The organism is Stenotrophomonas sp. CFBP 13725, assembly GCF_014841935.1.
GTDB lineage: Bacteria > Pseudomonadota > Gammaproteobacteria > Xanthomonadales > Xanthomonadaceae > Stenotrophomonas.
This window is the reverse complement of the sequence record NZ_JACYUV010000007.1, coordinates 114,999-170,336: the sequence shown is the minus strand read 5'-3', so window position 1 is coordinate 170,336 and position 55,338 is coordinate 114,999. Positions and strand designations below refer to the sequence as shown.

Here is a 55,338-nt window from a genome sequence, read left to right as displayed (position 1 = left end):
TCATCTGGGAGCACGCGCTGCTGTCGTCGCGCGCGGCCGCTGACCATGCCCGTACGGTCAGCCAGTGCGATCCGTTTGCGGCCCAGTGGCTGGGGCTGACCCAAGGGCTGGGCGCGGCGCTGGTCATGAAGGCGCTGGTGCAGGAAGCGGAGACGCTGCAGGTGGCCGTGGACTATCCCAGTGCAGAAGCACTGCTGCGCCAATGGACGTTGCCGGTGGCGCAGCGTATCGCCGCCGCCTGGGAGCTGCCCCTGCCGGTGCATCAGGCGCTGGAACCCGAGCATGCCGGCAGTGGCCTGGCACAGAGCCTGCGCTTCGCACGGGCGGCGGCAGCGGCCAGCCTGTTGGCACGACATGGGCATATGGGTCAGAGCCAGGGCCTGGCCTGGCTGGAGCAACTGCCGGGTACCCCGGCGCATGCCCTGTTGTGGATCTGGCGCCGCCTGCATGGACGATCAGTGGAAACCCTGGCGGACGAGCACGCCGACGCCTGACACATCCGCCGAGCACGGCTCGGCGCTACAGGCACTCCGCACGGCCGCAGCGACGCACCGCCCGGCCCGGTAGCGCCGAGCCACGCTCGGCGAGCGCAGCGGCAGCCCGCACGGCCCGGTAGCGCCGAGCCACGCTCGGCGAACGCAGCGGCAGCCCGCCCGGCCCGGTAGCGCCGAGCCACGCTCGGCGAGCGCAGCGGCGCACCGCGGTCTAGAGCTGCGACTCCAGCGGCAACCAACTGATCACGCGCGCACTCGCGCGCATGCGCAGGCTGCTGTCCGGTTCGGTGGTGACCCAGTGCGGCGACTTGTCGCGTTCCAGCCAGCGCACGTCGCCGGCCGGATCCAGGCCCAGCCACCAGCTCTGCTGCGGGCTGGACAGGCGCAGGTACTCCTGCGTCAGCTGCGCGGCCAGCACCGGGTCATCGAAGATCACGCCCATTTCCGTATTGAGGTAGGCCGAGCGTGGATCCAGGTTGAACGAGCCCACGAAACCATGCCGGTCATCAAGCACGAAGGCCTTGGTGTGCAGGCTGGCGCCACTGCTGCCGAACAGGCCCGAGCTGGTTGCCTTGCCATGCGCTTTCAGTTCGTAAAGCTGCACGCCGGCCTGCAGCAGCGGTGCCCGGTAGGTCATGTATCCGCCGTGCACGGCCACCACATCATTGGCCGCCAGCGAGTTGGTGACCACGCCCACCTGTACGCCGCGCTCGCTCATCATCGACAGGCCGTCCAGCCCCTCGTTGCCGGGCACGAAATAGGGCGAGATCAGCAGCGCCTTGTGCTGGGCGCTTGTCATCATGCGCACCAGATCGGTGACCAGCCAGTTGTGCTGGTCGTCGCGCTTGTGCTTCATCGGCGGATCGGACGCGATGCGGACGTTGGCACTCCAGTGCAGCGGTGCCGCACTGGCGCGGACACGCTGCCGCGATGCGGCCACTTCCTTCAGGTAGGGCGTGGCGGCATCCCGCTTGGCCTCGTTGTCGGACTCGCGCAGCAGCAGGCGCAGCTCGGCCGGCGTGTGGAAGGCCAGCGCGCCGATCGGCACGGCGGCCTCGCTGTTCCAGTAGTCGTCGAACACCCGGTTGGCGTCGTCCACGGCCTCGCCGGCGACCAGTAGATCCAGATCACGGAAATTGACGTCCGGACGCGCGCTGAAATACTCCTCACCGATGTTGCGGCCGCCGACGATGGCCACGCGGCCATCTGCGATCCAGCTCTTGTTGTGCATGCGATGGTTCACCGAGAAAAACCGCTGCACCATTTCGACCAGCCGCCACAGCCCGGCTCGGTTGCGGAACGGGTTGTACAGGCGGATCTCGATATTGGGATGCCTGTCGAGCGCCATCATCAGCGCGTCCTTGTCCTGCGCGTTCATGTCGTCAAGCAGGATGCGCACGCGCACGCCGCGCGCGGCGGCATCGTGCAGGGCACGCGCCATCAGGTGGCCGATCAGGTCGTCCTGCCAGATGTAGTACTGCAGGTCCAGGCTGCGCTCGGCGCGCTCGGTGATGACCGCTCGGGCCGCGAAGGCATCCAGGCCATCGGACAGGAACGCCACACCGGACTGGCCCGGATGGGCAGCCTGCAGTGCACTGATTTCGCGATCGATGCGGGTCTGCGCCGGTTGCACCGGCAGCACGCTCGACGGTGTGCCACGGGCCTGCGGTGTCAGCCGGTCCGCCAGCAGCAGGCCCGACAGCACCAGCAGCACCAACAGGCAGATCAGGATGGCCAGTACACGCAGCAGCCGGCGCCACAGGGGCAAGGGTTCAGTCATCCCCTGACTGTAACCGGCACCGCAGTGCAGAGGGAGTGCAGCCGTCAGAAGCGCTCGTCAGAGCCGAGATAGCGCCACTGGCCCGGTGCCAGCTTGCCCAGTGATACGCGGCCGATGCGCAGCCGGCGGATCGCAACCACCTCCATCGAGGCGATGGCGCAGGCTTCGCGCAGCATGCGCGGATGCAGACCCTTGCCGGCGAAGCGCAGGCGCTGTTCGCTCTGCCAGCTGATCTTGCAGCCAGGAATCGTTCGGCCGTTTTCCTTCAGCCCGGTCTGCAGGCGCGCCACGTCCCACATGGCCCGCTCGCCCTGCACATCGACCAGGAACTCCTGTTCGGTGCGGGACAGCTGCTGCTGCAGGTGGGTGATGATCAAGGGATCCTGGCTGACGACCACCAGCCCGCTGTCCGACGCCGGCAGCGAGGCCGCCAACTGCAGGCCGTGGAAATGCCGCTGCAGCGGGCGGATGCTGCCCAGGTCCAGCGGACTCTGCGATTCGGGCGTGATCAGCGCGCTCAGCGTGTGCGCGGCCGCATCGATCGGCTTGGCCAGCAGCATCGTGACCCGCTCGGATTTCTCGTCGCGCGCGGCCGGATCCAGCTCCACCGTTTCCGTGGTCACCTGCGCCTGCGGCTGCTCGACCACCTGCCCATCCACGCGCACCCAGCCGCCTTCGATGTAGCGGCGGGCTTCGCCACGGGGGCAACCGAGCAGTTCAGCGAGGCGTTTGTCCAGACGGGTCGGGAGCATGGGGCAGGGATCTCCAAGGGGCGCGCAGTGTACCTGTCGCGGCGCGCGGCTGCTTCAGCCGCTGCGGTTGACGAGTTCGGTGAGGTACAGCCGGGTATCGAATTCCAGCTGCAGGTAGTCCGGTTCCATGTGCTGGCACAGCTGGTAGAACGCCTTGTTGTGGTCGGCCTCTTTCAGGTGGGCCAGCTCGTGCACCACGATCATGCGCAGGAACGCCGCCGGTGCCTCCCGGAACACGCTGGCCACGCGGATCTCACGGCTGGCCTTGAGACGCCCGCCATGTACGCGCGAGATCGCGGTGTGGGTACCGAGGGCATGCTTCACCACCTCCAGCTTGCTGTCGTAGCAGACCTTGTTCAGATGCACCGATTTGCGCAGGTAGCGGTCTTTCAGCTCCTGGGTGTAGTCGTACAGCTGGCGGTCGTTGCGCACCTCGTGCAGCTCCGGGTAGCGGCGCTGCAGCACGGCACCCAGCTTGTCTTCGGCCAACAGGGTGCGGACCTGGTCGAGCAGGGCGTCGGGGTAGCCGGTCAGGTATTTCAGCGAAGGCATGGGGCCGCCGGGGCTCCGGTATCATGGGGGCCTCCTACGATAGAACAGTTGCAGGCACGATCATGGCAAAGCCCAACGCGCTGCAGGAACAATTGCTCAAGGCCGGGCTGGCGAAGAAGTCGCAGGCCAGTGCCGCCGCCCGTGACCAGGCCAAGGCCCGGCAGGGCAAAGCGCCGGATGCATCGGCCGAGGTCCAGCGTGAGGCCGAGCGGGTCCGGCTGGAGAAGGTCGAGCGTGACCGCGCCATCGCCGCCGAGCGCAACGCGCAGCTGCGGGCGACCGAGCAGAAGGCGCAGGCACGGCAGATCGTGAAGACCCACGCGGTGCCGCATGCAGGCGAGAGCGAGTATCGCTTCAGCGACGGCGATGCGATCCGCACCTTGTGGATCGATGCCAAGCTGCGCAAGGCGCTTTCCGCCGGTGCGCTGGTCATCGTGGCCAACGGTGAGGGCCATGCCCTGCTGCCGCGCGCTGCGGCGGAGAAGGTGCGCGAGCGTGCGCCGGAGCTGGTGGTGGTCGATCATGGCCAGGCCGGCCAGAGCACGGTGGCTTCGACCGGCAACGCCGAAGATGACGCCTACTACGCGCAGTTCCAGATTCCCGACGACCTGGTCTGGTAACCGCCGCCGGGGCCGCCCTCAGCGCAGCTGGCTGTCCTTGCTGCCTCGCCGGTTGTAACCGGACTGGGCGTGCTCGTCTTCATCGTGTGCCTGCTGGCAGGACACGCACAGGCGCACGCCGGGCACTGCCTGGCGCCTGGCCAGCGGAATCGGTGCATCACATGCTTCGCAGTGTTCCAGCCCAGGCCCTTGCTTGAGCTGGCTGCGCGCGCGTGCGATGGCGTCATCGACGGTGGCGTCGATCTGGTCCTGTACTGCGCCGTCCTGTGCCCATCCGGTGGCCATGGCCCGTCCTCCACGTGTTTGCCAGCAGACAGCGTAGGCCTGGGAAGGTGTAGGGCAGGTTGAGGTGCGGCGGCTCGGGGTCGGACGGGCTCAGCCGTCGCCCTGGATGCCACCAGGCGCGGTCGACGGATCCCGCCAACGCCGTACCGTACGCTGGAAGAACAGATTGTTGGGCAGCTGCAGCACCGTGCCCTCATGGCCGTCGCCGGTTTCCTGCAGCGTGGTGTAGATCAGGTTGACGTCGATCACGCGCCCCTTCAGGCCCGGCTTCTCGCCGTTCTCCAGGACTTCGATGTAGTCATGCAGGCGGAACGGCCGCGTGGTGAAGATCAGCAGGGTGCAGAAGATGTTCGACAGCACGCTCCACGCGGCGAAGAAGGCCACCGCGCCGACCGCTGCAAAGCCGGTGAAGGCGGTCCACAGCACGGACGCCGACGTGCCCAGGATGTGCAGGATGACCAGCAGCGCGCCGAAGTAGACGATGAAGCTGGTCAAGCGCCGCGCGCCCATCACCATTTCCAGCGGCAGCGTGTAATGGGCGGCGAAGCGGCGGATCAGCCGCCGGGCGATGAAGCGCAGCAGCCACGCCGCCAGCAGGGTCAACAGGACCATGCCGATCAGCTCGGCCTGTTCAAGCCAGGCATGGGTCCACGGCGGCAGGTACTTCTCCATGCAACAACATCCAATCAGACACGGGGGAGCACGATGTTACGCGTGCACTGCCCATGATTCGACCTTCGGCCACGTTGCGGGTGGACCGGTGCAGGCCAGCGTGTGGGCGCCACGCAGCAGGCAGGCCTGCTGCGCCTGCAGGCTGATCCGCAGATGCAGGGGATTGCCCTGCAGCAGCGCGCAGACGAGGATGGCCAGCAGGCCACTGACTGCAGGGGTGGACATCATGTCGCTCCGTGGCCATGGCGGGCCGGTGGGGTGTACGGCTTGGATGCCCTGACCGGCAGAAAGGTTTGAATCCGGCGGCTTTAAACCTTTTCTTTCGTGGCGGCATCCAAGGGTCATGTTCGATACGTTGATGCCAGAACGCGACACCGCTTCCCCCGCCGCCTACGACGAGCGGGCCGTGGTACGCGCGGCGGTTGCCGGCGATGTGGCGGCCTACGAGCAGCTGTATCGCCAGCATGCCCCGCGTCTGTTCGCGGTGCTGTGGCGACTGTGCGGTGGGCAGCAGGCGCGCGCCGAAGATGCGCTGCAGGACGCCTTCCTGCAGGCATGGAAAGCACTGCCCGCGTTCCGCATGGAGAGCAGCCTGGGCACCTGGTTGCATCGGCTCGGCGTCAATGCCGCCCTGATGGACCTGCGTGCGCAGGGGCGCCACGACCATGACAGCCTGGAGGACAGGGACCGGGAGCTGCCCGGGATGGGCGTCGATGATCCCTGCGCCGGCACCGAGCGTGACCTGGAACGTGCCCTGGCCCGCTTGCCGCCACGTGCACGTGCGGTGCTGGTGCTGCATGACATCGAGGGCTGGAAACACCACGAGATCGCCGAACAGCTGCAGATGGCGGTGGGTACTTCAAAAGCGCAGCTGCACCGTGCGCGCGGCCTGCTGCGTGCGCGACTGGGAGACATGACATGACGCACCACGATGACCTTGACCACGCGCGGGACACGGCGCTGCTACGTCAACTGCGGGACCTGCCGCGCGAGATGCGCGTGCCTGCCGACGGTTGGACCCGCTTGCAGGCCGCGCTGCCGGTGCGCGCTGCGGAGGAACAGCCCGGGGCGAAGGTGATCCCGTTGCGGCGCCTGCGCCATGCACGCTGGTCGCTGCCCGCAGGCGCTGCGCTGGCCGCCAGCCTGGCGCTGTACTGGGTGTTGCCCTTGCCACTGCAACCCGCCGCGCCGCCGGCGCCCACGGTGTTGCAGCAGCAGGCGGCCGTCATGACCGACGCGTACCGCCAGGCCATGGCGGCCCTGCCGCCGGTGGATGCGCCGGAGTGGCGGCCGGCGCTGGTGGAACTCGACCACGGCGCCGACCAGATCCGCGACGCGTTGCAGCAGAGCCCGCGCTCGCGCCATCTTCTTGAACAGCTGCAGCGCACCTACGCACTGCGGTTGGAACTGACCCGGCAGGCAACACGCGCTGCCTCCGGCCTGCCCACCTGATCCTGTTTCCCGAGGTAACGACCATGCGCCCCTTTCTCCTTTTGTCTGCGTTCGCGCTGCTTGCTTCACCGGCATGGGCCGATACGCGTGTCGATGAGCGCCATGCCATCGCGCCCGGCGGACGGATCGAAATCAGCAACATCGCCGGCAAGGTCACCGTGCGCGGCTGGGATCGCCGCGACGTGCAGCTGACCGGCACGTTGTCCGACGGGCTGACGCTGAAGCCGGAAAAGAGTGCCAGCCGCGTGCGCTGGGAAGTGGTCTACCCCCGCCGCAGCAACAGCGGTGGGGCCACGCTCGAGGTCTTCGTGCCGCGCGGGGTAGAGCTGCAGCTGGAGACGGTCAGCGCGGATATCGATATCGCCGGCATCGACGTCAAGCGGGTGCAGGCCAACACGGTCAGTGGCGATGTGCGAGCGGCCGGACGCAGTGCGGAGGGCACCCTCAACTCTGTCAGCGGTGACGTGGACACCGAGTTGCAGACCACTCGCATGGAGGCGCGTACGGTCAGCGGCAGCATCCGTGCCGGTGGCGGACTGTCGGGGGAGATCGGCGCGACCACGGTGTCGGGTCAGGTCGGCGTAGAGGCGGGCCGCACGCAGCGGCTGGTGGTGGAAACGGTGTCCGGCCGCATCGATCTGTCAGCGGCAGCGTTGGCGCCGGGCGGACGGATCAGCGCGCAATCGGTCAGTGCGCCCATATCCCTGCGGGTGCCGGCCACCGTGTCGGCCCAGCTGTCGATCGACAGCTTCAGTGGGAACATCCAGAGTGATGCCGGAAACGTGGAGCGGCCCCGGCATGGTCCCGGCAGCACGCTGGACACGCGGCTGGGGAGCGGCGACGGCGATATCAGCCTGCAGTCACATTCGGGCGGGGTACGCGTGCGCCTGGACCGCTGAGCGGCAGGGCATGCAGGCCGGCCGCGGCGGTGCAGCCGCCGCGGTCGCCGACACGGTCAGCTGGCTTTCTTCAGCGACCAGGTGTTGCCAAGTACTTCGATCTTGCCACCCGCTTTGCGGAACGCGGCCAGGTCGGCGGCGATGCTGTTGCTGCTGGGCGTAGAGCTGGACGAACCGCTCTTGCGCTCATTGCGGATGGTGTTGCTGGCCTTCGCGGGGGTCTTTGCCTTGCGGGGCATGGTTGCTCCTGTCAGGGTGAAGGGTGGGGGGAGGTCCAGGCATCTGCCTGGTGCTGGTAATCCTGCCGTTCGCGCTGGCAGTCATCGCCGCCCATCTTGAACTGGCGACAGATCGCGGGGCGCTGCGTATAGATGCTGCAACGCAGGTGGTACGGGTCGATGGCTGCACACCAGCCTTCTTCGTTCTGCGCCATGCGACGGCCGCCCCGGCCGTCACTTTCCACGAACCAGATGGGGACGTCATCGCCCGGCATCAACCACACCGGCAGCCGGCAACAGACGGCATCGCATCGACGGCAGTCGATGGGGGCGGGTGCCTGCTCAGGTTGTACGGCCTCGTGGGCCTTCGTAATGCCCAAGGATGGTCTCGATCGCGGCTCGGAAGCGTGGCCATGGCAGAGCCAGGAGCCATGGCCGGAAGGCCCGCGGACGGGCCGTTGCACGCAGTGACACATCGCGCACGCAGGTAGAACGTGCGCCGACGGAATATGCGGATGGTTGTCAAGCCGGTCGAGTTTAACGCGGATCGCTTCGGGATATGTTAAGGGGTGCCGGCGGCCGCCAATGCCAGCCCCTGCACCACGCCGAACGAGGCATCGCCGTGGACCTGCCGGGCATCCGGGAAGGCCGCTGCCGCGACCTGCCGCAGATAGCCTGCGCGGGACATGCCCCCGGTCAGGAAAACCGCATCCGGCTCATGCCCGATGTCCTGCCGGACCTGGGCCAGCAGCTCCTGCAGCTGCCCCAGGTAGGCATGTGCGGCCTGTCCCAGTCCGTCGGCAGAGGTGTCAGCCTGCAGCCCCTTTTCGATGAACGGCAGCGGACTGGCATGGGCGGGCGTGCTGCTCAGGCTGATCTTGGCCCGCTCCACTTCACGGTACAGCCGTGCGGTATTGCCGGTGTCCTGCAGGGCCTGCAGGCGGCTGCCGTACGGGTTTTCAACGTGATCGTAGGTGTGCTGGCGGAAGTCGCGCTGGCGCGTCATGTCCTGCACCGTGGCCGCCTCCACATAGTGGTGGGTTGGCACGCGGGTGATGCCGCGGCCGAACAACGGCATGTACGCCGCCAGACTCAGCGCCAGATCGATATCGGTGCCGCCGCGGGCGATGCCCCAGGCCCGGTGGATGCGCGGGGCTTCACCGCCGCCCACCCGCGCATGGGCGATGTCGGTGGTGCCGCCGCCGATGTCTACGATCACGGCGTCATGGGCGTCGCTGCTGGTGGCGTGGTAGTGCATGGCCGCCGCTGCGGGTTCTTCCAGGAAGTCGACCTGGTCGAAGCCGGCCGCGACCGCTGCCTCGCGCAGGATGTCCAGCGCCTGGTCGTTGCCGGCATCGCCGATCGAGCTGCGGAACTGCACCGGGCGGCCCAGCAGCGCCTCGCGCACGGGCACGCCAAGCTGGGCGCTGGCGGTGAGCCGGATGTGCTCGAGGATGTGCGTGGCGATGCCGGTGATGGTCTGGCGGGCACGCGGATGCAGGTTGTAGCCCAGCATCGACTTCGGGCTCTGCACCAGGTTGCCCTCGTTCTCTTCGAAGTAGGCTTCCAGCGCCTCATCGCCATACACCGCGTTCTGCAGCAGCTGGCTGGAGCTGCGTGGTTCGGCCATGCGACGCTCCATCCACTGCCGGCGCAGGGTGCGCAGGGCCTCGCGGCGGAGGGCTTCCAGCGGACGCGGGTGGCCGGCGGCACGGGCTTCGCGCGCGGCGGTGTCGATCAGCTCCTGCAGCTCATGCTCCTGCCCTGGCTCAAGGGTGAACTCACCGGGGTCCTGCATGATGCCGGGAAAGTACACCGTGGTCCGGAACTGGTCGGCGTCGCCGAAGCGGATCGGCTCCACCCGCCCATCGCGGACGATGGCCGCGGCGGAGTTGCTGGTGCCGAAGTCGATGCCCAGGCGCATGTTGGGGCTTCCGTGATTGCAAGGGCCGCGCACTGTAGCGCGCCGGCCGGCGCAGCGGTAGGGCAGGGCGCGGGGGCCGCCCGGTTACAATGGGGGCTGTCGAAATTCTGCAAGGTCCCGCCTGATGTCCGCCACCCCTCCCTGCCCGCAATGCACCCTGGAAAACACTTACGCCGATGGTGCGCTGATGATCTGCGCCGACTGTGGCTTCGAGTGGACGGCTGAAGAGAGTGTCGGCTCCAGCGTGGTGGTGCGGGACAGCAACGGCAACGTGCTGGCGGCCGGGGACACGGTCACCGTGATCAAGGACCTGAAGGTCAAGGGCTCGTCGATTCCGCTGAAGCAGGGCACGGTGATCCGCAACATCCGCTTGGTGGAAGACGATGCCGAACACATCGAAGGCAACTCGGAGAAGATCAAGGGCCTGGTGCTGAAGGTCTGCTTCCTCAAGAAAGCCTGATGCGTGCGCCGCCGGGCAGGGCTCGGCGCTACAACGCCGCATGGGCGGCCTGCTGGTGCCGCCAGCGCTGCAGGCTGTCCAGTTTGCTCTGGTAACGCGACTGTTGCGCTGCTCCACCCAGCTGCTGCGCGCGCTGCAGTTCGCGCCCCGCGCGCGGCAGGTCACCGGCCATCACGTAGACACGTGCCAGCGCGAAGTGGAACTGGTGGGCGCTGTCGTACAGCCGCAACGCCCTGCGATAGAAATGGATGGCGCGATCACTGTCGCCCGCGCGTTCGGCCTGCGTGCCCAGCAGGTACTGCACGAAGGGATCACGTTGCCGCACGTGCTGCAGGCGCTGCTGCAGGCGCGCTGCTCCCGCGCGGTCGCCCATGCGGGCCAACAGGCTGCTCGCGTTGATCAGGCTGGGGGTGTGGCGGGGCGAAATGCGCAGCGCTTCCATGTAATGCGCTCGCGCCAATGACAGGTTTCCCTGGCGGCCTTCCAGCACGGCGAGGTTGTTCAGGGCTGCACTGAAGCCTGCCGATTGCCGCAGGGCAGCGTCGAACCATGCGCGCGCGGCGACCACGTTGCCCGCCTCCAGCTGCGCTGCGCCGCGGTTGTTGTAGAAATGGGCGAGGGCCCGCGCATCGTCGATCGGGCGCGGTCCCTTTCGGTCATAAAGGACGTTGCGGTCAAGGTCCACCGTGCCGCTTCGTCCGTTGACCTCGATCCCCGCGTTGACGTGGCCCACGTTGTAGAGCACGCCTTCCTCCTGGTACCACGACACCACCTGGTCCACTTCCTGCACGCGGGCCTGGATGCCGGCGCTGCGCGCGAGGGCAACGAACAACAGGGTGAAGGACAGGCAGTTCGCGCGTCGCTGCTGCCAGGTCTCGCTGACGGTGAGCGTCGCGGCCGCGTCGTACTGAAGATCCATGCCGTCGCGGGCGAAGATCATCTCGACCAGTTGCTGGAGGCGCGCTTCGCGGTCGGGTCCGGCGGAGATCACCCGTTGCCGCAGCAGCGCCTGCAGGCCGGGCGGCACCGCGACGATCTGCGACGCCGATGGTGGGGTGTCCGCAGCCAGTGCCTGCACCGAAGCGCCCTGCGTTGCGGGCAGCGCGAAGGCGGACACGCTGAAGAAAACGAGCAGCAGCACCGGCCAGCGCGTCATGGCGGTTCTCCGTGGGCACGCGGGTGCCTCTTCGAGCGAGTCTAGCGCCGGCGCGTGCCCCCGCAAGACCGCCCGTCGGCCGGTTGCGCTTCATCCACAGCGGGTGTGGACGAGCGCTCCATAAAGCTGTGCATAAGTGCCCCCGCCCCAAGCGCAGCAAGCATCATGAAGGGGTGGTGAAAAACTAGCCAGTGCTTGCGTGCGCAGGGACTGGCGGGCCATGCTGCGGTCATGGAATTCCAGCCTATCGTTCTGCCTGCCGCGCAATGGACCGAGCTCGAAGCGTGTTACGCCTCGCCGCCGCGTGCGTATCACCATTTCGGCCATGTGCGCGCGCTGCTGCAGCACTGCCAGTGGGTTGCCGATGGCCCCGGCTGGGCACAGCCACGCGAGGTGTATCTCGCCGTGCTGTACCACGATGCCGTCTACGAAAGCGGTCGCAAGGACAACGAGGCGCGCTCTGCCGCCCTGGCGGTGGAGGCGATCACCCGCTGGTTGCCGGACGAAGGTATCGACGCGGGCAGAGTGAGCGAGCTCATCCTGCTGACGGCGCAGCATGGTGGGCTGCAGCCGGCCGATGTGGATGCGGACGCCGCGCTCTTCCTGGACTGCGACATGGCTATCCTCGGCGCGCCCGCCGAGGTCTTCGATGCCTATGATCGGGGCGTGGCGGAGGAATATGCCGGGACGGTTCCCGGCTTCCTGTACCGGGCAGGACGGCGGCGCTTCCTGCGCGGCGTGCTGCGGCAGCCGCGCATTTTCCTCAGTGACACCTTCCACCAGCGTTTCGATGCGCCTGCGCGGGACAACCTGCAGCGGGTGGCGGGCCGCTGAATCGGCTCGTTACACTGACCGCCCCTTTGTTGTCGGCGTGCCTGCGTGGCTGATCCTGATTCCGATCCGCGTCCTGTTCCCCCAGAAGCGCCCGGCCCGAACGAGTGCTGCGGGAGCGGCTGCCCCCTGTGCGTGCTGGATCTGTATAGCGACGAACTGCAGCGTTACCGGCAGGCCTTGGCCGAGTGGCAGGCGCGGCATCCTGAGGATGCCGCGAGGTGAGTCGCCAGGAGGGGCTGCGCACGGCGAGCGGGGTTGCACTGTTCGCTTTGGCGGGTTTCATCGTCATTGCACTGTCCACGCAGTTTCTTCGTGATGATCTGGATTGGATGCAGGCGACGTTGAGCCTCTACCTGCGCGGGCCATGGGGGCTCATGTTGCGGCTGGCCTATGCGCTGCTGGCGCTGGCGCTCGTGCTGCTCGGCACCGCCCTGTTCCGGTATGCCCGCGGCCCTCGCCGTAGTGGGGCGGCGCCGTTGCTGTTCGCCATGGCGGCCCTGGGACTGGTCGGCGTGGCGGTCGGGGACAGTTGGCTGCCCACCCATGCGCCGCTGGTGTGGCCCTTGGCCCACGGGGTGGCGGCCAACACTGCGTTCCTGTGCGCCAGCGTGGCGATGCTGCTGCAGGCGTGGTATCTGCGTTGCGAACCCGGCTGGGAACGCAGGGCCACCCGGTTGTGGTGGTGGGCGTGGCTGGCCTTCGGGCTGCTGTGGATGCACGTCCTGTGGCGTGCACCGCCCCGCGGTGCGGGACAGAAGCTGGTGATCGCGGTCATCGTCGCGTGGCTGGTGGCAGTGGCATGGGCCGGGTGGCGGCGCGGGGCCCTGCCGGTGGATGACCACGACAGGATCGGCATCGCCTAGCGCACGCGCGCAGGCGTATCGTTGCGGCATAGTCCGATGTCGGGAGCAGTGCATGCGGTTTGCGGGGACGTGCAGCGGGATGCTGCTGATGTTGACGATGCTGGGGGCGCTGCCGGCCGATGCCGGCGCGCTGCAGGTCAGCCATGGCCGCTTCCAGCAGGTGCCGGTGCAGCAGCCGGAAACGGCGCCGCAGCGGGTGGTGATCTGGTTCCATGCAGCCGGCAAAGCGGCGCTTGCGCAGCGGGAACGTGCTGCGCTCGCCGACGATGGTGCGCTGGTGGTGGCGGTCGACCTGGGCCAGTTGCAGGCCGCACTGCGCCGAGAGCACGCGGGCGACTGTGCGTTCGGCTCTGGTGATGTCGAGAATTTTTCCCGCTGGCTGCAGGCCTACCTGCGGCTGCCCGGTTACCGGCTGCCCCTGCTGGCGGGTGACGGCGAGGGCGCGGCCTTCGCGTATGCGCTGGCGGCCCAGGCCGATGCAGGCGTGTTCGCCGGACTGCTCACCACGCAGCTACCGGAGGCGCCTGTAGGGCAGCGGATGACCTGCGGCGCCGGTATCGCAGCAGGACGTCTGCAGGCCAGCGCTTTCTCGCTGCCCTGGTTGGACGCACGCGATGCGCAAGGCCACGCAGAGCACGCACTGCTGCGCGACGTGGCACGTGCCCGGTCCTTCCGGCGAACCGCGGACGGTGACGCGGTGCCGGGGCTGCGTGCCGCAGCGCGGGTGATCGGTGCGGCACCGGGAGTCAGCGTTGCGCCGCCACCGGCCGGACTCGACGACCTGCCGGTGGTGGAAGTGCCTGCGGTGGGCGCAGGTGACACGATGGCGATCTTCGTCTCCGGCGATGGGGGCTGGGCCGGGCTGGACAAGGACGTTGCCGCCGCACTGGCCGCGCGCGGGGTCGCCGTAGCCGGGGTGGACTCACTGCGCTATTTCTGGAGTGCACGTACACCGGCGGGATTCGCTGCTGATCTTGCCCGCATCGCGACACACTATCAGCAGCGCTGGCAGCGCCCCAATCTGCTGCTGGTCGGCTTCTCGCAAGGCGCGGATGTACTGCCCGCGAGCATCAACAAGTTGGACCCGGCGCTGCGGGCACGGGTCGATCTGATTGCGCTGATGTCAGTGGGGCGCACGGCGGACTTCGAGTTCCACGTAAGCAACTGGCTGGGCAGCAACGACGATGGCCTGCCGATTGCCCCCGAAGTGGCGAAGCTGCCTGCTGCGAAAACGCTGTGCATCTATGGGGCCAAGGATACGGATGCCCTCTGCCCCGACCTGCCGCCGGGCAGCGTGCGGGTGCTGCAGCTGCCGGGTGATCATCATTTCAACGGCGACCACGACCGTCTGGCCGCCGAGATCCTGAAAGCGGCAGGCCGCTGATCGTCAACCCCAACGTGAAGCACAAGCAGCCGCCCGGTAGTGCCGACTTCAGTCGGCACCGTGAAGCACGAGCAGCCGACTGAAGTCGGCTCTACCCGTGGATGGGTGCACGCGACACAGCCGCCGCCCGGTAGTGCCGACGTCAGTCGGCACCGCGAAGCAGGAGCAGCCGACTGAAGTCGGCTCTACCGGTTGATGGTGCGCGGTGCAGCAGCCGTTGGGCGCAACCCGTGATGGTGCACGCGATGCATGGGCAGCCGTTGGGTAGTGCCGACTTCAGTCGGCACCGTGAAGCAGGAGCAGCCGACTGAAGTCGGCTCTACCGTCGCGGTTCCAGCGAGATCAATCGGGTGGCATCCAGCAGGGCAGCGGGTAGATGGACGCCACCCGGTGCGGCCAGGTAGCGCGGTCGCCACTGCGGCGCGAACTTGGACTTGAAGCGGCGCAGCCCGCTGAACCCGTAGAAGCGTTCACCATGGCGCGCCACCAGCGAAGCGACGCGGTTCCACCGGCCCGCAAGGCGATGGGTGGCCAGCCCGGACAAGGGCGCCATGCCGAGCGAGAACCGTGTATCGCCTTGTGCGCGGGCCCACAGGAACAGCTCGATGAAAAGAAAGTCCATCGTGCCTTTCGGTGCATCGGGCAAATGGCGCATCAGATCAACCGACAGCTCATGCCCCGCTGGTGCGTGCCATAGGTTGGCGAACGCCACGATGCGCCCCTCTGCCTCGACCAGCGCGATCGGAAAGCGGGCCAGGTAGGTGGGATCGAAACTGCCCAGTGAAAAGCCTTTCTCTTCGCCCGCCTTGTCGTCCAGCCACGCGGTGGAGATCAGCGAGAGCGCCGGAATCAATGCAGGAACTTCGTCGGCAGCGGCGACGCGGAACGTCAGTCCACTGCGCTTGCCCCGGTTCCAGGCCTGCCGCAGATCAGCACGGTCGCGGCCCTCCAGGGTGAAATCCTGCAACGGCACCATGGCTTCCTCGCCCAGCTTCACCAGCCCAAGGCCCAGATCCAGGTAGGTCTGCCAGTACGCTTCGCCGACCTGGTAGAACACCGGCCGTAGCCCCAGCCGGTCGGCCTCTTCGCGGAACTGCCAGATCAGGGCGCGCGCGATGTCCGGCGGGCCCACCGGATCCCCCATGGCGATCAACGAGCCGCCATGGCGCTGCATCATCACGAAGCCCAGGCCCTGCGCATCGCGCAGTACCGCTTTGTCCGCGGTGAGAACCAGGCAGGCCTGCGTATCCTTCGCCTGTGCCAGCACCGGCGTGAGGGCCTGCAGTGTCGCGTCGTCCGCCGGGGGCAACGGGCCCCGCGTGCTGTGCAGCAGCCGGCCCAGGCCGAAGATGGCCACGGCCATCGCCACCACCAGCAGCGCACGCAGCGCGCGGGGGGCGTTGCCGGACAGGGCGAACTGCCACCAGAGTTCATTCTGGTACTCGACGTGGCTGTAGACGAAGAACAGCAGCCACACTACCGCGACCAGCACCAGACCCAGGTTGCGGATCCACGGCCACGACCACGCCTGGTCAAGCAACGCGCCCTCGCGGTAGAACTCGCGCCGCGCGCTCCACAGCGCCACCGCGACCACCAGTGCGGCCAGCGCGATCAGTACCTGGCCGCCGCGCAGCCAGATCGGGAGCGGCGACGCGACGCAGATCGCCACTGCCAACATCCAGGCGGCATGGCTGCGTCGCGCCAGGCCCTGGGCGATCAACAGCAGGACCACGCCCGCCAGGCTGCCCAGCAGGTGCGAGGTCTCCAGCAGCGGCAGCGACGCGGTACGCAGGTAGCGATGGGTGGCCGGCAGGGTGCCGTCCACGATCAATGCCGCGCCCACGCTGAAAACCGCCAGCGCGATGATGTTCGGTAGCCAGGGGCGCAGGGTCTTCCAGCCTGCGCGCGTCACGCCGGCGCTGGCACGCAAGGGACGACGCAACGTGGGCGCTGCGGCCAGCACGGTGGCCAGCAGCAGCGGCAGCACGTAGTAGGTGATGCGATAGACCAGGGCGGCGGCCAGTACCGCGCCGGGGGCCACCTGCGGCAGCAGTTTCAGCAGGCTCCACTCGAACACGCCGAGCCCGGCGGGTACCGTGGATATCAGGCCCGCCAGCACGGCGACCAGGTACAGGCCGACGAAGCCGGGCAGGCCGGTCGGTGCCGAGTCGGGCAACAGGACATAGAACGCCGCAGCGGCCAGGACCAGTTCCACGATGCTGAGCGCGGTGACGGCCAGCATCGTGCGGCGGTCGGGTAGCCACAGGCCGTGGCCGAGCAGCGAGAAGGTGCGCCCCTGACGGCCGACCAGCAACGCCGCGCTGGCATACGCCAACAGCAGCAGCACGCCGAGTGCCTGCAGCGCGCCGCTGTGCAGGGGAAGCGCCAGCGCGGCCGCCGCCGGTTCCAGGCTCAGGGCAACACCGAGCAGCACCCAGGCGCCAAAGACGAAACCGAGCGTGCTCATCAGCACCACCTGGCCGATCTGTGCCAGGTCCAGGCCAGCGTTGCGGTAGCCCCGCAAGCGAACGGCGCCGCCGGTCAACGCGGCGAATCCCACGGTCTGGCCAAGCGCATGGGCGAGGAACGCGGTAATGCCGATGCGCGCGGGGTGCACGCGGACGCCACTGCGATGCAGACCGATCGCATCGAAGCCGATCAGGCAGGCATAGCTGGCCAGACCCAACAGCACGGCCAGCAGCAGTTGGCCTGCACTGAAATCGTGGAAGGCCTGGCGCACGGCACGGTACCCATGCGCATCGAAGGCGCCTGCCAGCCCATGCAGGGCCAAGGCCAGCACCGCAAGCGGAAAGAGCACGGCGAACACACGTTTGACGCGCAGTGACGTCGTGGAAGAAGGCGCGGTCGTGTCGGTCATGGTGAGAAGGTGGGCCAAGGATGGCGACGGAGGCGTCAATGCGTCGAAGCTGCGCACTTTGCGCCGGGTTGGATGATTTTGCCAGCGGGATGGAGCGCAGGTGAGGGAGCGCACGTTGATGTCCATGTACTGCCCACAGTCGCGCCGTGGTGGAGGACAATGGGGGTCCGTTTCGTCCAAAGAGGAGCCACGCCCATGTTGGAGCGTTTCGATGTTGGTCCACGCATGTCCGAGATGACCGTGCACAACAAGGTCGCTTACCTGTCCGGACAGATTCCCGAGGACACCAGCCAGGACATCACCGGGCAGACCCGGCAGGTGCTGGAAGAGATCGACAAGCTGCTCGGGCAGGCGGCCAGTGACAAGCAGCACGTGCTGCGCGCGGAGATTTTCCTCGCCGACATGGCGGATTTCGATGGCATGAACGCGGCGTGGGACGAATGGGTCGTGGCAGGGATGACGCCCGCCCGTGCGACCGTGGAAGCCAAGCTGGCGCACGCCGAGTGGAAGGTCGAGATCGTGGTGACGGCCGCCGTCCCGTAAGGGCGGTTGCCCGGGTCCCGCTGTCAACGCGAGGGCCGGAGCTGCGGGGCTGCCTGCAGGTGGGGCGGGGTGGGTTGGCGGGGGACGGCGAGGGCCGCATCCGTGCGGGCTTCACCCCCCAGCTTTGGTTATCTGTAGCGCCGACCCATGGTCGGCGGAATGTTCCCGCCAAGGGCCCGCTGCGCTCGCCGACCATGGGTCGGCGCTACCGTCCTGCGGCGGCCAGCAACCGGACGTGGCGCTTCACCCTGTCGCGAGGGGCTCAGTCCGTTCGACCGGGCACCAGCACGATGCAGTCCACCGGGCACGGGGGAATGCACAGCTCGCAGCCGGTGCACAGATCGGCAATCACCGTGTGCATGTACTTGGCGCCACCGACAATGGCATCGACCGGACAGGCCTGGATGCACTTGGTGCAGCCGATGCAGTCCGCTTCCACCACCAGCGCGACCTGCGGTGGCTTATGTACGCCGCGGGTGCGGTCGAAGGGCACGGCCGGCACGCCCAGCACCTGCGCCAGTGCGCGCGCGCCGGCGTCGCCGCCCGGCGGGCAGCGCTCCACGCCAGCGACGCGGCGGGCCATCGCATCGGCGTACGGGCGGCAGCCCTCGAAGCCGCACTGGCCGCACTGGGTCTGCGGCAACAGGCGGTCAAGGCGCTCGACCAATGGAGGAAGCATCGTGCTCATGCGGGGCGAAGGCTGCGCAGGGGACTCATGGGGTCAGGGGTTTTCCGCGGTACCAGCGGTCATGGGCGAGGGCCAGCATCGGCCGGTCTTCGCTGCTGTCACCGTAGGCGTGGATGCGTGCGTAGCGGTCCAGGTCGAACCGTTGACGGATCTGCTGCGCCTTGCGTGGGCCACAATCCGTGCCGGCGTAGCAGCCGGTCAGACGACCATCGCGGCTTTCCAGCCGGTTGCAGATCAACTGCAGGCCCAGCGCCGTGCACCAGGGCTGAAGGTACAGGTCCACCGACGCCGACACCACGGCCACGGTATGCCCCTGCGACTGGTGCCATCGGATCTGCTCCAGCATCTCCGGCCGCACCATGTCCGGCAGCAGGTCGCGCGCATAGCCGGCGGCCAGCGCGGCGATATCGTCTGCGTGGCGGTCCCGCATCACCAGCGCGGTGACCCGTGCGCGGATACGCGCGGCAGAGATCAGCCGTAGCCGGTACGCGGCCAGCCACGGGCCCACCGTCCACCACGCGCGTGCGCGCTGTTCCGGCGTCGCGACACGGCGCAGGAAACGGCTGTAGGTATCGCGCGTGGTGATGGTGTGGTCGAAGTCGAACAGCGCCAGTTCCATCGCACCCTCCGTGGCGACCATGCCGGGCTTCAGCGGACCGGCATGCCCGGCAGCGCGGCACTGTCGGCGTCCAGCAGGGCCAGGGCACCGCCGTCGAAACCGGCCGAGAGGATCATGCCTTCGCTCAGGCCGAAGCGCATCTTGCGCGGTGCCAGGTTGGCGATGAACACCACGCTGCGGCCAACCAGCTTTTCCGGCTCGCCGTAGCTGGCGCGGATGCCGGAGAAGATCTGCCGCGTGCCCAGCTCGCCGGCATCCAGTTCAAAGCGCAGCAGCTTGTCCGAGCCTTCCACGAATTCGCACGCGACGACCTTGCCGATGCGCAGGTCGAGCTTGGCGAAATCATCGATGCCGATGTAGGCCGGCGCGCCGTCGTCCTTCGTCGGCGTGGGGGCAGCGGCAACTGCGGCAGCCGGCTTGGCTACGGCATTCGCAGCAGCAGCGGGCGCGGCCGGGGTCGGCTGCAGGGTGTCTTTGGAGGCGTCGGTCATGGCGTCGATTTTCTTCGGGTCGATACGGGTGAAAAGCGGAACGTACTCGTTGATGCGGTGGGCCAGCAGCGGCTGCGACAGCGCGGTCCAATCGGTCACCGGCGCGGCGAGGAAGGCTTCGGCCTGTGCCGAGGTGGCCGGCAACACAGGCTTCAGCGCGGTCACCAGCACCCGGAACAGGTTCAAGCCCTGGCTGCACACCGACTGCAACTGCGCGTCGGCGCCTTCCTGCTTGGCGATCACCCACGGTTTGACGTCGTCGATGTAACGGTTGGCTTCGTCCGCCAGTGCCATGGTCTGCCGGATCGCCGCCGCCGGGTCGTTGCGCTCGTAGGCTTCGCGGATCGGCGCGAGCGCTTCGACGAAGCGTTCGTACTGCGCCGGGTCAGGCAGCTGCGCGGCCAGTTGGCCATCGAAGCGCTTGGCGATGAAGCCGGCGCAGCGGCTGGCCAGGTTGACGAACTTGCCGACCAGGTCGGCGTTGACGCGGGCGATGAAGTCGCCGAGGTTCAGATCCAGGTCGTCCACGCCGCCGGAGGATTTCGCAGCGTAGTAGTAACGCAGGGCCTCCGGTTCCAACCCGGCATCGAGGAACGTGCGCGCCATGATGAAGGTGCCGCGCGACTTGCTCATCTTCGCCCCGTCCACCGTCAGGTAGCCGTTGACATGCAGGCGGGTCGGCGCGCGGTGGCCGGTGCCGTGCAGCACCGCCGGCCAGAACAGGCCATGGAAATTGACGATGTCCTTGCCGATGAAGTGATGCAGCTCGGTGGACGTGCCGGCGCGCAGGTGTGATTCGAAATCCACGCCGGTCTTCGCACACAGCGTCTGGAAGCTGGACAGGTAGCCGATCGGCGCGTCCAGCCACACGTAGAAATACTTGCCCGGGTGGCCGGGGATCTGGAAGCCGAAGTAGGGCGCATCGCGCGAGATGTCCCACGCACGCAGGCCACCGTCGGCATCCAGCCATTCCATCAGCTTGGCCTTGACGCCGGGCAGGGCGACATCGCCGGACAGCCACTCGCGCAGGAAGCCCTCGAAACGGCCGACTTCAAAGAAGAAATGCTCCGAATCGCGGATTTCCGGCGTCGCACCGGAGATCACCGACTTCGGTTCCTTCAGGTCCGTCGGGCTGTACGTCGCGCCGCAGACTTCGCAGTTGTCACCGTACTGGTCAGCGCTGCCGCAGTTCGGGCAGATCCCCTTGATGTAGCGGTCCGGCAGGAACATGCCTTTGGCAGGGTCATAGAACTGCGCCACCGAGCGACGGCCGATGTGGCCCTGCGCTTCGAGCTTCAGATAGAAAGCTTCGGTCAGCGCCCGGTTGGCATCGGAATTGGTCGAATCGTAGTGATCGAAGGCGACGTCGAACGCGGCGAAGTCGCGTTCGTGGCTGGCCTGCACGTTGGCGATGAAGGCCTCCGGGGTGACCCCGGCTTTCTCGGCCGCCAGCATGATCGGCGTGCCATGGGTGTCGTCGGCGCAGACGAACCAGGCGGTCCCGCCACTCATTCGCCGCGCGCGCACCCAGATGTCAGCCTGGATGTAGCCCACCAGATGGCCCAGGTGAAGGGGGCCGTTGGCATAGGGCAGGGCGGTGGTGACAAGCGCGGTACGGGTCATGGTCACGGGGTGCAGCGAGGGGAAGCGACGATTATCGCATGGCCCCCACGGATGGGGGTCGGATCCCGCTCGCAACGCGAACCCGATCCGACCCCGTCGACCCCGTCGGGCTTATTCGCGCTGCCAGGTCTGCGCGCGGCAGATGAAGGCGACACAGCCGGACACATCCAGCTTGGTGCCGCCGGTCTGCAGCTTCATCTTGGATTTGTAGGTCTTGCCGTTGGCCGGGTCCAGGATGGTGCCGCCGGACCAGCTGCCCGCGCCATCGGACTTCAGGTTCCACAGGATCGTCATGCCCTTGACCGGCTTGTCCTTGTTGGCACCGCTGCAGTCGCTGCAGACCGGATTGGGGCCCTTGTCGGAATGCAGGATGTCCACCACCTTGCCGCTCAGCGTGCCATTGCTGGCCTGGGCGATTTCCACGATCGACTTCACCTTGCCGGTCTTGTCGTCGATGGTTTTCCAGCGGCCCACCGCAGAGTCGGCGGCGTTCGCCGACAGCGCAGCCAGGCAAAGCGGCAGCGCCAGCAGCAGGGTCTTGAAGGTCTTGCGCATGGTCCCCTCCCAGGGCATTGATTCGAGATCGGCATGGGTGCCGACGTGTGCTGACTGTATACCCATCCGGGTGGGTATGGTGCAAGGCTTCCCCTCATCGACCACACGCCCGCCTCAGGCTTCGTAGAGTTCCAGCGGAAGGTGATCCGGGTCGGCGAAGAACGTGAAGCGCCTGCCGGTGTACTCGTCCACGCGGATCGGCTCGCAGGCCACGCCGTGGTGGGCCAGATGGGCAATGAACGGCTCCAGTGCGTCCACTCGGAAGGCCAGGTGGCGCAGTCCCTGGGCCTCCGGGCGACTGGGGCGGGGCGGCGGCGTGGGGAAGGAGAACAGTTCCAGTTGGCCGCCGTCGGGCAGTGCCAGATCCAGCTTCCAGGAGTCGCGTGCGGCACGGTGATGTTCGCCGAGGACGGTCAGTCCGAGCACGTCGACATAGAACGCGCGTGAGCGGGCGTAGTCGCTGCAGATGAGGGCGACATGGTGAATGCCTTGCAGACCGTGGGCCATGGGCGTGCACTGGGTAAGGGCGTGCCATGTTCGCAGAACAGGGCGCAGCGCGGGGCGATTGGCCGGTGTGCAAGGACGAAATGCGAAAGTACGAGCAGCGCGTCGCGGGCAGTCTGAGGCTTCCTCAATCCGCAAACGAGTACCCCCGTGACAACCACCGCGACACCCAACGCCGAACCGTCGTTCAGGCACATCGCCGCGCTCCTTGCCGGGCAAGTGACGATGAAGCCCACTGCGCCGCCGCCGTCGCCGCCGAGCGCGCTGATATCAGTTGCCAACCAGCCCTCGCCTGGCAGGGTGACGAGCCTTTCAGCCGCGCCCACCCGTGGCGGGGTGGCACTCCTCCCACCCCCGCGTGGCGGGTCTGACGCACCGCTCGTTACCGACCGCGGCGAATGGAGGTGCTTCGTGGAGCATCTGCAGCGGCGAGGCGAAGTTCCCGGTGCAAGCGGCCATGATCCCGAGCGGGGTGTGGTCTCACCGCGCGCTGTCAGTGTCAGGCAGATGCTCGCGTTCCTTCGCACCCCGGCGCCCGTTGATCCGGCCTGCAGTGCGACGCCTGCGTCACTGCCCATGGCCGCACGCGTTGCACCGCCCAGCGATGGCGGCGGGACTGACGAGCCGAAATCAGCGGGCCCCGTCGATGCTCCGCCGGAGCCGGCCACCCTGCTGCGGCATGTGGCGCAGCCGGAGATGCAGGACATCGCGTTCGACGTTGAAGAAGGCGCGCTGGACGAGGAGCTCGAACAGCGGGCCGAGATCTACCAGACCAACGATCAACCATCGGCCGCGCCGCATGAGGACGAGGACGACGAGCCACACCAGTGCTTTGGCACGATGCCGCGGTTCGAGTTGGCGAAGTACCGGACTGACCGCATCAGGCAGGCCAACGCGGCGCTCCAGGACGAGCGGAGTGAAACGGCACAGGATGTGGCTGAGCGCACACGCCGTCTGGGGTTTCACGAGCATGAAGTCACGCGCGTCTATACGCTCGACCCGGTGTCGGACGAGCTCGTGTCCAGCAGCGACCAGGTGTACCTGACCAAGGTGTTCGACGGGAAGTCCAAGCCGAAGCGACTGCCCGTGGCGCTCGCGCCCGAGCAGGTCACGCAGCACCGGGCAGCAGGTCAGCGGGGTTCGTCACGCCGCACTGTGAACGTGTCCTCCATGGAGGATGCGCCCCGTAGTGTGCTGAAGCGCGCGGAAGCTGATGCAGGGTTCGTGATGCCCTCGACTGACGCTTACCAGGCCCCGCCGCACGCGGACGTTGCCGAAGGCAGCACGCTCTGGACCGATCTTGGGCGGGACGACGAGTGGCCCGTCCTGCACACTCGGTCAGACGAAACGGATGTCTCGCCGATGCAGGGCCTGCAAATCCTGGATCACAGCGACCCCGCCGCCCGCGCCCTTCGCTGCGAACAGGAATTGGAGCGCGTGATGCAGGAGGTGGAGCAACTTGAGGACGAGATGAAGGCGCAGCTCCTCCTCAACCTTGGCGGGGAGGAAGGCACCGCACGCACCCTTCGCCGCCAGCAGGAACTGGAGCACCTGCTGCAGAAGGTGCAGCACCTGGAGGACGAGTGGAATGCGTGCGTCTTGCCCGACCAGGCCGAGGAGGACGAGGTCGGCGTCTACTTCTGAGCCAGGCAGCGGTCAGGTCCCTTCCCCGGCAGGGAAGGGACCTGGTCCGTTCACCGCGCGGGCTGTCCCATCCAGCGGATCATCCGCTGTTCCAGGATGTCCAGCGGCATTGAACCATCCTTGAGCAGTTCGGCATGGAACGCGCGAATATCGAAGGCCGCTCCCTGCGCTTGCCGCGCACGATCGCGCAGTTCGACGATCTTCGCCTCACCCAGTACGTTCGACAAGGCCTGGCCCGGCTGCGCCATCATCCGCTCGACCTCGGCATTGGCGTCTTCGGTGGTCATCGCCGTGTTTTTTTCCAGATACTCCACGGCCTGCCTCTTGCTCCAGCCCTGCGCGTGGATGCCGGTATCGGCGACGACGCGCGCCGCGCGCGTCAGTGCCGCGTGCAGGTAGCCGATGTGGTCGTACGGATCGGTGTACAGGCCCAAGGGCTCGCCCAGCGACTCGGCATACAGTCCCCAGCCTTCAATGAAGGCCAGATCACCACCGAGGCGGCGAAACCGCGGCAGTTTTTCGATTTCCTGCTGCAGCCCCAGCTGCACGTGATGGCCGGGGACTGCCTCGTGCAGATACAGCATCGGCACGCTCCAGCGGCGTCGCGTGGGCAGGCTGCTGGTGTTCACGTACAACACGGCAGGGCGCGCACCGGGCACACCCTGCTGGTAAAAGGCGGCCGCTGCGGTGGCGGCACGTTCCTGCTCCACCGGCTGGATCTCCAGCGTCGCTTTGGGCAGGGTCTGCAGCACCGTAGGCAGTTTACCGGTGACCTGCTGCTGCACCTGGCGATAGCGGCCCAGCAACGCATTGGCGTCGTTGTACTGGAACTGTTTGTCGCTGCGCATGCTGCGCAACAGTTTGGCCTCGTTGCCACGCAGTTTGTTGTCTTTCATCACCGTGGCGATCTGCGCATGCAGGGCCTGCACCCGCTGCTCGCCCCAGGCATGCAGCTGCGCCGGATCCTGTGCCGTGGCGGTTGCCTGGCGCAGGGTGCCGGCATACCACGCCGCACCGTTGGGCAATGCGCCGATGCCGGCGCTGGCGCGGCAGGCGGGCAGGTATTCGGTGGCGATGAAACCGCGCAGCGCGCGATACGCCGGCATGATCCGGTACTCGATCATGCGCTTGTACTCCGCGCTGATACGGGCTTTTTCGTCGGCCGGGATGCTGTCGGGCATGGTCCGCACCGGCGTCCAGAAGATGCTCTCTTCGGCCGTGGGCTTGATCACTGCATCGAGCTGGGGCAGGACTTTTTCCATCAACTCGCGCGGCTGCACCACGCCGGCGGCCATGCCTTGGCGCATGTTGGCGATGGCCTGGTCGAACAGCGCGGGAATGCCGAGCGAGCGCTTGGACCAGTCATCGTAGTCTTTGACCGTGTTGAACGGCTGAGCGCCCGCACCGGCGCCCAGGATCGCCATGATGCTGCCGAGGTTGTAGTACTGGCTGATCGGCAGCATCCACGACGGGTACTGTTCGGCGGCCAGTGAGGCGCGTGCGTCGCGCACGAAGATGTCGTAGCTGAGCAGGTCCTGGCCCTGCAGGCCGGCGCTGCCGATCTTCTCCACCTTGCCCAACCATTGGGTGGTGAAGTCATGCGACTGCTGGCGCCAGGTGGCTGACAGGATGTTGGGCAGCTCGGCGTTGTAGCGCGTCTCGCCCTGGAAGGTCGCCTGCAGCGGATTGAACCGCATCGACGCATCCCAGTATTCCTCGTACAACCGCTCCAGCTGGGCGGCCTTGCTGGCTTGCGCGGCCGGTTGCCGGGCGGCAGCGGCAGCGGCGGGACGCGCACGCGGCTTTGCCTTGGGTTTTGCGGCCTGCCGCGTCTGCGCGGCAGCGGGGCGGGTGGCTTTCTTCTTCGCGGCATCGGCCGGCGGCGCAGCGCTGAACAACATCAGCGAGGCAAGAGCGACCGCCAGGGCGCGGGCAAGCTGGGGCATCGGTCATTTCCGTGGAACACAGACCGTGGAGCTTGCACGATCCAGACGCATCCGGCCAGCGTTGAGAGCGCAGTCAGGAAGAGCCGTGTTGTCGCTCAGTCAGCTGCCGCGTCGGCCCGCAGCTGTTCCGCGCGCGCTGCGCCAAGGTACTGCGTGATTGCATGCCGTGCCAGGTACAGCAAGGGGATCAGCGCAATGGCGAAGCCCATTTTGTAGACATAATTCACGGTGCTCACGGCCAAGAACAGCAAGGTCGGCCACTGTTGCGGCCCCAGCACGAAGGCGATCCAGACGACCACGAAGCTGTCGATCAGCTGGGACACTGCGGTCGATCCGGTGGCCCGCAGCCACACATGACGTTCGCCGGTGGCGCGGCGGATGCGGTGGAACACCGCCACGTCGATCAGCTGGCCGACCAGGAACGCGACCAGCGAGCCGGCGATGGTCCACATGCCCTGGCCGAACACCACGGCAAACGCGGCCTGGTAGTCCGGCACGCCCTGCGCGCTCATCGAGCCGATCCACCAACTGGCCGGTGCCAGCGAGATCGCCGCATAGGCGAACAAGAAGCCGTAGCAGATCAGGACTGCCGCCAGCCACGAAATGAAGCGCACGCCGCGCTTGCCGAAGAACTCGTTGATGATGTCGGTCATCACGAACACCACCGGCCACAGCAGGGTGCCGGCGGTGAAGCTGAGCGAGCCGGTCTGGCCGAACAGGTTCCAGTTCAGCGGTGCGATACCGAGTGTGTCTTCCAGGGCGAAGATCTTCACCCCGATCAGCTCGGCCAGCACCGCATTGGCACAGAAGAACGCGGCCAGCCCGATGAAGAGCAGGACTGCACGGTCCTGTAGCGGCCGCACGCTCATGATCCGCGTTCGCCCGCGCGGGTGAACGGCACGGTGTCCGGTGCTACCGCGCCACCGGAGATGATGAAGCTCATGGCCTGGTCCACGGTCCAATCGGTTGGTGTGAGCAGTTCCACCGGCACGATCTCCAAATAACCGGAGGTCGGATTCGGCGTGGTTGGCACATACACGGCGGCCAGTTCGCGGCCCGTGCCCTGTTCGCGGATGACACGCGTCACCAGCCCCACTGCCTTCATGTCACGGTGCGGAAAATCGATCAGCACTACGCGCTGGGTGGTGCCCGGCTCGGTCTGCAGCATATCGAGCAGCTTCTTGGCACTTTCATAGATGATGCTGGCCAGGGGAATGCGCTTGATCACCGCGCCGACCCAGCGCAGCAGGCGCTGTCCCACTACGCGGCGGCTCAGCACACCTACCGCCAGGATCACCAGCAGCGTGGCGACCAGGGCGACCACGTTCTGGATCCACTCGGCGTGCACCCAGCCCAGTGAATTGGGGAACCACGTAGCGATGCGCTCGGACATCGGCACCACCAGGGGGCTGGAAATCCCCGACAACAGCACGAAGACGAACTTCACCACGACCCACGTGAGCCAGATCGGCAGCAGGGTCAACAGGCCGGTCAGGAACAGGCGCTGCAGGGAAGGGCGGGGGACAAGTTCGGGGGCAGGGAGTGACATCGGCTTATTGTAGCGGTCGCTGCTGATTGGTCACGCGGTCTTGGTCGAACGACATCCAGCTGCTCAGGGGCTGTCGTGCCAACCGTGACGGTGACGTGGACGGCGCTGCGATGACGTCGCAGCGCCCCGCAATGTGCGTCAGATATAGGCCTATCCGCTGGCCAGCACCACGGTCCATTCTCCGATCAGCGGAGCCTGCGCACCGGCCACGGCGTGACGCGGGTCCAAGGTGACCGTGTCCCGTTCTGCAGGTGTCAGCGCCTGATAGAGCCGATCCGTATCGTTGAGTGGCTCACCGGCGAAGTAGATCTGGGTCACCAGCCGATCGTGCTGGCCGCGGATGTCGAAGTGGATATGCCGCGTGCGCAGCCAGGGAGATTCGGGGTCGGGGACCGGATAGGCGCCCGGTATCACCGTCAGGAAGCGGAAGCAGCCCTTCGTATCGGTGCGTTGCCGCGCGAAGCCCTGGAATGCGGGATCCAGCGGGGCCGTGACGTTCGTATCGCTGGCATGGGCATAGCGACCGTGCGTGTTGGCCTGCCACATTTCAATGTGGGCGCCGGCCACGGGGTGCCCCAGGGTGTCGAGAACCCTGCCGCGCAGGTCCAGCACGCGCCCCTGTGCAATGCCGGGCTGGCCGGCCACGCGGGTGAGGTCGGCATCCTCGTCCAGCGGGCGCACGATGGGGTAGAACGGCCCCATGATGTCGGCCGCCGTGGGACGGCGTTGCTGCTGGGCACGTGCGGAAGCGGAAGCGGTCAGCAGTGCAGCCGCCGCACAGGCTGCCGCTTTCAGCGCACCGCGCCGGGTTGTCATCGTGTCGGACATGCGGGATCTCCTTGATCTGTCGCCGGCCGCACCGAAAAGTGCGACTCGTGGACATCATCAACAGCAAGGAAATGCGCGGTTGTGCGTTGCTTCCCGATATGCAGAAAGCCAATCAGCGTCGGGTTGTCGAGTCAGCCTGTCTGGCCTGCGGTTTGAGCCGGATGTAGACCTGCTTGCGCACGCGTGCGACCACGTCGCCATTGGCGTCGATCACATCGTTGCTGTACCAGCGCAGCTGCTTGCTGCCATCGGCGGCGGCCTCGCGGATCTCGGCAAGCATGGCCTCGTCGATGTGGAACGTTGCGCTGACCGTGCCGCGGCCGGGTTTGAGGAACTCGATTTCGCCCGCGCGATCCCATACGTAGTAGTCGCGACCCAGGTTGTTCATCAGCCCCAGCATCCAGAACGGATCGGTCATCGCGAACAGGCTGCCGCCAAAATGGGTGCCGACATAATTGCGGTTCCACGGGCGCATGCGCAGCTCGACGGTGATGTCGCGGTAATCGGCCGCAATGTGACGCACATGGATGCCGGCGAACAGGAAGGGGGGCCACAGGTTGATGCCGTGGCGGAACAGGCTGGCTTTCATCGAGACGCACACCGGGGCGGGGGGCGTCCAGTCTAACCATGCGCATGCGTATGGAAAAGGCCAGCCTGTCATCAGGGCTGCGGCGGGTGCGGCAGGCGCCAGGTGTACGTTCCGTTCTGCTGGGGGATCGCCTCCCCTTTGTCGGTGATCGCGTCCTGTATGAAGAAGCCCGCCGTGCCGCTGTCCTGGACGAAGGTGAGTTGATGGGACGCGGTGCGGTGTCCCCAGTCCGGAGAGGGCAATGAGATGTAGCGGACGGTGAACGTCTGGTCGTCGAACGCGCCCTGCAGCACGTAGACGCCCCAGTGGTCTTCACCCTCGGAGGTGATGCGGTACATGCCGTTGTCGTAATGGACGAGGCGTGCGTCCGGAAACGGCTTTTCCTCGTAGAGCTTGCGGTAATGCAGTTGGTGTATCGCGATCGCATGGCCTGGTTGGAGCGGATCCGCGGTGGGCAGAGAGACTGCGGAAGGGCTGGTGGCCTGCATCAACGCAAGGGTCAGCGGAAGACTGGAAAACGTCATGGGCAGCTCGCGGCGTCGGGGGTGAGCCTCGACCGTCGGCATTTTCCCGCTGAGCGACAAGAGGCAGTCACGTCATCAGACGGTGCGTGGACGGACTCAGCCGGTGCTGGAGATGGCGCTGGGAAGGCGCGGATCCGCCTTGGCCTGCTGGAGTGCGTTCTGGGCGTCGGCGAGGACAGCGGGGGCGACCCCTTCCGCGCTGGGCACCCGGCAGTGGATGCCGATACGGACGATGCGCGCCGCAGGGGTCATGCCGTGCTCGGTCTGCACGCCGTGCAGATCGCTGAGAAGTGCTTCCGCGACCTGCGTGGCGCCGCTGCAGGGCGTATCCGGCAGGATCAGGGCGAACGTGCCGGCGCCGAGGCGGGCGGCCGTGTCGCGCGGGCGCCGCGCATGGGCGCTGATGCCCCTCGCCAGGCACTCCAATTGGCGATCATTGGGCGGGTCGTCGACGCCTGCGACCTCCACCAGCATGAGCGAGAGCGGGCGCTGGGCGGCATGCGCCGCTGCGCAGGCGTGTCCCAGCGCCTGGTCGAATCGCGATCTTCCGGCGAGGCCGGTCGCCGGGTCCATGCCCGACGGGTGCCGCGCCACGATCCGCCACGCTGCCCATGCCACCCCTGCGACCGAGAGGCACGCCAGCGCGGTCGCCGGTGCCCACCAGACGTGAGCTGCACGCAGCATCGCCGCTGCGATCAGCAGGGGTACCAGCGGCCCGGCTACCGCTGCCGTGCGGGCGATGGCACCGCCACTGGCCAAGGCGAGCACGCTGACCGCCACCAACAAGGCCGTCGCGGCACCATGCCAGCGCCTTGGCGGCACGAGCACGGTCTGCTGCTGCAGCAGCGCCGAAGCGAGGTTTCCCTGGAACTCGATCTCGCTCATGGCCGGTGGCAGTGGGCTGTGCATGCCTGGCCCGGCGGCCAGGGGCGGCGTTGTCAGTCCGATCAGTATCCTGCGGCCCTGCAGACGAGAGGGCGCGATGCGGCCGCTGAGCACATCGTCATAGGACACGCGTGCCAATGTGCCGGGCGGACCCACCAGTCGGGGGCGAACCGTGGCGGCATGCCGGTTGATGACACGGGGGTCCGGAGCGACCAGTGCCACGCCAAGCGCTGGCCAGTACGGTGCGCCGACGCCCTGCTGCAGTGACACATCACGCACTACGCTGTCGCGATCGGGGTGCGCCATGGCGTGGCCCAACGCCGCGGCGCCGGCGCTGAACACCGGAATCGGCCACTGATCTTCGCGCAGCGCGGCCGTATGGGGCCACGTGGTCAGTACCGGCAGTACGACATGGCCATTGCGCCGGATCGCGGCCGCAAGGTCGGCATCGGCACCCGGCTGCGGATCGGGCTCCTGCAGCGGCAGGTCAAGGACGATGCGACGTGCACCCGCGTCGGTAAGCCGGTCCAGCAGCCGCGCGTGGACGGTCCGCGGCCATGGCCACGGACCGATCTTCCGCAGGCTGGCGGGATCGATCGCGATGAGCAGGACGCTCGCGTCCGCGCTGGCGCGCCAGTGGCGCGTCAGCCGGTCGTAGATCGCCGTGTCCAGTGGCTGCAACCAGGGACCGTAGCTTGCCGCCCCAGCCAGCAGTCCGGCCAGCACGACCAGCAGCAGGCGCAACGGCCACCGCAGCGCAGCCCGGTGGGCGACATCCGGTGCATCAGGTGCTTGGCCATCGACAGGTGCCACGCGATCCTCCCCCCGGAAGATCGGCGGAGCCGCCGCACGACCCGATGGTCGGTGGTCGTTCCCGCCGTGATCGCTGGCGTGCATTCACCCCAGCGTCCGCAGTATCGCGCTACGTCCTGCGTCAGATTCTTAACGCATTCAGCATTAGAACAGCAGCGCCGCCATCTTCCGGCGGTACTGGCTGACCAGAGCGGGGTCTTCAATGACATTGAACGCGTCGATCAATGCCTTGCGCGGCAGTCCGTCATCGTAGGTACGATCGAGGCGCAGCATGGCCAGGAACTGGTCCAGCGCGGCCTGGTCCTCACCGGCCAGCAGATGCTGCACGCCGCGCAGATGCCGCGCCGCCAGATCTGCATCGTCCGCGGCGATCCGCGCATCAAGTGTCTCGGCGGCGGGGGCGTCCTTCAGCGCGGTGGCGAATGTCAGGCGCGCGCGGGCGCGCACGGCACGGTCATCGGTAGCCAGGTTGGCGGGCAGGCCATCGATCAGGCCGCGTGCTTCGTCCACGCCGCCGATCTGCAGCAGGGCCACGGCAAGGTCCAGCTTCAGCGCTTCATTGCCGGGTTCAGCGGCAATCTGCGCGCGCAGCACATCGACCTGTGCCTGCGGATCCAGGGGTTCCGGCTCCGTTTCGGGCACGGGCTCGGCCGGGCTGATGCCATGCTGGGCCAGGAACTCGCGCAGTTGGCCTTCGGGCACCGCACCGGGGAAACCGTCAACCAGTTGCCCACCCTTGACCAGGAAGACGGTCGGCACCGAGCGGATCTGGAACGCCGCCGCGATCTGCTGCTCCTTGTCCACGTCCACCTTGGCCAGCTGGAAGGCGCCGTTGTATTCGGCGGCCAGCTTCTCCAGCAGCGGGCCCAGCGTCTTGCAGGGTTCGCACCACGGTGCCCAGAAGTCGACCAGCACCGGCGTCTGCAGCGATTTCTGCAGTACTTCGGTTTCGAAGGTTTCGGTGATGGCGTCGAATACGTTCGGCAGTTCGCTCATGGAAGCTCTGGATCTACGGCGGGAAAACGATTCTATGGTGACGCCCCACGCCTGACGCAACCCGCCTGCGCCGCAATGGCCCACAATTGCGCATTGTCTTCTGGAGCCTGCATCAATGCCCCTGCACTCGCCGCGACGTATCGAAAACCCGCTGGGCGCCATCGCCGCCGCGATCTTCATCCTCGCCGTGGTCGGCTTCGGCGCAGCGCTGGACGGGTATGTGCAGGCCCGCCATCCGGTGGCCTTGCTCGGCGCTGGGGGAATGCCCCATGCACTGGCCTTCAACGTGCTTGGCTGGGCGGTGCCGGGCTTGCTGGCGGTGGCCGTAGCGGTTTACCTGCTGCTGCGTCTGCCGGTGGGCAGCCACTGGGTGCAGCGGGTTGCGGGCCAACTGCTGGTGCTGGCCGGCATGGCGTTTACCGGCATGGGCCTGCTGCCGCTGGATGTGGCAGACCTGGATGGACCGGCGAGCCAGGCCCATGCCAGTGCGTGGATGGTCTGGGCGCTGGCTTTCATCGCCGGCACGCTGATGCTGGGCATCGGCAGCTGGAAGACCCTGCCGCCGCTGGCGCGGCTGGCCCTGTCATGCGGCCTGGTCGCCGGTGTGAGTGCGTTTGCCCTGCAGGGCCTGGTGCCGGCGCCGATCGCACAACGCGTCACCTTCCTCGCTTGGGCGATATGGCTGGGCCTGGCCCTCCCGATGATGGGCAGGTCGTCGCCCCACCGATGAAGCGGTTGCTCGCCGCAGACGCGGATTTTCGTACTTGTCTGATGTCGTGAATGGGCCTGGGTGGCCATCCTGCCTGCATCACCGCAGGAGGGCGACCCATGAAGTTCCGTCATTCACTGCAGTTGCTGGTCATGGCCGTGGCCATCCTGCAACTGGTCCAGGTGGCCCATGCGGAGGCCTTCGTCTGCAGGGCCAACATCACCACCGGCGACGGGCGCCACAAAGCGGTCTCCGGCTGGATGCACGCTGACTCCGCCGCGCTGGCCGACCAGGCCTGGCGGGAGCGGGTGCATGGCCAGCACCGTCCGCGCCAGATCGCCTCCACCCGCTGCACCCCGGTCGCCGCACCCCCCCCGCCGCTGAAGGCTTCCCGGGCAGGCGGCGGAGGCGCTGCGCCGCTGATTGGAGGCTTTTGCCGCACTGCGGTACCCTGTGCCGCTTTGCCGCCGCACTTGTGTGTTCCATGACCAGCGTCGAACCAAACGCCTACGATCCGCAGCAGGTTGAATCCGCCGCCCAGCAGTACTGGGACGGCACCCGTGCCTTTGAAGTCAACGAGACCTCGGAGAAGCCGAAGTACTTCTGCCTGTCTATGCTGCCGTACCCGTCCGGGGCGCTGCACATGGGCCATGTGCGCAACTACACCATCGGTGACGTGATCAGCCGCTACAAGCGGATGACCGGGCACAACGTGCTGCAGCCGATGGGTTGGGACGCTTTCGGCCTGCCGGCCGAGAACGCCGCGATCAAGAACAAGACCGCACCGGCCAAGTGGACCTACAAGAACATCGATCACATGCGCACCCAGCTGAAATCGCTGGGCTATGCGATCGACTGGTCGCGCGAGTTCGCCACCTGCCGCCCGGAGTACTACGTCCACGAGCAGCGCATGTTCACCCGCCTGATGCGCAAGGGCCTGGCGTACCGTCGCAACGCGGTGGTGAACTGGGATCCGGTGGATCAGACCGTGCTGGCCAACGAGCAGGTCATCGATGGGCGCGGCTGGCGTTCCGGCGCACTCGTTGAAAAGCGCGAGATCCCCCAGTGGTTCCTGCGCATCACCGATTACGCCCAGGAGCTGCTGGACGGCCTGGACGAGCTGCCGGGCTGGCCGGAATCGGTCAAGACCATGCAGCGCAACTGGATCGGCCGGTCCGAAGGGCTGGAAATCCAGTTCGCGGTGCGCGATGTGGACGGCAGCACGCTGGACCCGCTGCGGGTGTTCACCACCCGTCCGGACACGGTGATGGGCGTGACCTTTGTGTCGATCGCCGCCGAGCATCCGCTGGCCCTGCACGCGGCGAAGACCAATCCGGCGCTGGCCGAGCTGCTGGGCGGCCTGAAGCAGGGCGGTGTGTCCGAAGCGGAGCTGGAAACCCAGGAAAAGCGGGGCATGGATACGGGCCTGAAGGCTGTCCATCCGGTCACCGGTGAAGAGGTCCCGGTGTGGGTCGCCAACTTCGTGCTGATGGGCTACGGCACCGGTGCGGTGATGGCCGTCCCCGGCCATGACCAGCGCGACAATGAGTTCGCCAACAAGTACGCGCTGCCGATCCGCCAGGTCATCGCGCTGAAGGCACCGCGCAAGGACGAGGGCGCCTACGATTCCGCCCGCTGGCAGGACTGGTACAGCGACAAGACCCGTGAGACCGAGCTGGTCAACTCCGCCGAGTTCGATGGCCTGGATTTCCAGGGCGCGTTCGAGGCACTGGCCGAGCGTTTCGAGCGCAAGGCGCAGGGCCAGCGTCGGGTCAACTACCGCCTGCGCGACTGGGGCGTGAGCCGCCAGCGCTACTGGGGCTGCCCGATTCCGGTGATCTACTGCGAAAAGTGCGGTGCGGTACCGGTGCCGGAAGAACAGCTGCCGGTCGTGCTGCCTGAAAACGTGGCGTTCGCCGGCACCGGTTCGCCGATCAAGACCGATCCGGAATGGCGCAAGACCACCTGCCCGGAGTGCGGAGCCGCCGCCGAGCGCGAGACCGATACCTTCGATACCTTCATGGAATCGAGCTGGTACTACGCGCGTTACACCTCGCCCGGCGCGCGCGACGCGGTCGACAAGCGTGGCAATTACTGGCTGCCGGTGGACCAGTACATCGGCGGCATCGAGCACGCGATCCTGCACCTGATGTATTTCCGCTTCTATCACAAGCTGTTGCGTGACGCGCGGATGGTGGACAGCAACGAGCCGGCGCAGAACCTGCTGTGCCAGGGCATGGTGATCGCCGAGACCTACTTCCGCCCGAACCCGGACGGCAGCAAGGACTGGATCAACCCGGCGGACGTGGCGGTGGTGCGCGACGACCGCGGCCGCATCACCGGCGCCACGCTGATCGCCGACGGCTTGCCGGTGGAGATCGGCGGCACCGAAAAGATGTCCAAGTCGAAGAACAACGGCGTGGACCCGCAGACCATGGTCGGCAAGTACGGCGCCGATACGGTGCGTCTGTTCTCCATGTTCGCTGCGCCGCCGGAACAGTCGCTGGAGTGGAACGAGGCCGGCGTGGATGGCATGGCCCGCTTCCTGCGCCGTCTGTGGGTGCAGGTGCACAAGCATGCCGGCGAAGGCGCTGCGGCCGCGCTGGACGTAGCGGCGCTGGACGCCGGGCAGAAAGCGCTGCGTCGCAAGACCCACGAGACCATCGGCAAGGTGGGTGACGACTACGGGCGCCGCCACAGCTTCAACACCGCGATTGCGGCGGTGATGGAGCTGATGAACGCCCTGGCGAAGTTCGACGACAGCAGCGTGCAGGGCCGTGCGGTACGCCACGAGGCGCTGCAGGCCATCGTACTGATGCTCAATCCGATCACCCCGCATGCCAGCCATGCGCTGTGGCAGGTGCTGGGCCACGGTGAGACGCTTCTGGAAGACCAGGTCTTCCCGCAGGCCGATCCGGCGGCGCTGGTCCGCGACGCGCTGACCCTGGCGGTGCAGGTGAACGGCAAGCTGCGTGGCACGATCGAGGTCGCCGCCGAGGCGGCGCGTGAGCAGATCGAGGCGCTGGCACTGGCCGAACCGAACGCGGCCAAGTTCATGGACGGCTTTACCGTGCGCAAGATCATCATCGTGCCCGGCAAGATCGTGAACATCGTGGTCGGCTGATCGCGGGACGGGCGGTGACGGCCCTGGGTCGTCATCGCGCGTTCCGACGGCAGAATATCAATCCCCATTCACGCATCATCGGGCAGGCTATGTTGCCGCAACTGCCCGGCTACTACAGACTGTGCCCATGACCCGAATCCTGCTCGCGCTTCTCTTTGCCCTCGGCCTGGCCGGTTGCGGTTTCCACATGCGCAACAAGCTGATGCTGCCGGCCGATACGGCGGCGGTGAAGGTCGTCTCCAGCGCGCCCTACAGCGAACTGGCCAAGCTGCTGCGACGCAGCCTGCTTGCATCGGGCGCCGAACTGGCCGACGAGGATTCCAAGGCACCGGCTGCACAGCTGCAGGTCCTGTCCGAGCGCTGGGGCGACCTGCCCATCGCGATCGACGCGCAGGGCCGTGCCCAGGAGTACAGCCTGCGCTACGCGGTGATCTTCATCTTCCGCCGCGAAGATGGCAGCGAACTGGTGCCGCAGCAGGTGATCGAATTGTCGCGGGACTACGTGTCGCCGCCAACCGACGCCACCGGTACCACGACCGAGCGTGAGATCCTGGCTGACGAACTGCGCCGCGAGATGTCGGCGTCGATCATCCGCCGCATCGACAGCGTGGTGCGTAATGAACTGCGCGAAGGCCGCAGCCTGTCCGCGCCGGTGGATGGCGTGGTGGTTCCGGCCGGTCCCGCGCCGGCGGGCGTGCCGGCCATCCAGACCACCGTGCCGACGGCCAAGCCCGCACCCGAACCGGCCACCCGGCCGGTGCAGGACTGAGCCGGCCCCGGCATGGAACTGCGCCCGGAGCAGTTGGCCAGTGCCGCTGGCGGGCAGCCGCTGGCGCCGGTCTACCTGGTCGCCGGGCCGGAAACCCTGCGCGTGCTGGAAGCCGCCGACGCCGTACGCAGCCGCGCACGGGCCGAGGGCATCAGCGAGCGTGAAGTGTTCGACGCCGATGGCCGCGATTTCGATTGGGGCAGGCTGGAGGCGGGCTTCAATGCGCCCAGCCTGTTCAGTGCGAGAAGGTTGATCGAAGTGCGCTTGCCCAACGGCAAGCCGGGCAAGGAGGGCGGGCAGGTCATCAGTGATTTCTGCGCGTCCCCACCGCCGGACGTGGTGCTGTTGATCACCACCAACGAGTGGAGCAAATCCCACCAGGGCAAGTGGGCCGATGCCGTGGGCCGTGCCGGGGTGATTTCCGTGGCATGGGCGATCAAGCCGCACGAGCTGCCCGACTGGATCGAGCGCCGGCTGCGCAGCAAGGGCCTGCGTGCGGATCCGCAGGCGGTGCAGCGACTGGCCGAGCGCGTGGAAGGCAACCTGTTGGCTGCGGCCCAGGAAATCGACAAGCTGGCGCTGCTGGTGGACGGTGGCGACGTGCTGGATGTTGAAAAGATGGATGCGCTGGTCGCTGACGCGGCCCGCTACGACGTGTTCCGGTTGGTAGAGTCCACGTTCTCCGGCCAGCCAAAGGCTGTGCTGCGCATGGTCGCTGGCCTGCGTGCGGAGGGTGAAGCGGTGGCGGCGCTGATGCCGATCGTCATCCGTGAGCTGCTGGCGGGGGCGGGCCTGGCACAGGTGCAGGCACGCGGTGGCAACCTGGCGGCGGAGATGAAATCCCGCGGCATCTGGGAATCGCGGCAGGCGCCCTACAAGCGTGCGCTCCAGCGCCATCCCGAGGCCAAGCGGTGGGAGCGGTTCGTGGCTGAAGCGGGCCTGGTCGACCGTATCGCAAAGGGGCGCGCCGACGGCGATGCCTGGCTCGCGCTGGAGCGTCTGCTGGTGGCCGTGTCCGAGGCGCGTGCGGTGCGTCTGCTCGCCCGGGCCTGACCGATGGCGAAGGGCCTGCGCCTTTATTACGGCGGCACGTTCGACCCGGTTCACCTGGGTCATCTGGCCATTGCCCGCGCTGCGCGCGACGAGTTACAGGTCACCGTACGCCTGCTGCCGTCCGCGGACCCTCCGCATCGCGCAGCGCCGGGCGCCACGGCCGTCCAGCGATGCGAGATGCTGCAATTGGCGCTGGCCGACGAACCCGGGTTGCAGCTGGACCGGTTGGAACTGGAGCGCGCCGCGCGCACGCCGGGCGTGCCCTCCTATACGTTCGATACGCTGTCCGGCCTGCGCGCCGAGGTCGGCCCGGAGTGCCCGCTGGCGTGGCTGGTGGGGGCCGACAGCCTGTTGTCGCTGGCCACGTGGCACCGATGGCGCGAGCTGCTGGACCTGGCCCATTTCATCGTGGCCGAACGCCCTGGCAGTCCGCTGCCGGAGGTGGTGGCCGGCGAGCTCGGCCAAGCGTTGCAGGGACGCTGGACCGATCGGGGCCAGGACTTGGCAGCTGCCGCAGCCGGTCGGGTACTGCGCCTGCGTCAGCCCCTGCGCGGCGAGTCGGCCAGCACGGTGCGGGCCCAGATTGCCCGTGGCGGGGCAGGGCGCGATCTGCTGCCGCCGGCCGTGGCCGATTACATCGCCGCCAATGGCCTGTACCGTACTGCCGGCTGAACATCGCCATGAATGGCACGCTGCCGCTGTGGCCGTATAATCCCCCTTACGTTTATCGAGTCGACCCGCTTTGAGCAACCAGCCCGAAACCCAGTCCCAACCCCAGACCATCAAGGTCGATCTGCCCAGCCCGCCGCCCTCCGTGGAGCAGCTGCTGGCCTGTGTCATGGAAGCCACGGAAGAGCTGAAGGCCAAGGACGTGGTGACCATCGACGTGCGCGGCAAGTCCAGCGTCGCCGATTATTTCGTGATCGCGTCGGGCACGTCCTCGCGCCACGTCAAATCCATCGCCGAAGAAGTCGTGCGCTTCGCCAAGAAGATCGACCAGATGCCGCTGGGCACCGAGGGCGAGCGCGAAGCCGAATGGGTGCTGGTGGACCTGGGCGACGTCGTCGTCCACGTCATGCTGCCGCGCATGCGCGAGCTGTATGCGCTCGAGCGCCTGTGGACCGTCGGTGACCAGCCGTCTTCGCGCGACGAGATTGAAGACGAAGTCTGAGCGGTCCTGCCGCGTTGACGTTGCACTCTGACGGCGCCGATGGCGCCGTTGGACGTTATGAGGAGCCAGGATGAAAGCACGCCTGATCGCGACCGGTGAACGTGCCCCCAGTTGGGTGGCGCAGGGCTTTGCCGAGTATCAGAAACGTCTGTCGCATTGGCTGCCGTTTGATCTCGTGGAGATCGAGCCGGGCCTGCGCGGCAAAGGGCGTGACGCGCGCCGCGCCACCGATGACGAGGGCAAGCGGGTGATTGCCGCGCTGCCAAAAAATGCCTATGTGGTTGCGCTGGATGTGCCGGGCAAGCAGCTCAGTTCAGAGCAGCTGGCGCAGCGCCTGGAGCACTGGCGCGGGCAGGGCAGGGACCTGGCGTTTCTTATCGGTGGGCCGGAAGGCCACTCTGCCGAAGTGTCCGCATTGGCCGATGAAAAATGGTCGATCGGACCGCTGACCTTGCCACACATGCTGGTCAGGCTGGTGGTGGCCGAACAGCTGTATCGCGCGGCCGCGATGTTGGCCAATCACCCCTACCATCGCGCGTGAAGAGTCGTTATACTGGTCGTCTGCCCGAATAGCTCAGCCGGTTAGAGCACTTGACTGTTAATCAGGGGGTCGTTGGTTCGAGTCCAACTTCGGGCGCCATTTTGAAAACCTGCATCGTGAGATGCAGGTTTTTTTTTGCCTGTTCGGATGCGCGAGGGAGCGCATGCCACTTTTTAACAATACTGTATGGCGATCGTGGGGCAGCATTGTTCTGATGAAGCACACCCTCCGAGAGGTAATGTCGATGACTCCTTCCATCGCTGTAGCTGCCACTGTTGCCCTTGTCGCCGCGTGCTCATCAGGCGTTCTCGCGGCCGAACCGACGTCGGGCCGCAACAACGCTGTCGCGCTGATGGCATGCCCACCGGCAGCCCGGGTACACGTGCAGGACGGTCGCTACCACGCACGCGAGACGCTGGACGGCTGGGAGGGCGAATGGGTGTCGCCGGCGCGGCCATCGGGCGCCGTATCCCGCCTGGAAAGCGCACTCCTGTATACACAGGGTGCGGGAACCGACGCCATCCTGGTCAACTGCACCTATGGCCTGATGTCGGGACAAGAAATCGACCTCGCTTACCAGCCGGTCCGGTCGGAAGGGCAGCTCGGCAACCTTTACGTGCATGTGGAAGACGAGACCGAGTGGCTGCGTGATCCCGACGACGCGGCCGGAGACGCGTTCAGGGAGTGCACCCCTTCTTCCGCATCGCGCGCCTGCCGTTTCTTCCCGATACGCTACGGTCGCTAGCGACCCAGCGGCGGGCGCCTGACGGCGCTTTCCCGCTTGACTCGTGGCATGCTGCGTCCATCCCTTGGCCGGAGCGTCACGATGGGCGAGATCATGACAGCGGTGGTCGTCTTTACCTGCCTGAGCACGGCGTCCATCGGCATGCTCTACCTGTACCCCAGGCTCTCTGCCCGGCATCGCGACGATGACACCAATACGGTGCTGAGGTTGGTAGCCAACATCTTCGTGGTCATGACCTCGCTGGTGTTCGGCCTGCTGATCAACTCCTCGAAAAACACCTTCGAGACCATCGACTCCAACGTCCATGCGTATTCCACCAGTCTGATCATGTTGGATCGGTCACTGCGCACGTATGGCGTGGAAACCGATGAAACCCGTACGCGGCTGATCGAATACATCGAACTGGCGATTGCCGATCCCGCGCGTGGCGATGATGCGCTGTCGCATCGGCGGAGCCCGGCGGCGAACGCGCTGGATCAGGTCGGGGGTGCACTGGACCGCATCGCACCGTCCGACCGGTATCACGAAGGCCTGCTCGCAGACGCGCGTCAGCAGTTCCAGTCGGTCGTGCGGCAGCGCTGGAGCATCGTCGAGCAATCCGAAGCCAGCGTGCCGCGGTTGATCATCTGGATGCTGATGGCCTGGATGACGCTGATCTACGGCAGCTTCGGCTACCGCGCCCCACGCAATCCGATGGTGGTCGGCATGTTCGTGGTGTCTGCGGCCCTGATCGCCGTTTCCGTTTACTTCGTGCTGGACATGAGCGTGCCGTTCCACGGCCCGATCCAGGTATCGGACGCACCGCTGCGCAGGGCGCTGGCGCAGATCCAGTAGCGCCGAGCCACGCTCGGCGGAGCGCGTCACCGTTCACGCGCGTGCAGACGAAAAGCCGCCGAAGTGCATCACCGCGTTGTAGCGCCGCGCCACGCGCGGCGGAGCGCGTCACCGTTCGCGTGCGTGCAGACGCAAAGCCGCCGAGCACGGCTCGGCGCTACCGAAGTGCGTCACCGCGTTGTAGCGCCGAGCCACGCTCGGCGTTAACCTCGATGGCCGGTTCAACATGGAAGGAGCACGACATGGAAAAACAGCAGGCCGAGGCCGTCTCCAGTGCATTGTTCGCGCCCGAATTGCAGGCGCAGCAGCAGCGCAGCGCGCAGCTGGCCGTTGCTGCGGCGCGACGTGCACGGCAGCGCCAACGGGGCGCCTCTGCATTGGTGGGCGTTCTGGTGGGCGGACCGCTCGCGTGGGTGACTGGCGCCTCTATCGGCTACGGTGCGTTGTTGGGCATGGCGGCCGGATGTGCGCTGCACGCAGCCAGCTCCTTCGCGCGCCGGTAGCGCCGAGCCATGCTCGGCGGAGCGCGTCACCGTTCGCGCGCGTGCGGACGCAAAGCCGCCGAAGTGCATCACCGCGTTGTAGCGCCGAGCCACGCTCGCCGGAGCGCGTCACCGTTCGCGCGCGTGCGGACGCAAAGCCGCCGAAGTGCGTCACCGCGTTGTAGCGCCGAGCCACGCTCGGCGGAGCGCGTCACCGTTCGCGCGCGTGCAGACGCAAAGCCGCCGAGCACGGCTCGGCGCTACCGAAGTGCGTCACCGCGTTGTAGCGCCGAGCCATGCTCGGCGGAGCGCGTCACCGTTCGCGCGCGTGCGGACGCAAAGCCGCCGAAGTGCATCACCGCGTTGTAGCGCCGAGCCACGCTCGGCGGAGCGCGTCACCGTTCGCGTGCGTGCAGACGAAAAGCCGCCGAGCACGGCTCGGCGCTACCGGAATGCATCACCGCGTTGTAGCGCCGAGCCACGCTCGGCGGAGTGCGTCACCGTTCGCGCGCGTGCGGACGCAGAGCCGCCGAGCACGGCTCGGCGCTACCGTCACACATTAAAAAAGGCCCGGGCGCGTGGCCCGGGCCTCTTCATTGAAACGACAGCCTTCCCTCAATTGAACGTGTACTTCGCCCCCACGGTGAAGTAACGTCCGATCGCGCCGCTGAAGTGCAGCGGGTTGTAGTTGATGCCGCCGTAGGTGGCCGGATCCAGCGGGGCGGTGCGGTCGAACACGTTGGCCACCGAACCGAAGATCTCCATGCTGTCGGCCACCTTCCAGTTCGCGGACAGATCGAAGGTGGTGAACGAGGCCAGCGAGCAGTTCCCCGGGGCCGGGCTGCCATCGGCACGGAAGTTCAAGCAGTCGTCTTCTTTGGTACCGCCGGTCTCAGCCAGGTTGTCGATCGCGCTGATGTAGTTGACGATGCCGCTGACCGACCAGTCGTGGTAGTTCCAGGTAGCGCCGAAGTTGATGCGGTCCTTCGGCGTGCCGATGCAGTTGGTCACGTCGCAGTTGCCATGCGTGCCCGCGTACTCGTGCGTGGTGCCGCCCTCGGTCCGCTCGAACTTGCTGGTGTGGCTCCACTGCAGGTCCAGCCGCAGATCACCCGCGTTACCCAGCGGAATGTCCTGGCGGATGTCCGTGTCGATACCTTCGACCTTCGACGCACTGGCATTTACGTAATTGGTGTTGATGGCCAGGATCGAGCCGGTCCCCGGCACGCCATTGAGCAGATCGGTATCGCGCAGCACGTTGCCCGATGCAATGGCGTCAGCCGTAGAGCCCTGTGCGATTTCGTTGCTGCGCTTGATCCGCCAGGCATCGACGGTGATCGAGGTGGTGCGGGTCGGCTGCAGCACGATGCCCACCGAGTAGCTCTTGGACTCTTCAGCTTCCAGGTCCGGGTTCGGCCGGGTGATGATCGCAACAGGCTGCTGGCCGCAGTCGTCCTGCGTGCCGCCCGGTGCCGGGTTGCCGCCCGGACAGCGGACCGGATCGAGTGCGTTGGAGAACGCGGCCAGGCCGCCATCTCCGTTCTCGGCCGGGTTCGGCGCACGGAAGCCTTCGGCGTAGGTGCCGCGCAGCGCGAACCACTCGGCCGGCGTCCACTTGAAGCCGACCTTCGGGGTCACCGAGTCGTCACCGCTTTCGTATTTGTCGTAGCGTGCGGCGGCCGTCAACTCCAACGATTCCAGCACCGGCGCTGCAAGCTCCGCGTAGCCGGCGTATACGTTCTGGGTGCCGTCATAGGCGGAGTAGCCCAAGCCGATGATGTCGCCCACATCGGTGTAGGTCTGCGGCGTGAGGCTGTTGGTGGTGCGACGCCATTCGGTACCGATGGCCAGGCCGAGCGGGCCACCGGCCAGGTCCATCAGCGAGCGGTTCACCTTGAAATCGAACATGTCCAGGCTGCTCTTGGCGTTGGCCTGGATGGTCGGCGAGATGTAGTCGTACAGGCTCTGCGGATTCGCATCCGATCCGGCGCCGATGTTCCAGGTGCCGGCCGGGCAGGCCAGGTCACCGAGCACGCACTGGACCGCGCTGTAGCGCAGGAAACCATCGCGCTTGTTGACCAGGTTGGTCGACGAGTGCAGATAGCCGGTGTCGTAGCTCCACTCGCCCCAGGTGCCCTTGACCCCGGCCAGGAAGCGGATGAACTCGTTCTTGTTGTTGGTCACCCGTGGACCGACGTCGAAGGCGTTGTAGCGCACGCGCACCGGCGTGGCATACGGGTTGTCCGGGTGGCCAACAGCGAGCACGGTGGCGCCGGGGCCGCTGTTCGCGTTGACGGGGCCGCCCTGGAACCCCCAGGCGCCGGAGACGTTGGAGGGCGTGTTGTTGAAGGTGGTTTCCTTGCTCGAGTAGCCCATCTCCACGTACGCCTCGGCGCTGTCGTTGAAGGCGAAGGTCGCGCGGCTGAAGACGTTGACGTACTTCTCTTCCGGGCTGAGATCACGGAAGTTGGCCATGTCCCACAGGCAGCCGCCACCCGGATCCTGCGGGCTGACATCGGAGAACTGGGCGCAGCCAGGCAGTGATTCCAGCAGCCCGGTGGTCGGGTTGAAGATGCTGCCGGCCGGCGAGTTGCCGCCGCCGCTGCCGTTGCCGGTGATCGCGCCGCCGAGGAACTGGCTGCCGCCGGCACTGTAGCCCCAACGACGCAGGTCGCCGGTGCCGATCCAGTCACGGTTGCGGCGGTCGCTGACCCGGATGCCGTCGGTCTTGCCGACGTCCAGGCTGAAGAACGCATTCCACCCGTCGGTGGACAGGTTGCCGGTACCGGCCGTCAGCGTCGCCTTCTTCGCATCGCCGTCGCTGTCGCCGGATAGACCGTACGACCCACGCAGGATCACGCCCTCGAAATCACTGCGCAGGATGATGTTGACCACGCCGGCAATCGCATCGGACCCGTAGGTAGCGGACGCGCCGTCTTTCAGCACCTCCACGCGCTCCACCGCATCCAGCGGAATGGTGCTCAGATCGGTGAACACCTTCTGGCCGTCATCGGCCAGGCCGTAGGTGGCCATGCGGCGGCCATTTAGCAGCACCAGGGTGGAGCCGGCGCCGAGACCGCGCAGCGAGATGCCTGCACCGCCGCCAGCGAACCCATTGCCGAAGGTCTTGGGGATGGAACCAGAGCCATCCGAGGTGAGGGTCTGCAGGTACTCCGCAACGGTAGTCTTGCCGGTGCGGTCGATTTCCTGGCGGGTGACCACCTGGACCGGCGATGGGGTTTCGGTGTCGGTACGGGGGATGTTCGAGCCGGTGACCGTGACACGGTCCAGGTTGGTGGCCTGCTCCTGCGCGAAGGCGCTGGGGGAGACGGCTGCGGCCAGCAGCAGGGCGCCGCCGGTCAGAATGTGGGTGATGGAGGCGGCAAGCGGGGTGCGGCGGGTGGCGGGGCAACGGGTCGGATGATTCACAGCTCTCTCCTGACTGGGAAACCTTGATGGCGTCGTTCGACCGCGGGCCCCCTTGCCCCGCGATGGCGTCAATCTAGGTTCGTATCAGGTGATGCAAGAGTGAAATTTTGCTTAATTCGCACCGGTCTGTGATCTGCGTCAAACGGTGCGGCCGGGGCAGGGCACGCCTGCCCCGGCGGTCGGCTTACTGCGGCAGCGAGAAATCAATGGGGACCAGACCGACGGACGCGGTCGCCACGCCATCGCGCATCGACGGTTCGAACGTCCAGCGACGCAGCACCTGCTGGCGCGCCGCAGTGTCCAGCGCGCGCGAGCCACTGCTGCGCTCGATCGTCACGCGTGTGGGCTGACCGTTCGCATCCACCTCCACGCGCAGCAGTACCGTGCCCTGCTCCTGGTTGCGCAGGGCAGCGATCGGATACGACGGCGGCGGCGCGCTGCGATAGCTCAGATAGGCGCCTGCACCGCCCATGGCGGGCGCCTCGGTCGGTGACGGGACGGCCTGTGGCGCAGCGACTGCCGACGTGGACGCGGGCAGCGCAAGCACCGGTGCCTGATTGATGACCGCAGGGGGCAAGGGCAGCGGCGTCGGTAGCGGCTGCACGCTCGTCTGCGGCGGCACCACTGCCACTGGATCTGCAGGTGGCACGGGCGTGGGCGGCAGCGGCTTTTCCGGCGTGATCCAGCGGATCTGCGGCGCCTCGCGCGGAAGCGGCAGGGCGACGTAGGCGGCGGGGATGATCAGCAGCAGAAAGGCCAGCAGATGCAGTGCGATTGCCGCACTCCAGGCGGTGATCCTGACCGGATCGACGTGTTGCGGTACAGCCGGATATGCACGAACCATGATCCACCTCCATGCGGGACAGCGAGGGAACATCGTCTTGCCGGCCGGTGCCGGTGATGCAGGAATAGCGCGCTGAGCAGTGTGTGCCCAGTGGGCGTGCAGGCAGCGTTTGGCTACCGGTCAGCCAGCGGACCGGTGTGGTGTCCGGGCAGGTCCTCTTCGCGGGGGCGACGAGGACCCGCCTGGATCACGGCATCAGCGTCCGAGTTCGAACACGACGTCCAGGTTCACCGAGACGGTGGTCTCACCTGCGGCTACCGGCGTGCTCATGTCGGCGGCCATCGGGGCGGCCTGTGCGCGCATCATCACCGGGCGGAAACCGCCGCCACTGCTTTCGGAAATGCTGACGATGCGACGGACCTGCAGCCCCAACGACTTGGCATAGGTCTGCGCGCGAGCCTGCGCCTTTTTCAGCGCGGCCAGGCGGGCTTCGTCATAGACCGGTTCCGGCTGGTCGATCTCGAAGCTCGGCCCGTTGATCTGGTTGGCGCCCTGCGCCGCCAGTCCGTCGAGCACCTTGCCCAGCTTGGCAATGTCACGGACCTTCAGGCTGACCGTGTTGCTGGCCTGGTAGCCGGTGATCTTCGGCGCTTCGTTTTCGGCATAGCGGTACTGCGGGCTCAGGTTCACGCCGCTGGTCTGCACGTCGCGCTCGGCGATACCGGCCGCTTTGATCGCAGCAAGCACTTTGTCCATCTTCTGCGCGTTCTCGCGCATGGCACTGTTGCCGTCCACGGCCTGGGTGACGACGCCGGCCGACAGGGTGGCCACGTCGGGTACCCGGCTGGCTTCGGCATTGGCGGACACGTTGAGCAGGGTGCCTTCCACCGGCGCGATGGCAGGGGCCGGTACGGCGGCGTTTGCGGTCACGGAAGCTCCCAGGGCGAGGGACAGGGCGAGCAGAAGCGGGGAAAGAGCAGGGCGACGCATGGTGATCTCCTTGAAGGCCATCGAGGTTGCTGGCGTAGGGATGAACGCGTTGTGAGCCGGAACGGGGTTGCCGGTTTCCCCGCCGTGTTGCCGACGATTCAGGCGCTGCGCGCAGGGTATGCTGTGTGGATGCTCTATCTTGCCTCCCGCTCCCCCCGCCGCAGTGAATTGCTTGCCCGCCTTGGCCGCCCGTTCCAGTCTCTGGACCTGGACGTGCCTGAAGTGCGCCTGGCCGGCGAGAGTCCGCGTGAATATGTGCTGCGGGTGGCTACCGACAAGGCCCGTGCTGGCCTGCTCGCGGTAGCTGCGACGGATCCGCGCGCCCAGGTGCTGGGATCAGACACCGAAGTCGTGTTGGGCGAGCGGGTGTTCGGCAAGCCGACCGATGCCGACGATGCCGCCGCGATGCTGCGTGCGTTGTCCGGCCGCATCCACCAGGTGATGACCGCCGTGGTGCTGGTCGACGCGCAGGGCGTGCACGCTGACGTGGTGGTGTCGGAGGTTCGCTTCGCCACGCTGGACGATGTCTCCATCGCAGCCTATGTGGCCACCGGCGAGCCGATCGGCAAGGCCGGTGCCTACGCCATCCAGGGGGAAGCAGAACGCTTCATCACCCATCTGGCCGGGAGCTATTCCGGCGTGATGGGATTACCGCTGTACCAGACCGACCGGTTGCTTGCCGGTGCCGGCTTGCCTTCCCAACCTGTTGCCGCCACGGAGGCTGCCGTACATGTCTGAAGAAATACTGGTCAACGTAACTCCCCGCGAGACCCGGGTAGCGGTGATCGAGAACGGCATGCTGCAGGAGCTGCATATCGAGCGCGGCTGGCGGCGCGGTGTGGTCGGCAACATCTACAAGGGCAAGGTGCAGCGGGTCATGCCCGGCATGCAGGCCGCGTTCGTCGAAGTGGGCCTGGACCGCGCTGCGTTCCTGCATGCCAACGACGTGGTGCGGCCGGCGCCGGTGGCCAGCCCGGATACCGATGGCACTACGCTGCCGCCGCCCTCGTCCGTGCCGATCGTCGAGCTGCTGCGCGACGGCCAGGACATCGTGGTCCAGGTGGTGAAGGATCCCATCGGCACCAAGGGCGCGCGCCTGACCACGCAGATCAGCATTCCATCGCGCTACATGGTGCTGCTGCCGCAGTCCAAGGTGGTCGGTGTCTCGGCGCGGATCGAAGACGAAACCGAGCGGGCGCGGTTGAAGACGCTGGTGACCGAGCTGTCAGCGCAGCACGGCGGCTACGGCTATATCGTGCGCACCAATGCCGAAGGCCAGCCTGCCGAGGCCATCGCCGAAGACGTGGCCTACCTGTCGCGCGTCTGGAACGTGGTCGAGCGCCGTGGCCGCGAGGCCGCATCGTGCAGCGTGATCTATGAAGACCTGAGCCTGCCGTTGCGCTCGGTACGCGACCTGATCCGCAAGGACGTGGACAAGGTCAAGGTCGATTCCAAGGAAACGTTCGTCCAGCTGCAGGCGTTCGTCGCCAAGTACATGCCGGTGCTGGCTGAAAAGCTGGAGCTGTATGCCGGCGACCGTCCGATCTTCGACATGTTCGGGGTGGAGGACGAGATCGGCCGCGCGCTGGACAAGCAGGTGCCGCTGAAGTCCGGGGGCTACCTGGTGATCGACCAGACCGAGGCGATGACCACCATCGACGTCAACACCGGTTCGTTCGTCGGCCAGCGCAACCTGGAAGAAACCGTGTACCGCACCAACCTGGAGGCGGCCCAGGCCGTGGCCAGGCAGCTGCGGCTGCGCAACCTGGGCGGCATCATCATCATCGACTTCATCGACATGGTGGATGCCGAGCACCGCCGTCAGGTACTGCGCACGCTGGAAAAGGCGTTGGCGCGCGACCACGCCAAGACCACGGTCTATGATTTCTCGCCGTTGGGCCTGGTGGAGATGACCCGCAAGCGCACCGTGGAGAGCCTAGAGCGCCAGCTTTCCGAGACGTGCCCGCAGTGCAGTGGCCGCGGCAGCATCAAGACCACCGAAACGGTGACCTACGAGATCTTCCGCGAGATCACCCGCGCGGTGCGTCAGTTCGAAGCGGCGCGCCTGCTGGTGATCGCTTCTTCGAAGGTCGTGGCGCGGATCACCGATGAAGAATCCACGGCAGTCGCCGAGCTGGAGGAATTCCTCGGCAAGAGCATCAGCTTCCAGGCTGACGACCAGTACCTGCAGGAACAGTTCGATGTGGTCCTGCTCTGATCCAATCCGGCCGGTTGCCGGCCAAGGCCGATGAGCGCACCGCCGCGCCAGCGACTGCGAAGGATCCGCCGTCTTGCCCTGTACGCGCTCGCCATCACCCTGGTGGTGGTGGCGTTGCTGGTGGGTACCCTCAGCCAGCTGTTGCCGCTGGTTGAGCGCAATCCCGACAAAGTTTCTGCGTGGTTGAGCACGCGTGCCGGGCAGCCGGTGCGCTTCGATGCGTTGAAAGCGCAGTGGACCCGCCGCGGGCCGCTGCTGCAGCTGGATGGACTGCGTATCGGCGCCGGCGAAGGCCTGCGCATCGGCCAGGCCGAGGTGCAGGTGGCGATGTATGCCGGCCTGTTGCCGGGCCGATCGTTGACCGAGCTGCGCCTGCGTGGCCTGGCGCTGACCCTGCAGCGGGCCGATGACGGGCGCTGGAGCGTGCGTGGATTGCCGGCGGCGAAAACCGGCGACCCGCTGGACGGCCTGCGTCGGCTGGGCGAACTGCAGGTGGAGCAGGGTCGCCTGACCATCGAGGCACCGTCGATAGGCCTGCAGACGACCTTGCCGCGCCTGGATCTGCGCCTTCGGGTGGACGCTGATCGGTTGCGCGTTGGCGTGCGGGCCTGGGCACAAGCCGATGCGCTGCCATTGGCGGCAGTACTGGATGTAGATCGTCGCGCCGGCAATGGCGAGGCGTGGCTGGGCGGCGATCCCGTAGACCTGCAGGCCTGGTCGCCGCTGCTGTCCGGTGCCGGCGTACAGCTGTTGCAGGGCCGCGGCGAGCTCAACGCCTGGGTGGCCCTGCGTGATTTCCGCCCGGTGATGGTCACCACGGACTCGGATCTGTCCGGACTACGGCTTGTCGGCACGCCGACGGCGCACGTGGCCAAGCCCACATTGGACATCGAGCGCCTGCAGGTACGTGCGCGCTGGCGTTACAGCGCCGGTGGCTGGCGGGCGGAAGCCCCACGCCTGCGGGTGCGGGCGGAAGATCGTGAGCAGGTACTGGATGGACTGCTGATCGGTGCAGGACAGCACACCGCGCTGGTGGCCAACAACATAGACGGCAACGTGCTGCTGCGGGGCCTGGCGCTGACCGACCGGGTGGATGCCGGCCTGCGCGACTGGCTGTACCGCGCCCATCCCCAGCTGCGCGTGCGCCAACTGCAGGCACGCGGTGAGCGCAACGGTCCGTTGTGGGTGCAGGGCGACCTCGACACACTGGCGTTTTCCAGCGTGGATGGGGGCCCCGGCCTGGTCGGTATCGGCGGCCGGTTCCAAGGCGATGCCGAAGGGTTCTCGTTGCAGCTGCAGTCCCGACAGCAGATGCAGCTGGACTGGCCAAAGGGATTCGGCGTGCGCCACGACGTGCGACTCGCCGGTGAGATCGTCGGTTGGCATGACGAAGCGGGCGGTTGGCGGGTCGGCACGCCGGCGCTGCGTGTGCAGGGCACCGACTACGCTGCCGATGTCCGTGGGGGACTGTGGTTCCAGGGCGACGGCACGCGGCCGTGGATGCAGCTGGCAGCGAAGATCGACGATGTCCCGATGACCGCCGCCAAGCGCTTCTGGATCCGTTCGAGGATGAGCGAGCATGCCCGTGACTGGCTGGATACCGCATTGCAGGCGGGCCGCGTGCGCAACGGCATCGGCCTGGTGACCGGCGACCTGGACGACTGGCCGTTCGACCGTAACAACGGGCGCTTCGAAGCGACAGGACATATTGAAGACGGCACCATCCGCTTCCAGAAAACCTGGCCCGACATGACCGCCGTGGAGGCGGACATCGCCTTCATTGGCCCCGGCTTCTCGCTGACGGGACGTGGTGATCTGGCGGGCGTGAACGTGGATGCGATGCAGGCAGGCATCGAAGATTTCGGCGAGACGCCGCTGTACGTGCGCGCGCAGAGCCGCAGTGAGTCCAGCAAGCTGCTGGCGATGCTGCGTCGCAGCCCGCTGCACGCACAGTACGGTGACACGCTCGATGCGCTGAGCGTGAGTGGCCCCGCCGCGGTGGACTTCGATCTGCTGCAGCCGTTGCGTGCGGGTCAGCCGGGGCACCTGAAGGGCAGCGTGACACTAGAGGGCGTGAAGCTGGCCGACAAGCGCTATGCGCTGGATTTCGACGACGTGCGCGGGGTGGCCCAGTACGCCGGCGGCGGTTTCGGTGCCGACAACCTGGCGGTTCGTCACCTGGGCGCAGCGGGCACGCTGAGCCTGCGCGCAGGCGGCTTCGTGCGCGATCCGCAACTGGCCTTCGAATCTCAGCTGGACGCCAACCTGGATGCCGGCGTGCTGCTGGATCGCGCGCCGGAGATGGCCTGGCTGAAGCCGTACATCACCGGCCGCTCGAACTGGACGATCGGCGTGGACATGCCGAAGGCCGTCGCCGCTGCCGCCACTGGCGGTGCGCCGGCACCGGTGCCGCCCGCACGGTTGCACCTGCAGTCGGACCTGGTGGGCACGGTGCTGAGCTTCCCCGCGCCGCTGGACAAGCCCGCCGGTGAAGCGCTCGATACGCGCGTGGCTGCACAGCTGCCGATGGGCGATGGCCGCATCGAAGTGGCGTTCGGTGAGCGTCTCGCCTTGGCCGCGCGCACCCACCAGGGCCAGACCGGCGTGCAGGTCACGCTGGGCAGCGCACGGGTCGACCGGGATCCGCCCGCCAGCGGCTTGGCGGTGAACGGCCGCAGCGGGTCGCTGGACGCGTTGGAGTGGATCGGACTGGCACGGGGTTCGGCTGCAGACAGCAACGATGGGGCAGGCAATGACCCCATGCCGCTGCGTTCGGTGGATGTGCAGGTGGCGCAGTTGCTGCTGATCGGCGGGGTGTTCGAACAGACGCGACTGCAGTTGCGGCCGACCCCGCAATTCCTTGATGTGCGTCTGGATGGCCCTTCGCTGGCCGGCCAGTTGCAGGTGCCCACCGCCCGCGGCGGCACCATCAGTGGCGCCTTGCAGCGCGTGCATTGGAAATCGCTGCCGGGCCCGGTGCAGCCCCGTCCGCGCGACGGTGCGCCGATCGTGATGCCCGACGGGGAGGTGATGGCCGCGCGGGTACAGGCCACGGCCAACGACACCGATCCGGCCGGCATCCCGCCGTTGTCGCTGGACATCGCCGACCTGCAGTTCGGCAAGATCACGTTGGGCCAGGCGACACTGCGCACCCAGCCGGTAGCGAATGGACTGCGCGTGCAGCAGCTGGAGTTCCGCTCACCCAAGCAGGCCATCGACGTGCGCGGCGACTGGCTGGGTAAAGGGCCCGCAGCGCGTACCGCGCTGACCGCGCAGGTGCGCAGCGAAGACCTCGGTGACCTGCTGCGTGACCTGGACTACGGCGGCCAGCTGCGCGGCGGCCAGGGCCGCATCGACCTGCAGGCCGGCTGGCAGGGCGGTCCGTCTGATTTCCAGCTGGGCAACCTGCAGGGCACGATGACCGTCGATGCGCGCAATGGCCAGCTGTTGGAACTGGAGCCCGGCGCCGGGCGCGTGCTGGGCCTGCTCAGCATCACCCAGCTGCCGCGGCGGCTGATGCTGGACTTCCGCGATTTCTTCTCCAAGGGCTTCGCCTTCAACCAGATCGGCGGCACGCTGGCCTTCGCGGACGGGTCGGCCACCACCGACAAGGTGATGATCGAAGGGCCGGCGGCAAACATCCGCATCCGCGGCCGTACCGACCTGCGCAACCAGCAGTTCGACCAGACCATCGATGTCAATCCGCGCTCGGGCAACCTGCTGACCGTCGTCGGTGCGGTGGCCGGCGGCCCGGTGGGCGCCGCGCTGGGCGCGGCCACCAATGCGGTGCTGTCCAAGCCGCTGGGCGAGATCGGTGCCAAGACCTACCGGGTAACCGGGCCGTGGAAAGAGCCCAAGGTGGACGTGGTGGAGCGTGATGCCGCCGCGCCTCCGCCGCCCAAGCCGAAGGCGCGGTGAGCGCCTTCCTCCCTCACAACGGCGGCGCGGTGGCTTGCCAATGCCGCCATCCGCCCCCAGATTGAACCCCATGACCGATAACGCCCTGACCCTCGCTACCGACCGCCTGCTGCAGCCCGCCGGGCTGGATGCCGGCCTCCTGGAAACCACCTTCGGCCACCTGCTGGGCCCGGGCATCGACTTTGGTGACCTGTATTTCCAGCACGCCCGCCGCGAAAGCTGGAGCGTGGAAGACGGCATCGTCAAGGACGGTGCGCATTCCATCGAGCAGGGCGTCGGCGTGCGCGCGATTTCCGGTGAGAAGACCGGCTTCGCCTACTCCGACGACATCCACCGTGACGCGCTGTCCAGCGCAGCGCAGTCCGCGCGCGCGATTTCGCGCGAGGGCGGGGCGCAGACCGGCAAGTCGCTGCTGCGCGGCGATGCGCGCGCGCTGTACCCCGCGCTGGATCCGGTGGACAGCCTGGGCAACGAAGCCAAGGTGGAGGTGCTGAAGCGGTTGGACAGCTACCTGCGCGCCGCCGACCCACGGGTGAAGCAGGTCACCGTGAGCCTGTCCGGCGGCGTGGACACCGTGCTGATCGCCCGCAGCGACGGCGTGCTGGGGGCGGATATCCGCCCGCTGGTCCGCTTGAACGTGCAGGTGATCGTGGAGCAGGGCGGTCGCCGCGAATCCGGTTATTCCGGCGGTGGCGGTCGCTACGACTACACCGAGCTGTTCGCCAATGGCCGCCCGGAAGCCTTTGCCCGCGAAGCGCTGCGGCAGGCCCTGGTGAACCTGGAGGCCGTACCGGCCCCGGCAGGCGTGATGCCGGTGGTGCTGGGTCCGGGCTGGCCCGGTGTGCTGCTGCACGAAGCCGTGGGTCACGGGCTGGAAGGTGACTTCAACCGCAAGGGCACCAGCGTGTACGCCGGTCGCCTGGGTGAGCGCGTTGCATCGCCCGGGGTGACCATCGTCGACGATGGCACGCTGGAAGGTCGCCGTGGCTCGCTCAACATCGACGATGAGGGCCAGCGGACGCAGTGCACCACACTGATCGAAGACGGCATCCTCGTCGGCTACATGCAGGACTCGCTCAACGCGCGGCTGATGGGCATGGCGCCGACCGGCAACGGCCGCCGCGAGTCCTTCGCGCACCTGACGATGCCGCGCATGACCAATACCTACATGCGCGCCGGTCAGCACGACCCGCAGGAAATGATCCGTTCGGTGAAGAAGGGCCTGTACGCCGTCAATTTCGGCGGTGGCCAGGTCGATATCACCAGCGGCAAGTATGTGTTCACCGCGACCGAGGCTTACCTGATCGAAGACGGCCGCATCACCGCGCCGGTGAAGGGCGCCACGATCATCGGCAACGGTCCGGAGACCATGCAGAAGGTGCGGATGATCGGCAACGATCTGGCACTGGATGCAGGCGTCGGCATCTGCGGCAAGGACGGCCAGAGTGTGCCGGTAGGCGTGGGCCAGCCCTCGCTGCTGATCGACGGACTCACTGTGGGTGGCACCCAGGCGTGATGCCTGCGGTGCTGAGCCTGGGTAGCGCCGAGCCAGGCTCGGCGGCTTTCCCGCCCCGGCGGACCTCAGTCCTGGGCGTCTTCGGTCGCGTCGCTGCTTTCGTCAGCGTCCACGTCTTCGTCGCTGTCGGTCACGATCAACCCCAGCGCCGCCGGCAGCATGAGCGTACGCAGCACCTGGAAGATCTCGCGGTACGCACGCGGCGGCTTGTTCTTCGCCTTTTCGGCCTGGGCATTGCGCACCAGCGTGCGCAGCTCCTGCCGGTCCGCCTGTGGGTATTCGCCCAGCAGCTTGGACAGCGCCGCGTCACCGTCGTTCATCAGCTTCTCGCGCCAATCTTCGGCACGATGCATCATCGCCACTTCGCGGCGACCGGTATCACTGTTGGCGTCCAGCGCCTCGCGGATCGCATCCAGCGCCGATTCTTCCTCGCGCCGCATGTGCTTGGCCAGGAACGCCAGCTGCCGCTTGTGCGCGATGTGCGCGGTGATGCGCTTGCATTCGGCGATGTGCGGCAGCAGATCCTCCGGCACCGGCAGGCGCGCCAGCTGCGCCGGTGTCAGCGAAACCAGCTTTTCGCCCAGCGCAAGCACGTCCAGCGCATCGTTGCGCTTCTGCTTGCGGCTTTTATCGTGGAATTCACCGGTTTCTTCGTCGCGTCCGCGCATCGTCTTTCCTACTTTCGTAAATACGTCGCCCGGCGCCGTGCCGGGCCCAACCTGTACAGGATAAAGCATTGAACGTCATCGCCCCTGAAGCGGCCGTTGCCACTGGCCCCGAGGCCCGGCTTGAACAGCTGGCCGACATTTCCCAGCAGTTGCTGGACCATGCGCGCCGACTGGGCGCCAGCCAGGCCGAGGTGTCCTGCAGCGAGGACCGCGGGCTGGATGTGAATGTCCGCCTGGGCGAAGTGGAGACAGTGGAATCCACAGCCGACCGCGGCATCGCGGTCACGGTGTACTTCGGCAAGCGCAAGGGCAGCGCCAGCACCGCCGATCTGCAGCCGTCCAGCCTGGTGGCCACGGTAGAGCAGGC

At 67.1% G+C, this 55,338-nt stretch carries 56 protein-coding genes and 1 tRNA gene (2 of these 57 running past the window's edge); 29 read left to right on the top strand and 28 right to left on the bottom strand.

Features of this window, described 5'->3' with window-relative positions; all coding sequences use genetic code 11:
- Nucleotides 1-494, top strand: the final stretch of a protein-coding gene (locus tag IFT65_RS13775; protein WP_192081908.1) for an HDOD domain-containing protein. The gene continues 562 nt to the left of window position 1, outside the view; only the last 494 of its 1,056 coding nucleotides appear in the window; its start codon lies off the left edge, out of view; its stop codon occupies nt 492-494.
- 211 nt (nt 495-705) lie between these two features.
- Here the strand turns inward: IFT65_RS13775 and IFT65_RS13770 are convergent, their stop codons facing one another.
- Genes IFT65_RS13770 through IFT65_RS13760 form a run of 3 tightly spaced genes read right to left on the bottom strand, consistent with a single transcriptional unit; the run spans nt 706 to nt 3,578 of the window.
- The gene (locus IFT65_RS13770; RefSeq protein WP_192081907.1) at nt 706-2,274 is read right to left on the bottom strand and encodes a phospholipase D family protein; all 1,569 of its coding nucleotides are present in this window, start codon (nt 2,272-2,274) and stop codon (nt 706-708) included.
- 44 nt (nt 2,275-2,318) lie between these two features.
- Entirely contained in the window at nt 2,319-3,026 is a 708-nt protein-coding gene (locus IFT65_RS13765; RefSeq protein ID WP_188326616.1) for an RNA pseudouridine synthase, read from the bottom strand.
- 54 nt (nt 3,027-3,080) lie between these two features.
- Nucleotides 3,081-3,578 (bottom strand): M48 family metallopeptidase, encoded by a 498-nt coding sequence (locus IFT65_RS13760; protein ID WP_192081906.1) that lies wholly within the window; start codon nt 3,576-3,578, stop codon nt 3,081-3,083.
- 62 nt (nt 3,579-3,640) lie between these two features.
- Between IFT65_RS13760 and IFT65_RS13755 the strand changes: the two genes are divergently transcribed.
- Complete coding sequence (locus IFT65_RS13755; RefSeq protein ID WP_192081905.1) at nt 3,641-4,198, top strand: DUF2058 domain-containing protein; 558 nt, start codon at nt 3,641-3,643, stop codon at nt 4,196-4,198.
- A gap of 18 nt (nt 4,199-4,216) precedes the next feature.
- On the opposite strand, the gene IFT65_RS13750 is transcribed toward IFT65_RS13755, so the two are convergent.
- The 3 genes from IFT65_RS13750 to IFT65_RS13740 all read right to left on the bottom strand — a co-directional run bounded on the left by IFT65_RS13750 (nt 4,217) and on the right by IFT65_RS13740 (nt 5,380).
- A complete protein-coding gene (locus tag IFT65_RS13750) occupies nt 4,217-4,483 on the bottom strand; it encodes a DksA/TraR family C4-type zinc finger protein (RefSeq protein WP_192081904.1) in 267 nt (88 codons plus the stop codon).
- Nucleotides 4,484-4,573: 90 nt separating this feature from the next.
- On the bottom strand, nt 4,574-5,095 hold the full coding sequence (locus tag IFT65_RS13745) for a mechanosensitive ion channel family protein (protein WP_223203042.1): 522 nt from the start codon (nt 5,093-5,095) through the stop codon (nt 4,574-4,576).
- A gap of 96 nt (nt 5,096-5,191) precedes the next feature.
- A complete protein-coding gene (locus tag IFT65_RS13740; RefSeq protein WP_192081903.1) occupies nt 5,192-5,380 on the bottom strand; it encodes a hypothetical protein in 189 nt (62 codons plus the stop codon).
- Nucleotides 5,381-5,498: 118 nt separating this feature from the next.
- Between IFT65_RS13740 and IFT65_RS13735 the strand changes: the two genes are divergently transcribed.
- Genes IFT65_RS13735 through IFT65_RS13725 form a run of 3 tightly spaced genes read left to right on the top strand, consistent with a single transcriptional unit; the run spans nt 5,499 to nt 7,506 of the window.
- Nucleotides 5,499-6,077, top strand: coding sequence for a sigma-70 family RNA polymerase sigma factor (locus IFT65_RS13735; RefSeq protein ID WP_192081902.1), 579 nt, complete (start codon nt 5,499-5,501; stop codon nt 6,075-6,077).
- Complete coding sequence (locus tag IFT65_RS13730) at nt 6,074-6,607, top strand: hypothetical protein (RefSeq protein ID WP_192081901.1); 534 nt, start codon at nt 6,074-6,076, stop codon at nt 6,605-6,607. The genes IFT65_RS13735 and IFT65_RS13730 overlap by 4 nt, the downstream gene beginning before the upstream one ends.
- Before the next feature lie 23 nt (nt 6,608-6,630).
- Nucleotides 6,631-7,506, top strand: coding sequence for a DUF4097 family beta strand repeat-containing protein (locus IFT65_RS13725; protein ID WP_192081900.1), 876 nt, complete (start codon nt 6,631-6,633; stop codon nt 7,504-7,506).
- Between the two features lie 56 nt (nt 7,507-7,562).
- Here the strand turns inward: IFT65_RS13725 and IFT65_RS13720 are convergent, their stop codons facing one another.
- The 3 genes from IFT65_RS13720 to IFT65_RS13710 form a co-directional block, all read right to left on the bottom strand.
- Complete coding sequence (locus IFT65_RS13720) at nt 7,563-7,745, bottom strand: hypothetical protein (RefSeq protein ID WP_188326625.1); 183 nt, start codon at nt 7,743-7,745, stop codon at nt 7,563-7,565.
- Nucleotides 7,746-7,756: 11 nt separating this feature from the next.
- Nucleotides 7,757-8,050, bottom strand: a complete 294-nt coding sequence (locus tag IFT65_RS13715; protein WP_188327220.1) for a YkgJ family cysteine cluster protein — start codon at nt 8,048-8,050, stop codon at nt 7,757-7,759.
- A gap of 236 nt (nt 8,051-8,286) precedes the next feature.
- Complete coding sequence (locus tag IFT65_RS13710; protein ID WP_192081898.1) at nt 8,287-9,648, bottom strand: Hsp70 family protein; 1,362 nt, start codon at nt 9,646-9,648, stop codon at nt 8,287-8,289.
- Nucleotides 9,649-9,772: 124 nt separating this feature from the next.
- Here IFT65_RS13710 and IFT65_RS13705 point away from each other — a divergent pair, with 124 nt between their 5' ends.
- The gene (locus tag IFT65_RS13705) at nt 9,773-10,108 is read left to right on the top strand and encodes a zinc ribbon domain-containing protein YjdM (RefSeq protein ID WP_188326627.1); all 336 of its coding nucleotides are present in this window, start codon (nt 9,773-9,775) and stop codon (nt 10,106-10,108) included.
- Between the two features lie 28 nt (nt 10,109-10,136).
- Here IFT65_RS13705 and IFT65_RS13700 read toward each other — a convergent pair whose 3' ends face one another.
- Nucleotides 10,137-11,264, bottom strand: a complete 1,128-nt coding sequence (locus IFT65_RS13700; protein WP_192081897.1) for a transglutaminase-like domain-containing protein — start codon at nt 11,262-11,264, stop codon at nt 10,137-10,139.
- 231 nt (nt 11,265-11,495) lie between these two features.
- On the opposite strand from IFT65_RS13700, the gene IFT65_RS13695 reads away from it, so the two are divergent.
- The 4 genes from IFT65_RS13695 to IFT65_RS13680 are packed head-to-tail and all read left to right on the top strand — an operon-like array spanning nt 11,496 to nt 14,345.
- Nucleotides 11,496-12,098 carry a hypothetical protein gene (locus IFT65_RS13695; protein ID WP_188326629.1) on the top strand — a complete coding sequence of 201 codons (603 nt, stop codon included), beginning with the start codon at nt 11,496-11,498 and terminating at the stop codon, nt 12,096-12,098.
- Between the two features lie 45 nt (nt 12,099-12,143).
- Nucleotides 12,144-12,320, top strand: a complete 177-nt coding sequence (locus IFT65_RS13690) for an oxidoreductase-like domain-containing protein (RefSeq protein ID WP_192081896.1) — start codon at nt 12,144-12,146, stop codon at nt 12,318-12,320.
- Nucleotides 12,317-12,961 carry a DUF998 domain-containing protein gene (locus IFT65_RS13685; RefSeq protein ID WP_342365893.1) on the top strand — a complete coding sequence of 215 codons (645 nt, stop codon included), beginning with the start codon at nt 12,317-12,319 and terminating at the stop codon, nt 12,959-12,961. Before IFT65_RS13690 ends, IFT65_RS13685 begins: the two co-directional genes overlap by 4 nt.
- Before the next feature lie 52 nt (nt 12,962-13,013).
- Nucleotides 13,014-14,345 carry a virulence factor family protein gene (locus IFT65_RS13680; protein WP_192081895.1) on the top strand — a complete coding sequence of 444 codons (1,332 nt, stop codon included), beginning with the start codon at nt 13,014-13,016 and terminating at the stop codon, nt 14,343-14,345.
- A gap of 319 nt (nt 14,346-14,664) precedes the next feature.
- Here IFT65_RS13680 and mprF read toward each other — a convergent pair whose 3' ends face one another.
- Nucleotides 14,665-17,223, bottom strand: coding sequence for a bifunctional lysylphosphatidylglycerol flippase/synthetase MprF (mprF, locus tag IFT65_RS13675; RefSeq protein ID WP_192081894.1), 2,559 nt, complete (start codon nt 17,221-17,223; stop codon nt 14,665-14,667).
- A 195-nt stretch (nt 17,224-17,418) separates the two neighbouring features.
- Between mprF and IFT65_RS13670 the strand changes: the two genes are divergently transcribed.
- Nucleotides 17,419-17,766, top strand: coding sequence for a RidA family protein (locus tag IFT65_RS13670; RefSeq protein ID WP_188326633.1), 348 nt, complete (start codon nt 17,419-17,421; stop codon nt 17,764-17,766).
- A gap of 262 nt (nt 17,767-18,028) precedes the next feature.
- On the opposite strand, the gene rnfB is transcribed toward IFT65_RS13670, so the two are convergent.
- The 5 genes from rnfB to IFT65_RS13645 form a co-directional block, all read right to left on the bottom strand.
- The gene (gene rnfB / locus IFT65_RS13665) at nt 18,029-18,454 is read right to left on the bottom strand and encodes an Rnf electron transport complex subunit RnfB (RefSeq protein WP_192081893.1); all 426 of its coding nucleotides are present in this window, start codon (nt 18,452-18,454) and stop codon (nt 18,029-18,031) included.
- 25 nt (nt 18,455-18,479) lie between these two features.
- On the bottom strand, nt 18,480-19,073 hold the full coding sequence (locus IFT65_RS13660; protein WP_192081915.1) for an HAD family hydrolase: 594 nt from the start codon (nt 19,071-19,073) through the stop codon (nt 18,480-18,482).
- Nucleotides 19,074-19,102: 29 nt separating this feature from the next.
- The gene (gene metG, locus IFT65_RS13655; protein ID WP_192081892.1) at nt 19,103-21,187 is read right to left on the bottom strand and encodes a methionine--tRNA ligase; all 2,085 of its coding nucleotides are present in this window, start codon (nt 21,185-21,187) and stop codon (nt 19,103-19,105) included.
- Between the two features lie 111 nt (nt 21,188-21,298).
- Nucleotides 21,299-21,742: a DUF2147 domain-containing protein gene (locus IFT65_RS13650; protein ID WP_192081891.1), complete on the bottom strand. Its 444-nt coding sequence runs from the start codon at nt 21,740-21,742 to the stop codon at nt 21,299-21,301.
- A gap of 114 nt (nt 21,743-21,856) precedes the next feature.
- Complete coding sequence (locus IFT65_RS13645; protein ID WP_192081890.1) at nt 21,857-22,249, bottom strand: VOC family protein; 393 nt, start codon at nt 22,247-22,249, stop codon at nt 21,857-21,859.
- A 408-nt stretch (nt 22,250-22,657) separates the two neighbouring features.
- Between IFT65_RS13645 and IFT65_RS13640 the strand changes: the two genes are divergently transcribed.
- Complete coding sequence (locus IFT65_RS13640; protein ID WP_192081889.1) at nt 22,658-23,890, top strand: hypothetical protein; 1,233 nt, start codon at nt 22,658-22,660, stop codon at nt 23,888-23,890.
- Nucleotides 23,891-23,940: 50 nt separating this feature from the next.
- On the opposite strand, the gene IFT65_RS13635 is transcribed toward IFT65_RS13640, so the two are convergent.
- From IFT65_RS13635 to trxA, 8 genes are all read right to left on the bottom strand, one after another.
- Nucleotides 23,941-25,836 (bottom strand): DUF885 family protein, encoded by a 1,896-nt coding sequence (locus IFT65_RS13635; protein ID WP_192081888.1) that lies wholly within the window; start codon nt 25,834-25,836, stop codon nt 23,941-23,943.
- 95 nt (nt 25,837-25,931) lie between these two features.
- The gene (locus IFT65_RS13630) at nt 25,932-26,705 is read right to left on the bottom strand and encodes a queuosine precursor transporter (protein WP_192081887.1); all 774 of its coding nucleotides are present in this window, start codon (nt 26,703-26,705) and stop codon (nt 25,932-25,934) included.
- On the bottom strand, nt 26,702-27,385 hold the full coding sequence (locus tag IFT65_RS13625; protein ID WP_192081886.1) for a DUF502 domain-containing protein: 684 nt from the start codon (nt 27,383-27,385) through the stop codon (nt 26,702-26,704). The genes IFT65_RS13630 and IFT65_RS13625 overlap by 4 nt, the downstream gene beginning before the upstream one ends.
- Nucleotides 27,386-27,535: 150 nt before the next feature.
- On the bottom strand, nt 27,536-28,213 hold the full coding sequence (locus IFT65_RS13620) for a twin-arginine translocation signal domain-containing protein (RefSeq protein WP_192081885.1): 678 nt from the start codon (nt 28,211-28,213) through the stop codon (nt 27,536-27,538).
- A gap of 112 nt (nt 28,214-28,325) precedes the next feature.
- A complete protein-coding gene (locus tag IFT65_RS13615; RefSeq protein ID WP_192081884.1) occupies nt 28,326-28,802 on the bottom strand; it encodes a DUF4442 domain-containing protein in 477 nt (158 codons plus the stop codon).
- A 71-nt stretch (nt 28,803-28,873) separates the two neighbouring features.
- Entirely contained in the window at nt 28,874-29,326 is a 453-nt protein-coding gene (locus tag IFT65_RS13610; RefSeq protein ID WP_192081883.1) for a hypothetical protein, read from the bottom strand.
- Nucleotides 29,327-29,422: 96 nt separating this feature from the next.
- Entirely contained in the window at nt 29,423-31,024 is a 1,602-nt protein-coding gene (locus tag IFT65_RS13605; protein WP_192081882.1) for a CHASE2 domain-containing protein, read from the bottom strand.
- Between the two features lie 144 nt (nt 31,025-31,168).
- The gene (gene trxA, locus IFT65_RS13600; protein WP_192081881.1) at nt 31,169-32,020 is read right to left on the bottom strand and encodes a thioredoxin; all 852 of its coding nucleotides are present in this window, start codon (nt 32,018-32,020) and stop codon (nt 31,169-31,171) included.
- A gap of 115 nt (nt 32,021-32,135) precedes the next feature.
- On the opposite strand from trxA, the gene IFT65_RS13595 reads away from it, so the two are divergent.
- From IFT65_RS13595 to IFT65_RS13540, 12 genes are all read left to right on the top strand, one after another.
- Entirely contained in the window at nt 32,136-32,750 is a 615-nt protein-coding gene (locus IFT65_RS13595) for a DUF998 domain-containing protein (protein WP_192081880.1), read from the top strand.
- A gap of 98 nt (nt 32,751-32,848) precedes the next feature.
- Complete coding sequence (locus IFT65_RS13590) at nt 32,849-33,217, top strand: hypothetical protein (protein ID WP_192081879.1); 369 nt, start codon at nt 32,849-32,851, stop codon at nt 33,215-33,217.
- Nucleotides 33,214-35,853, top strand: a complete 2,640-nt coding sequence (leuS, locus tag IFT65_RS13585; protein ID WP_192081878.1) for a leucine--tRNA ligase — start codon at nt 33,214-33,216, stop codon at nt 35,851-35,853. Before IFT65_RS13590 ends, leuS begins: the two co-directional genes overlap by 4 nt.
- A gap of 127 nt (nt 35,854-35,980) precedes the next feature.
- Complete coding sequence (gene lptE, locus IFT65_RS13580; protein WP_192081877.1) at nt 35,981-36,622, top strand: LPS assembly lipoprotein LptE; 642 nt, start codon at nt 35,981-35,983, stop codon at nt 36,620-36,622.
- A 12-nt stretch (nt 36,623-36,634) separates the two neighbouring features.
- Nucleotides 36,635-37,675, top strand: coding sequence for a DNA polymerase III subunit delta (holA, locus tag IFT65_RS13575; protein WP_192081876.1), 1,041 nt, complete (start codon nt 36,635-36,637; stop codon nt 37,673-37,675).
- Between the two features lie 3 nt (nt 37,676-37,678).
- On the top strand, nt 37,679-38,347 hold the full coding sequence (nadD, locus tag IFT65_RS13570) for a nicotinate-nucleotide adenylyltransferase (RefSeq protein ID WP_192081875.1): 669 nt from the start codon (nt 37,679-37,681) through the stop codon (nt 38,345-38,347).
- Between the two features lie 70 nt (nt 38,348-38,417).
- Nucleotides 38,418-38,846: a ribosome silencing factor gene (gene rsfS / locus IFT65_RS13565; RefSeq protein WP_188326652.1), complete on the top strand. Its 429-nt coding sequence runs from the start codon at nt 38,418-38,420 to the stop codon at nt 38,844-38,846.
- A 70-nt stretch (nt 38,847-38,916) separates the two neighbouring features.
- On the top strand, nt 38,917-39,387 hold the full coding sequence (rlmH, locus tag IFT65_RS13560; protein WP_192081874.1) for a 23S rRNA (pseudouridine(1915)-N(3))-methyltransferase RlmH: 471 nt from the start codon (nt 38,917-38,919) through the stop codon (nt 39,385-39,387).
- A gap of 22 nt (nt 39,388-39,409) precedes the next feature.
- Nucleotides 39,410-39,486, top strand: a tRNA-Asn gene (locus IFT65_RS13555).
- A 115-nt stretch (nt 39,487-39,601) separates the two neighbouring features.
- Nucleotides 39,602-40,132: a DUF3757 domain-containing protein gene (locus IFT65_RS13550; RefSeq protein ID WP_192081873.1), complete on the top strand. Its 531-nt coding sequence runs from the start codon at nt 39,602-39,604 to the stop codon at nt 40,130-40,132.
- An 81-nt stretch (nt 40,133-40,213) separates the two neighbouring features.
- Nucleotides 40,214-40,966 carry a hypothetical protein gene (locus IFT65_RS13545; protein WP_192081872.1) on the top strand — a complete coding sequence of 251 codons (753 nt, stop codon included), beginning with the start codon at nt 40,214-40,216 and terminating at the stop codon, nt 40,964-40,966.
- A 242-nt stretch (nt 40,967-41,208) separates the two neighbouring features.
- Nucleotides 41,209-41,469 carry a hypothetical protein gene (locus IFT65_RS13540; protein WP_192081871.1) on the top strand — a complete coding sequence of 87 codons (261 nt, stop codon included), beginning with the start codon at nt 41,209-41,211 and terminating at the stop codon, nt 41,467-41,469.
- Between the two features lie 594 nt (nt 41,470-42,063).
- Here the strand turns inward: IFT65_RS13540 and IFT65_RS13535 are convergent.
- The 3 genes from IFT65_RS13535 to IFT65_RS13525 all read right to left on the bottom strand — a co-directional run bounded on the left by IFT65_RS13535 (nt 42,064) and on the right by IFT65_RS13525 (nt 46,651).
- Nucleotides 42,064-44,877 carry a TonB-dependent receptor gene (locus IFT65_RS13535; RefSeq protein WP_192081870.1) on the bottom strand — a complete coding sequence of 938 codons (2,814 nt, stop codon included), beginning with the start codon at nt 44,875-44,877 and terminating at the stop codon, nt 42,064-42,066.
- A gap of 184 nt (nt 44,878-45,061) precedes the next feature.
- Complete coding sequence (locus tag IFT65_RS13530; protein WP_192081869.1) at nt 45,062-45,721, bottom strand: energy transducer TonB; 660 nt, start codon at nt 45,719-45,721, stop codon at nt 45,062-45,064.
- A 195-nt stretch (nt 45,722-45,916) separates the two neighbouring features.
- Nucleotides 45,917-46,651: an SIMPL domain-containing protein gene (locus IFT65_RS13525; RefSeq protein ID WP_188326658.1), complete on the bottom strand. Its 735-nt coding sequence runs from the start codon at nt 46,649-46,651 to the stop codon at nt 45,917-45,919.
- Between the two features lie 129 nt (nt 46,652-46,780).
- Between IFT65_RS13525 and IFT65_RS13520 the strand changes: the two genes are divergently transcribed.
- The 4 genes from IFT65_RS13520 (at nt 46,781) to tldD (ending at nt 54,303) form a co-directional block, all read left to right on the top strand.
- Nucleotides 46,781-47,389 (top strand): Maf family nucleotide pyrophosphatase, encoded by a 609-nt coding sequence (locus tag IFT65_RS13520; RefSeq protein ID WP_192081914.1) that lies wholly within the window; start codon nt 46,781-46,783, stop codon nt 47,387-47,389.
- A complete protein-coding gene (gene rng / locus IFT65_RS13515; RefSeq protein ID WP_188326659.1) occupies nt 47,382-48,869 on the top strand; it encodes a ribonuclease G in 1,488 nt (495 codons plus the stop codon). Before IFT65_RS13520 ends, rng begins: the two co-directional genes overlap by 8 nt.
- 30 nt (nt 48,870-48,899) lie before the next feature.
- The gene (locus tag IFT65_RS13510) at nt 48,900-52,787 is read left to right on the top strand and encodes a YhdP family protein (RefSeq protein ID WP_192081868.1); all 3,888 of its coding nucleotides are present in this window, start codon (nt 48,900-48,902) and stop codon (nt 52,785-52,787) included.
- Between the two features lie 70 nt (nt 52,788-52,857).
- Nucleotides 52,858-54,303: a metalloprotease TldD gene (gene tldD, locus IFT65_RS13505; protein ID WP_192081867.1), complete on the top strand. Its 1,446-nt coding sequence runs from the start codon at nt 52,858-52,860 to the stop codon at nt 54,301-54,303.
- A 65-nt stretch (nt 54,304-54,368) separates the two neighbouring features.
- Here tldD and yjgA read toward each other — a convergent pair whose 3' ends face one another.
- Entirely contained in the window at nt 54,369-54,971 is a 603-nt protein-coding gene (yjgA, locus tag IFT65_RS13500; protein WP_192081866.1) for a ribosome biogenesis factor YjgA, read from the bottom strand.
- A gap of 68 nt (nt 54,972-55,039) precedes the next feature.
- On the opposite strand from yjgA, the gene pmbA reads away from it, so the two are divergent.
- Nucleotides 55,040-55,338, top strand: partial view of a metalloprotease PmbA gene (gene pmbA / locus IFT65_RS13495; RefSeq protein WP_192081865.1) — the 5' portion only. 1,075 nt of this gene lie beyond the right edge of the window; 299 of the gene's 1,374 nt are visible here — the first part of the coding sequence; its start codon is at nt 55,040-55,042; its stop codon lies off the right edge, out of view.

Bases quoted from the DNA above. Each gene is read 5' to 3' on its own strand.
- metG (WP_192081892.1), bottom strand. From the start codon at position 21,187: ATGACCCGTACCGCGCTTGTCACCACCGCCCTGCCCTATGCCAACGGC.
- IFT65_RS13730 (WP_192081901.1), top strand. From the start codon at position 6,074: ATGACGCACCACGATGACCTTGACCACGCGCGGGACACGGCGCTGCTA.
- IFT65_RS13590 (WP_192081879.1), top strand. From the start codon at position 32,849: ATGAAGTTCCGTCATTCACTGCAGTTGCTGGTCATGGCCGTGGCCATC.
- leuS (WP_192081878.1), top strand. From the start codon at position 33,214: ATGACCAGCGTCGAACCAAACGCCTACGATCCGCAGCAGGTTGAATCC.
- IFT65_RS13735 (WP_192081902.1), top strand. From the start codon at position 5,499: ATGTTCGATACGTTGATGCCAGAACGCGACACCGCTTCCCCCGCCGCC.
- IFT65_RS13610 (WP_192081883.1), bottom strand. From the start codon at position 29,326: ATGACGTTTTCCAGTCTTCCGCTGACCCTTGCGTTGATGCAGGCCACC.
- IFT65_RS13645 (WP_192081890.1), bottom strand. From the start codon at position 22,249: ATGGCCCACGGTCTGCAAGGCATTCACCATGTCGCCCTCATCTGCAGC.
- IFT65_RS13540 (WP_192081871.1), top strand. From the start codon at position 41,209: ATGGAAAAACAGCAGGCCGAGGCCGTCTCCAGTGCATTGTTCGCGCCC.
- holA (WP_192081876.1), top strand. From the start codon at position 36,635: ATGGAACTGCGCCCGGAGCAGTTGGCCAGTGCCGCTGGCGGGCAGCCG.
- IFT65_RS13635 (WP_192081888.1), bottom strand. From the start codon at position 25,836: ATGCCCCAGCTTGCCCGCGCCCTGGCGGTCGCTCTTGCCTCGCTGATG.
- IFT65_RS13620 (WP_192081885.1), bottom strand. From the start codon at position 28,213: ATGTCCGACACGATGACAACCCGGCGCGGTGCGCTGAAAGCGGCAGCC.
- IFT65_RS13525 (WP_188326658.1), bottom strand. From the start codon at position 46,651: ATGCGTCGCCCTGCTCTTTCCCCGCTTCTGCTCGCCCTGTCCCTCGCC.
- IFT65_RS13740 (WP_192081903.1), bottom strand. From the start codon at position 5,380: ATGTCCACCCCTGCAGTCAGTGGCCTGCTGGCCATCCTCGTCTGCGCG.
- IFT65_RS13615 (WP_192081884.1), bottom strand. From the start codon at position 28,802: ATGAAAGCCAGCCTGTTCCGCCACGGCATCAACCTGTGGCCCCCCTTC.
- trxA (WP_192081881.1), bottom strand. From the start codon at position 32,020: ATGAGCGAACTGCCGAACGTATTCGACGCCATCACCGAAACCTTCGAA.
- IFT65_RS13770 (WP_192081907.1), bottom strand. From the start codon at position 2,274: ATGACTGAACCCTTGCCCCTGTGGCGCCGGCTGCTGCGTGTACTGGCC.
- IFT65_RS13625 (WP_192081886.1), bottom strand. From the start codon at position 27,385: ATGTCACTCCCTGCCCCCGAACTTGTCCCCCGCCCTTCCCTGCAGCGC.
- IFT65_RS13520 (WP_192081914.1), top strand. From the start codon at position 46,781: ATGCTCTATCTTGCCTCCCGCTCCCCCCGCCGCAGTGAATTGCTTGCC.
- IFT65_RS13750 (WP_192081904.1), bottom strand. From the start codon at position 4,483: ATGGCCACCGGATGGGCACAGGACGGCGCAGTACAGGACCAGATCGAC.
- rlmH (WP_192081874.1), top strand. From the start codon at position 38,917: ATGAAAGCACGCCTGATCGCGACCGGTGAACGTGCCCCCAGTTGGGTG.
- IFT65_RS13700 (WP_192081897.1), bottom strand. From the start codon at position 11,264: ATGACGCGCTGGCCGGTGCTGCTGCTCGTTTTCTTCAGCGTGTCCGCC.
- rnfB (WP_192081893.1), bottom strand. From the start codon at position 18,454: ATGAGCACGATGCTTCCTCCATTGGTCGAGCGCCTTGACCGCCTGTTG.
- IFT65_RS13765 (WP_188326616.1), bottom strand. From the start codon at position 3,026: ATGCTCCCGACCCGTCTGGACAAACGCCTCGCTGAACTGCTCGGTTGC.
- IFT65_RS13630 (WP_192081887.1), bottom strand. From the start codon at position 26,705: ATGAGCGTGCGGCCGCTACAGGACCGTGCAGTCCTGCTCTTCATCGGG.
- IFT65_RS13745 (WP_223203042.1), bottom strand. From the start codon at position 5,095: ATGGTCCTGTTGACCCTGCTGGCGGCGTGGCTGCTGCGCTTCATCGCC.
- IFT65_RS13670 (WP_188326633.1), top strand. From the start codon at position 17,419: ATGTTGGAGCGTTTCGATGTTGGTCCACGCATGTCCGAGATGACCGTG.
- IFT65_RS13710 (WP_192081898.1), bottom strand. From the start codon at position 9,648: ATGCGCCTGGGCATCGACTTCGGCACCAGCAACTCCGCCGCGGCCATC.
- IFT65_RS13760 (WP_192081906.1), bottom strand. From the start codon at position 3,578: ATGCCTTCGCTGAAATACCTGACCGGCTACCCCGACGCCCTGCTCGAC.
- lptE (WP_192081877.1), top strand. From the start codon at position 35,981: ATGACCCGAATCCTGCTCGCGCTTCTCTTTGCCCTCGGCCTGGCCGGT.
- rng (WP_188326659.1), top strand. From the start codon at position 47,382: ATGTCTGAAGAAATACTGGTCAACGTAACTCCCCGCGAGACCCGGGTA.
- IFT65_RS13725 (WP_192081900.1), top strand. From the start codon at position 6,631: ATGCGCCCCTTTCTCCTTTTGTCTGCGTTCGCGCTGCTTGCTTCACCG.
- IFT65_RS13650 (WP_192081891.1), bottom strand. From the start codon at position 21,742: ATGCGCAAGACCTTCAAGACCCTGCTGCTGGCGCTGCCGCTTTGCCTG.
- IFT65_RS13680 (WP_192081895.1), top strand. From the start codon at position 13,014: ATGCGGTTTGCGGGGACGTGCAGCGGGATGCTGCTGATGTTGACGATG.
- IFT65_RS13530 (WP_192081869.1), bottom strand. From the start codon at position 45,721: ATGGTTCGTGCATATCCGGCTGTACCGCAACACGTCGATCCGGTCAGG.
- IFT65_RS13720 (WP_188326625.1), bottom strand. From the start codon at position 7,745: ATGCCCCGCAAGGCAAAGACCCCCGCGAAGGCCAGCAACACCATCCGC.
- IFT65_RS13705 (WP_188326627.1), top strand. From the start codon at position 9,773: ATGTCCGCCACCCCTCCCTGCCCGCAATGCACCCTGGAAAACACTTAC.
- mprF (WP_192081894.1), bottom strand. From the start codon at position 17,223: ATGACCGACACGACCGCGCCTTCTTCCACGACGTCACTGCGCGTCAAA.
- nadD (WP_192081875.1), top strand. From the start codon at position 37,679: ATGGCGAAGGGCCTGCGCCTTTATTACGGCGGCACGTTCGACCCGGTT.
- IFT65_RS13660 (WP_192081915.1), bottom strand. From the start codon at position 19,073: ATGGAACTGGCGCTGTTCGACTTCGACCACACCATCACCACGCGCGAT.
- IFT65_RS13550 (WP_192081873.1), top strand. From the start codon at position 39,602: ATGAAGCACACCCTCCGAGAGGTAATGTCGATGACTCCTTCCATCGCT.
- IFT65_RS13510 (WP_192081868.1), top strand. From the start codon at position 48,900: ATGAGCGCACCGCCGCGCCAGCGACTGCGAAGGATCCGCCGTCTTGCC.
- tldD (WP_192081867.1), top strand. From the start codon at position 52,858: ATGACCGATAACGCCCTGACCCTCGCTACCGACCGCCTGCTGCAGCCC.
- IFT65_RS13755 (WP_192081905.1), top strand. From the start codon at position 3,641: ATGGCAAAGCCCAACGCGCTGCAGGAACAATTGCTCAAGGCCGGGCTG.
- yjgA (WP_192081866.1), bottom strand. From the start codon at position 54,971: ATGCGCGGACGCGACGAAGAAACCGGTGAATTCCACGATAAAAGCCGC.
- IFT65_RS13695 (WP_188326629.1), top strand. From the start codon at position 11,496: ATGGAATTCCAGCCTATCGTTCTGCCTGCCGCGCAATGGACCGAGCTC.
- IFT65_RS13595 (WP_192081880.1), top strand. From the start codon at position 32,136: ATGCCCCTGCACTCGCCGCGACGTATCGAAAACCCGCTGGGCGCCATC.
- IFT65_RS13545 (WP_192081872.1), top strand. From the start codon at position 40,214: ATGGGCGAGATCATGACAGCGGTGGTCGTCTTTACCTGCCTGAGCACG.